Genomic DNA, 57671 nt, shown 5'->3' with positions numbered 1-57671 from the left:
GCGCGGACACTTCCCACTTGCCGGAGGTGCGCTGGCGCGGCTTCTCGGTGCCGCGCTGGGTGTACAGGTGCGAATAGCCGGACTGCTCGGACAGCAGCCACAGCGTCTGGTTGTCCGGCATCCAGCCGAAGTCGTTGAAGCTCCAGTTGATCCAGGCCGGATCGGTCAGGCGGTGGCGCGGCTGCAGCACCGCCTTGTCCAGGTCGACGCTGGCGATCCAGCGATCCTTGTTGTCCACCGCGCGCAGCAGCACGGCGACATTGCGGCCGTCCTCGCTCCAGTGCATCGAGGCGCCGCTGCCGTCGCCGTCGGTTTCCACGCGCACCGCACGCGGGCCCTGCAGCGGCTCCTGCTTGGCGGCCTTGCGCAGCGCCGCCAGCGGATCGGTGCCGATGCCGGGCAGCACCGACAGGTCGAGCTTGCGCGCGCTGCCGGCCATCGCATCGACCAGCCACAGGGTCTGCGCCACCGGCGAATTGCGCCCGACCAGGGTGCGCGCCTCCTGGAACTCGGCGTAGCCGGATTCGGTCACGTACTTGGGCATCTTGCTGTCGCGGCCTTCCTCGGCGCCCTTGGCGTGGGTGACGACCAGCAGGTGGCGGCCGTCCGGCGACAGCGCGCTGTCGTCGACCACCACGTCGTCGCCCAGGTACACGGGTGCCGGCGCGCGGCTGCTGTCGGCGCGGCGCCAGGCTTGCTCCTGCTGGCGCAGCAGCTCGCGCTGGGCGCGGTCGCGGGCCAGGGTCTCCAGCGTGCGCAGTTGCTGGTCGCGCAGCACGTCGGGCTTGGGCGCGGCATCGGGATCGCGCTCGGCCTTGAGCACCGCGGCCTGCTGCACGCCGCCGCCCGGGCTCCAGCGGTACCAGTCGTTGCCGACCCGCCACAGCGCGCCGCCATCGGTGGTGAACTGCGGCCGCGCGGCAGCCTGGTTGCTGCGGGTCAGCTGGGTCAGCGCGCCGCTGCGCAGGTCGCGCAGGAACACGTCGCCGTTGCGCACGAACAGCATGCGCTGGCGGCGTGCGTCGTAGACCGGGTTGGCCGCGTCCAGGGTGCTGCGCTGGGCGTCCTCGACCCGCTGCGCGGCGTCGCCGTCGACGTCCTGGCGGTAGGTGTCGCGCACCGGGCTGCCGGTGCGCTTGAGCTGGTACTGCACCTGGCGCCCGTCCCAGGCCCACCACGCATCCTCGACCGGCGGCCCGATCCAGTCCGGATCGGCCATGGCCTGCTCGATGGTCAGCGGGGCGGCGGCATCCTGGGCCGCGGCCAGCGGCGGCAGGCAGGACAGGGACAGCAACACAACAGCGCTCAGGGCGAGACGACGCATCTGGAATTCCGGGCGAACGGCAAACCGCAAGGGTAGCAGTCGCCAGGGTGGCGGCGATTGCGCCGTTGGTCATGGGCGCCACCGGGAGCGGAGGCCTTGTAATCTTGGCGACGGTGCTGGCGGACCCGCATCGGGTCAGTCGGCGCACGCGGTGGCTGCGCCATGATTGCTTGTCACACCGCGCGTCGCTTGAGGTCACGACGGCCTGGAATGACGCAGGCCAGGGTCGACACGCCACTGAGCAAGCAAGCATGCAAAAGCCGGGGGAACCATGAAAAGTGTGCTTGTGTGGGCGGCGCTTGCAACAGTTGGCGGACAGCAAACGCACGACTTGCCGAAGACCGACTGCGCCTCCAGCTTGCGCCCGCTCGAAACCATTCAGCCAGCGCTGCCAGGGCGCACGGGAAGCCAGTTCATCGGCTCGATCTACGTCGCGATCGTGATCGAAAGGAACGGTGACGTATCGGTTGCCGAAATATCGAGGGTCGATATCAAGCAGTTGGAGAGAAGGAAATTCTCCGATTCAGGCTACGCTGAAGCGGTGCTTGACGCTGTCGGACAGTGGAAGTTTCCCGAGGTGAGCATGCGATGCAAAAAGGAAGTCAAGGTGGAGTTGGCGTTGTCTCATTGATGGAGGCGCCGGGCTTGAGGCGGGGCCCGATCAACTGAGCCTCGAACAGAGCCCTCTTTCCGCTATCGCGGTTGCGCCAACCCTGCGGCAATGGCGGCGCTGCGACAAACCGTCACATCCCATTTCGCCGCGCTGCACCAACAATAGGCATCGTTTCCGCTGCCTCAGGCGCTACCCATGGACGCCCTGCTGCTGTCGCGCATCCAGTTCGGATTCGTCATCAGTTTCCACGTGCTGTTCCCGGCCTTCACCATCGGCCTGTCGAGCTGGCTGGCGTTCCTGGAGTGGCGCTGGCTGCGCACCCGCGACACGGTGTGGCGCGATCTGTACTTTTTCTGGCTGAAGATCTTCGCTGTGTCCTTCGGGATGGGCGTGGTCAGCGGCATCGTGATGAGTTTCCAGTTCGGCACCAACTGGGCGGTGCTCAGCGAACGCGCCGGCAACATCCTCGGGCCGCTGCTCAGCTACGAGGTGCTGACCGCGTTCTTCCTGGAAGCCTCGTTCCTCGGGGTGATGCTGTTCGGTTGGCACAAGGTGCCGGAGAAGCTGCACTTCCTGGCCACCTGCCTGGTCGCCATCGGCACGCTGATCTCCACGTTCTGGATCCTGTCGGCCAATAGCTGGCTGCAGACGCCGGCCGGCTATGCGGTGGTCGAAGGCGTGTTCCACCCGGCCAACTGGCGCGAGGTGATCTTCAATCCCTCGTTCCCGTACCGGCTCACGCACATGGTGCTGGCCGCATTCATCACCACCTGTTTCGTGATCGGCGGGGTCAGCGGCTGGTACCTGCGCCGCGGCGAGCACCTGGATGCAGCCGGGCGCATGCTCAAGCTGGCGGTGGCGTTCGCCTCGATCGCGCTGCCGTTGCAGATCGCCGCCGGCGATGCGCATGGCCTGAATACGCTCGAGCACCAGCCGATCAAGGTGGCGGCGATGGAGGGGCACTGGCACGGCGAGGCGAAGGGGCAGGGCGTGCCGTTGGTGGTGTTTGCGGTGCCCAACGAGGCCGCCGAGCGCAATGACTACGAGGTGACCATCCCGCGCCTGGGCAGCGTGATCCTCACCCACACGCTGGATGGCGAGATCACTCCGCTGACCACGGTGCCGCGGGACGAGCGGCCGCCGGTGAAGCCGGTGTTCTATGCGTTCCGGGTGATGGTCGGGCTGGGCATGGCGATGTTGCTGCTGGCGCTGGTGTCGCTGTTCTTCTGGTGGCGCGGCACGTTGCTGCGCCGGCGCGCGCTGCACCTGGCGTGGAACGCGATGCTGCCGGCCGGGTTCGTGGCCCTGGTCGCCGGCTGGTTCGTTACCGAGATCGGGCGCCAGCCCTACGTGATCTATGGCCTGCTGCATACGCGCGATGCGGTCAGCCCGACGGTCAGTCCGGCGATGGTGTGGATCTCGCTGAGCGTGTACGTGCTCGCCTACGCGCTGGTGTTCGGCTTCGGCAGTTGGTACATCCTGCGCATGCTGCGCCATGGGCCGCTGCCGCACGAGCCGGCGCCGCGCATGCAGGAAGGCGACAAGACCCCGGCGCGACCGCTGTCGGCGGCCGACGACGACATCGAGGAGACCCGCTGATGGACATGGCGACCATACTGCCGGTGATCTGGTTCGGCGTGATCGGCTTCGGCGTGCTGATGTACGTGCTGCTGGACGGCTTCGTGCTCGGCCTCGGCATCCTGGCGCCGTTCGCCGAGGACGAGGACCAGCTCGATCTGATGATGAATACCGCCGCGCCGATCTGGGACGGCAACGAGACCTGGCTGGTGCTCGGTGGCGCCGGCCTGCTGGCGGCCTTCCCCAAGGCCTACGCGATCGTGCTGTCGGCGCTGTACCTGCCGGTGCTGCTGATGCTGATCGCGCTGGTGTTCCGCGGCGTGGCCTTCGAGTTCCGCTTCAAGGCGCGCACATCCAAATACCTGTGGGGCTGGGCGTTCGCGCTGGGCTCGCTGTGCGCGGCGTTCTGGCAGGGCGTGATCCTCGGCGCGCTGGTGGAAGGCATGCCGCTGCAGGACGGCAAGTACCTGGGCGGCGTGCTGGGCTGGTTCAGCCCGTTCTCCATGCTGACCGGCGCGGCGGTGGTGTTCGGCTATGCGTTGCTCGGCGGCAGCTGGCTGATCCTCAAGACCGAGGGCGCGATGCAGCGCATCGCCCGCACCCTGACCCGGCCGCTGGTACTGGTGGTAGTGGTGTTCATGGGCCTGGTCAGCGCCTGGCTGCCGTTCCTGGACTCGCGGATCATGGCGCGCTGGTTCCACGACGGGAATTTCTGGTGGCTGTCGCCGGTACCGCTGCTGGTGCTGGTCAACGCGCTGGCGCTGTGGCGGGCGGCGATGGCGCAGGGCCGCGATGCGCGTCCGTTCGTGCTGACCCTGTGCTTCTTCGTGCTCGGCTTCTTCGGCCTGGTGCTGGGCATCTGGCCGAACATCGTGCCGCCCGGGCTGACCATCTGGGAAGCGGCCTCGCCGCCGTCCTCGCAGGGTTTCGTGCTGGCCGGGCTGGCGGTGCTGTTGCCGGTGATCCTGGGCTACACCGCGTGGTCGTACCGGGTGTTCCGCGGCAAGATCACCGCCGATACCGGCTACCACCACTGACGGCGGCCGCCGCGGCAGGCCGGCTTGCCAGCGGCGGCGGTGGCGGCCAAGCTACCGGCTCCCGCGCCGTGCGGGTCATCGCCCGCCCGAGCCGCCGCCCCGCATGTCCGCCGTTTCCTCCGAGATTCCCGCCGCGCCGCTGTTGCATCCGCTCGCCGTCGGCGACGCGCGGCGCCCGCTGGCCTTCGCCAACGGCGAACACATCGACCTGGCCACCTTCCTCGGCCACGTGCGCGGGCTGGCTGCGGTGCTGCCGGCCGGCCGGCATGCGCTGAACCTGTGCGAGGACCGCTACCGCTTCATGGTCGCGTTCTGCGCGGTGGCGCTGCGCGGGCAGACCTCGCTGCTGCCGTCCTCGCGCGCGCCGGCGGTGGTGGCCGAGGTGCAGCGCAGCCATGCCGATTGCTACTGCCTGGGCGACCTGGCGCTGGCCGAGCCGCCGCCGCGCTACTGGCAGTTGCCGGACGCGCTGCCGTCGCTGGACGGGCCGATGCCGCAGCTGGCCGACGACGCGCTGGTGGCGATCGGTTTCACCTCCGGCAGCACCGGCGCGCCCAAGCCCAATCCCAAGACCTGGGGCAGCTTCCTCACCAGCACCCGCCAGGACCTGCTGGCGCTGGTTGGGCTGTGGCCGGACACGGCGGTGCCGCAGGTGGTGGCGACGGTGCCGCCGCAGCACATGTACGGCATGGAGCTGTCGATCCTGCTGCCGCTGGTGACGCCGCTGGCGGTGCACGCCGGGCGCCCGTTCTTTCCCGAGGACGTGGCCCGCGCGCTGGCGCAGCTGCCGGCGCCGCGGCTGCTGGTGACCACGCCGGTGCATCTGCGCGCGCTGGTCGAATCCGGCGTCGCTCTGCCGCCGCTGGCCGGCATCGTCTCGGCCACCGCGCCGCTGGCGCAGGAACTGGCCGCCGCTGCCGAGGCGCGCTTCGGCGGGCAGGTGCGCGAGATGTTCGGCTCCACCGAGACCTGCGTGTTCGCCAGCCGCCGCACCGCCTGCGAAGCGCCATGGACGCCGCTGCCGGGCGTGCGCGTGGCGCCGCAGCCGGACGGCACCCTGGTGCACGCGCCGCACCTGCCGCAGCCGGTGCTGCTGGCCGACCTGATGGAAGTGGATGCCGACGGCCGTTTCCAGGTGCGCGGGCGCCAGGCCGACCTGCTGGAGATCGCCGGCAAGCGCGCCTCGCTGGCCGACCTCACCCGGCGCCTGCTGGCCCTGCCGGGCGTGGTCGACGGCGCGATGCTGCAACTGGATCCGGAACCGGGCCAGGCGGTGGGCCGCATCGCCGCGGTGGTGGTGGCACCGACGCTGGACGAGGCCACGATCCTCGCCGCGCTGCGCCGCGAGCTGGATCCGGTGTTCCTGCCGCGCCGCCTGCGCCTGCTCGACGCCCTGCCGCGCAACGAGACCGGCAAGCTGCCGCGCGATCGCATGCTGGCGTTGCTGGCGGCACGCGAGGACTGACGGGGCGGTCGAATCGCACCGGGATCGGGATCAGGCCGGCTTGGCAAGCGGTCAATCGACCGCTGCTGGTGAAACGCCGAGCCTGCATCGCTGCAGATGGTTCAGTGGGCGGCTTGCTGTGGGGCCTGCCGGTGTTCGTATACTGCGCTCATCGCTTCGCGCCGCAAGGATGTGCCGCATGCCCCATCGGGCTTCTCTCGTCCTGATCGCCTCGCTGCTGTGCGGGGCCTGCACCCATGCGCCCGCGCGGACGCCTGCCGTTGCGCCTCCTGCCAAGGAATCTCCCGCCATGACCTCGTCCCCCTCGTCCGGCGCCGCCGATCAGGCCGCCGCGCCCGTATCGCCCAAGCTGAGCGCCGAGCAGATGCTCAGCCGATTGCTGACCTTGATCCGGACCAGCAGGAGCGTGGTCGACTTCACGCCGGAGCGCTTGCATGAGGTGATGGGGGTGGCGGTGGAGCGTGGGGAGAACGGCGTGGAACGTTATGGATTTGGCGAGCAGGTAAGCCCAGAGTGGGCTCATGGCTTTGAGGTCGATATGCGTGCCGTTCCTCCCCGTTTGGACTTCGGATTCAATCCGGTTGTCTCAGGCGCTTCGCCGCAAATGGGGGATATCTGCCAACTCGACTTCGATCAATTCACTCGTCAGTTGGAAGAAATGGGGTTTGCCCGGCAGCGTAATTTCGATTCGCCTCCGCAGCCGGCACCAGGACAGCCGAACCTGCTGAATGGTCGGCTTCTGTACGACTCTTTTGATCGTCAGGGAATGCATGTGGAGGTCTATCCCGAAGGTGAGCATGTGTGGACATCGGACACAGGCAGCGGTCGTTCCTGCGTCAGGACGATCGTTGTCACTTGATCGCAGGAGAGCATCATGGCGGGGCTCAGTCCACAAGCTGAAACTGTCATTTCGGCATTTTCCACCCAACCTGGCGTCACTCGAGAGCAAGCGGATAATTTGCGGGCGATCGTCAACGCTTCTCCTGCATTGGTAGATCAGTTCAACACGGCAGTTGAGCGACAGTATCTCAAGCAGATCGTGCCATTGACCAATCCGAATGCTGGCGGTGAGTACGAGCCTCAGACGCAGTCCATGCGGATCCCCTTGGCGCGACTCACTGCGCTGCCTGGAGGCAGGTTGCCCGCTGCCGGTGAGCTGACATTCGTGTTGGGCCACGAGCTGCAACACGGTTTCAATGCCGCTGACACTGCGCAAGCGCGCGAAGCTTTCCATGACGCGGTGAAGCACATTGCGCGGCACCAGTCAGAGCCTCGCGACTATACCGAGCCTCTCAATACCTTGTTGTCTCAGCATCGGCGCGATGAGGCTGGAGCAGAAATTGCGGGATGGAACGCTGTCGTAAGCAGGGTGAAAGCAGTCAATCCCCATCCATCGCTTCAAGACATCTATCGCGAGCAGCCAGGTCGACTGGCTGACTTTATTGAGGTCAAGAGTGGGCCGCGTGGTTTGTCCTATGAGCTGAAGCAGAACTTGAGCATCAATAGCGATCTGACGCTGAGTCCAACGCCGGGCAATCTGGAGGCAATGGGGCAGAACTACTTCGATAAGCTGCCTAGAAGCCCTGGTGGCCTGGGCGCGCTCGGAAACTCCGACTATCCCAACTACTACGCAGCCAATGCGATCTCGTTCATCGCACAGGCGGAGCGAGCAAGCCATCCTCCCCAACCCGGCAACGACACCCCGCAGATCGCGCTGAACCTGTCGCGGCTGCATCTGCGCGAGTCGCTGCTGGAAGAGAACGGGCTGGATCTGGGCAGGGATCGGCGTCCTCTGCCGTACTTCGACACCAGCACCCAGCCGCCGGTCGCGGGACTGCTGCAGCACACCGCCGACACCCATCGGCACGTGTCGCCCCTGGCCAACGGGTTGCCCGAACCTTCGACGCTTCCCGCGCAAGGCACGGAGGCGCACCGGAGCGATGATCCGTCGCTGCCGGGGCATCCGGATCACGCGCTGCTGGAACAGATCCGAGCAGGCATGCGCAGGGTCGACGCAGACCTGGGCAAGGCCTACGACCACGACAGCGAGCGGCTCAGCCGCAGCCTGCTGGCGGCCTGCAAGGACAACCGCGACATGTATCCGGGCACGGCCGGCTATTCGTTGTCGGGCAATGCGCTGGAGCGGGTCGACCACGTGGTGTTGGGGAAGACCGGGAACCTGATCGCCGTGCAGGGCGCACTGGACGACCCGGCGATGAAGCGCGCGGTCGTTCCGGTGGAGCAGGCGTTGGCCACGCCGGTGGAGCAGTCGGACCAGAAACTGGCGCTGGCCAATCAGGCGCTGGGGCAGGAGCAACAGCGCACCACACAGCCGGAATTGGACCGTCACCTGACCGCGCCGACGCGTTAGTGCGTGTCGCCACTGCGTGGCCGGCGAGGGGGGATGGGCAGGCGCGGGGTGGAAGGCAGCGGCGCGAAACATCGACGCATACGCGCTTGCTGCGGCGCGCTCTGCCACGTCCGGCGTCCAACGTGATTTGCGCCGGGCAAGCAGCGACACGGCATCCGTCCCGCACAGGCCGCACTTGGGCGCAAGTCCAGGGACAGCGCGTCGCGCGGGCGGAACCGGCGCGGCAGTGGCGGTGCCGGTACCCGCTCAGGAAAGCGCGGCGGCGACCTGCGCGAACAGGTGCGGCAGATCCACCGGCATGCGGGTGTCCACGTCGATCACCGCCCCCAGGCCGATTGGGCCGGGATAGTCGGCAAGCAGGTCGGGCGGCAGTTCCCGCAGGGGGTGTGCCGCGTGCTGCGTGCCCGTCGCGGAACGCGCGCGGAAGCGGCGCAGGGTCTCGTCATGGCCGCAGTGGCAATGGACTTCCACCAGCCTCGCCTCCAGTGCGGCGATCCTGCCGCGCTCGTAGTCGCTGCGGGGCCGGAAGTTGGCTTCCAGCACCGCGTGCGGACTGCGCTGTGCCAGCGACCAGAGCATCTCCATCGCTGCGCCGCCGAGACGGCGCGATGCGGCGAGATCGCCGCCGCCATCGCCCAGGGCGTCGGTCAGCGTCTCCTTGATGAAATCCTTGCAGAACAGCGGAAAGCCCAGGTGCGCCGCCAGCGGGACCGCCAGCGTGGTCTTGCCGGCGCCGGGGGCACCGGACACCAGGACGATCTTGCGTCGCCGTTCAACCATGCACGCCGTCGATCTCAACCGCCAGTTCGTCGCGGCAGATCACCGCGTGCAGCAGCAGGCGCGGGACGCGGTCGCCGAAGCGGGTATCGAGGGCGGCGGCGACCAGCGGCAGGTCGCCGGGCTCGCGCACGTAGACCTTGAGGCGGGTGCCGTCGCCGAACTGCGATGGCAGGTCCGGGGCGTGTTCGCGGGCGGCCGCCAGCAGGGCGTCGAAGTTGGCGAAGGTTTCCTCCAACTGCGCCAGCAGCTGGCCCTGATGCATGGAGGCGTGGCCGACCACGCTGGCGGTGCCCGACAGCAGCAGCGGCATGTCGCTGCCGGCCGGCGGCAGCATAGCGCGGGCGAAGCTGGGCGGCTGCGGGCCGTACTGGCGCGGGTAGCGGTAGGCGCTGACCTGGCGCGGGTTCTCCAGCGGGGTGCCGGCCTGCGCGGCGGCCAGCCAGTAGATCTGCATCACCCGCGCATCGTCGCAGCGGCCGACCGCGGTCGCCGCCGGCAGCTGGGTGGCGTCGAAATCGCCCAGCCCGCGCGCGCGGCCGACGCAGAAGCGCCGGTAGCGCTCGCGGTCGCCGCTGCCCAGGGTGATCGCGTCGAGGTAGTTCCAGATGCGCAGCAGGCGCGGGGTGGCGCTGCCAGCGACGAAGGCGCTGATCTGCGCGTAGGCGAGCGCGGCGGCTTCCTCGATGTCCAGGTCGACCTGGCGCTCGTCGATCTCGATGACGCCGAACTGCAGGCGGCCGTCGCTGGCCCAGGCGATGGCGCCGTCGCGGCCGCTGTGCACCGGGGCGTCGGTGCGCCACACCTCGAGCATGCGCGGGCCGTGCGGCTGCAGCGGCACGCGCAGGTAGCGCGGGTCGTCGTGGTAGGGCGCGGTCTCGCCGAAGCCGAATACCGCCAGGACGCGATCCTCGGCCAGCCACTGGCTGGGGTCGGTTTCGGCGACGTAGTCCACCTGCAACTGCGGATGGCCCTGCGTGTGGTGCGGAAACTGCAGGTGCGGGCGGCTCATGGTGTATCTCCGTGCAAGGTGTCGCCGTGGAACTGTTCGCGGGCCTGGCGGCGGCGGTGGCGCCAGGCGCGCCACGCCCGCGGCAGCATCGCCACCGCGGACAGCGCATAGATGGCGCGGAACACGCGCAGGCGGCGCAGCACCGCACGGTTGTCGAAGACGTCGCCGGCGAGCATTGCCACCACCGCCTGTTCCACCTGCAGCACGTTGCGCGGCTGCGCGAACAGCTCGCGCATGGTCGGCGAGGTGAAGCGGTAGATGAACCACTTGAACTCGTCCAGGCCGCCGCGCAAGTGCCGCTCCAGGCGCCGCTGCAGCCGCGCCTCGCTGGCCGGGTCGCGCAGCGCCGCGTCGACCACGGACGCGCCGCGCTCGGCGCTGTGCATGGCCAGGTACACGCCGGAGGAGAACATCGGGTCGACGAAGGCGTAGGCGTCGCCGAGCATCAGCCAGCGCGGCCCGCTCATGCGCGTGCATTCGTAGGCGTAGTTGCCGGTGGCGTGCACCGGCGCCACGCGCTGCGCGCCGGTCATGCGCGCCACCACGTCCGGATTCAGCGCCAGCGTGCGCAGCAGGAACGTCTCGCTGTCGCAGCCCTTGCGGGTCTTCATGTACTCCGGGTCGCACACCGCGCCCACGCTCATCACGTCGTCGGGCAGCGGGATCAGCCACATCCAGCCGTGCGCGTGGCGATAGATGCTGATGTTGCCGGCGTCCTCGCCGGGGCGCCGCGCCACGCCGCGGAAATGGCTGAACAGCGCCGCCGACTGGTGCCGCGGATTGGCGCGCTTGAGCTTGAGCGTGTTGCCGAGGAAGGTGTCGCGGCCGCTGGCGTCGATCAGGTAGCGCGGCCGGTAGTGGCGCACGCCGTCGGCGCCGCGTGCCTGCACCGTCGGCGTCTCGCCGTCCAGCTGCACCGCCTCGACGCGGACGCCCTCGTGCACGTCGGCGCCGACCGCACGCGCGTGTGCGAACAGCACCCGGTCGAAGTCGGCGCGCGGCACCTGCAGCGCGAAGTCGGACTGCGCGCCCAGCGCATGCGCGAAACGGAAGGTGTTGTAGCCGCCGGCATCGTTGGGGAAATCGGCGCCGAGCTTGAGCACGCCGATCGCCCGCACCTGATCGAGCACGCCCAGCCGCTGCAGGATCGGCATGTTCATCGGCAGCAGCGATTCGCCGATGTGGAAGCGCGGATGGTGGTCCTTTTCCAGCACCGTCACCCGCCAGCCGCGTTGCGCCAGCACGATCGCCGCCGCGCAGCCGGCCGGCCCCCCGCCGATCACCAGCACGTCGGGCGTGTCTGCCGCGGCGTCGCGTGCGGTGGGGGGAGGGGAAGCAACAGCGGCGGACGTCATCCTGAGGGAACCTGCGGGCGCAACGGCGGGGCGAAACGGCATGATAGCGTGCCGTTCGCGGGCCGATGGTTGCGCCGCAGCGCCCGATGCACCATCTTGTCGCACCCGTCCTTTCGCCTGGAAGCCCCTGGATGTCTTCGCAAACCGCCGCCGAACGTGAACTGGCCGAGCTGCTGGTCGAGAGCCTGAACCTGGAAGACGTCCAGCCCGGCGACATCGATCCGGAGGCGCCGCTGTTCAATACCGGCCTGGGGCTGGACTCGATCGACGCCCTGGAACTGGCGCTGGCGATCAGCAAGCGCTACGGCTTCCAGCTGCGCTCGGACAACGACGAGAACCGCCGCATCTTCGCCTCGCTGCGCGCGCTGTCGGCGCATGTCGAAGCCAACAAGACCAGCTGAGCCGGCCGACGCCGCGCCCTGGGCGCTGGCCCTGGGCGTGCTGCTGGCGCTGGCCTACTCGCCACTGGCGCACTGGGCCAATGCCGCGCACCGTCCGGACCTGGCGGTGCTGGCCGGCGCGGCGCTGGTGCTGATGGTGCTGGTGGAGCCGATGGCGCGCTGGCGGCCCTGGGCCTGGGCGCTGGCGCTCGCCGCGACCGCGGCGCTGGTGCCGCTGTGGCGCTCGCCGCACGCCCTGCTGCTGCTGGCCGCGCCGCCGGTGCTGTTCACCGCCTGGGTGGCCTGGTTCTTCGGGCGCAGCCTGCAGCGCGGGCGCACGCCGCTGATCACCCGCATCGTCGAGGCCCTGTACCGGCAGGCCGGCATGCCGATCACCCCGGACCAACTGCGCTACACCCGCCGCCTGACCCTGGCCTGGACCCTGCTGCTGGTCGGGCTGACCCTGCTCAACCTGCTGCTGGCGCTGTGCGCCCAGCCCAGCGGGGTGCTGGCGCAACTGGGCCTGGCCTCGCCGCTGCCGATCAGCGATGCGCGCGCCTCGCTGTTCGCCAATCTGCTCGGCTACGGGGTCATCGGCGGCTTCTTCGTCGGCGAGTACCTGCTGCGCGGGCGCTGGTTTCCGCAGCGTCCCTACCGTAATCTGCCCGACTTCCTGCACCGGCTGGCGCGGCTGGGGCCGGTTTTTTGGCGCGATCTGTTGCGCTGACGCGCGAAGTGCAGGGGACGCAAGGGTCGTGCAGATCATCAAGGAAAACAGCAAGTTGCCGCAGGCTGGGATGCCTTCGCGCATGGCCTGGGCCGTGTGGAACGCCCTGCAGTTGGTGTTCACCCTGGCGCACACCGCGCTGGGCATCGTCGTCGCACTGGTGCTGCTGTGGCTGACCGGGCCGCGCCTGCCGCTGCGCATGGGCGCGCGGTTCTGGGCGCCGGTGCTGCTGTTCGGCGCCGGGGCGCGGCTGCAGGTGGAGGGCCGCGAGCGGGTGGACTGGTCGCGCAACCACCTGTTCGTCAGCAACCACCAGTCGATCATCGACATCTGCGCGCTGTTCATGGCGCTGCCGGTGCCGCTGCGCTTCCTGCTCAAGGACGAGATGCTGAAGGTGCCGTTCGTGAACTGGTATGCGCGCGCGACCGGCATGCTGTTCCTGGACCGCGACAGCCGCCGCGCCGGGGCGATGATGCGGCGCGAGGCGGCGGCGCTGCTGCGCCGTGGCCAGGACCTGTGCCTGTTCCCGGAAGGCACCCGCAGCCGCAGCGGCGCGCTGGCCGAGTTCAAGGCCGGGCTGCTGCAGGCCGCGATCGACGCCGGGGTGGACGTGGTGCCGGTGGCGCTGGACGGGGCGGGCAAGGTGCTGCCGCCGACCAGCCTGTTCCGGGTCCGGCCCGGCGTCATCCGGGTGCGGATCGGCACGCCGATCCGGGTGAACGGCGAGGACGGCCCGCTGAACCGCCAGGAAGTGACCCAGCGCGCGCACCAGGCCGTCCGTGCCATGCTCGAACCCAGGATATGAGTCGCCCGTATGCAATTCGTCGTACCGCATGATCATCCCAGCCTGCCCGGCCACTTCCCGGGCCGCCCGGTGGTGCCCGGCGTCGTGGTGCTGGACCACGTGCTGCAGGCCGTCGAGGCGGCGCACGGCGCGCGCGCGCCGCTGCGCCTGCCGCAGGTGAAGTTCGTGCAACCGCTGTTTCCCGGCCAGCCGGCGCGGGTGGAACTGGACGGCGCCGCGCCGCGCTGGCGCTTCCGCGTGCTGCGTGGCGAGGACCTGCTGGTCAGCGGCGAACTCAACGCCGAGGCGGCGCCGTGAGCGCCGGCTGGAAGCACCGCCCGGAAGGCGGCGGCCGCTTCGCCCTGTGGCTGATCCGCAGCATCGCCCGCTATGGCGGCCGCGCCGTCGGCCGCCTGCTGCTGTATCCGATCACCCTGTACTTCCTGCTGGTGCGCGGCCCGGAGCGGCGAGATTCGCGGCACTACCTGAGCCGCGTGTTCGACCGCCCGGCCACGCTGCTGGAGGTGGCCCGGCACATCCACACCTTCGCTTCGACAATCCTCGACCGGGTGTTCATGCTGTGCGGGCAGATGCACCGGTTCCGGGTGCAGATCCGCGGCCTGGACCAGTTGCACACGCAGATGGACCGCGGCCGCGGCGTGCTGATCTTCGGCTCGCACCTGGGCAGCTTCGACGCGCTGCGGGTATTGGCCACCGAGCGCCCGGACGTGCAGGTCAAGGTGGTGCTGGACAAGGCGCACAACCCGGCGATGACCGAACTGCTGGGCGCGCTGAACCCGCAACTGGCCGCCAACATCATCGACGCCGGCATGGACAGCACCTCGATCGTCATGGCGATCAAGCAGGCCACCGACGAGGGCGCGCTGGTCGCGCTGCTGGTGGACCGGCCGCGCCCGGAGGATCCGGCGCTGCCGGCCGCGTTCATCGGCCAGGGCGCCATGTTCCCGACGTCGCCGTGGCTGATCGCCGCCGCGCTCAAGGTGCCGGTGGTGCTGGCGTTCGGGCTGTACCGCGGCGGCAACCGCTACGAGCTGGTGTTCGAGACCTTCAGCGAAGGCCTGGACCTGCCGCGCCGGCAGCGTGCGCCGGTGCTGGCCGCGCTCATCCGCGATTACGCCGCCAGGCTGGAGCATTACACCCGCTCCGCGCCCTACAACTGGTTCAACTTCTACGACTTCTGGAACAACCGCCATGCCGATGCGCCGCACCTTGCCGTGGATGCTGATACTGCTGTGCAGCGCCGCACCGCTGAGCGCCGCATCGCCTGAGGCGCCGGACGCCGACTGGATCCTGCAGAAGCTGGCGCGGCCGGCGCCGGTCAGCACCGCCTTCGTCGAACTGCGCGGCTCGGCGCTGCTGAAGGCGCCGCTGCGGGTGCAGGGCGAGTACCGCCGCCCGGACGCGCAGACGCTGGTGCGCGAGGTCACCGCGCCGTACCACGAGACCACCACCCTGCGCGGCAGTGAAGCCACGCTGGAGCGCGACGGCAAGCCGCCGCGGCGCTTCTCGCTGACGCGCGTGCCGGAACTGGCCGGCTTGCAGAGCGGTTTCGGCGCGTTGCTGTCCGGCGACCGCGCGCTGCTGCAGCAGCAGTTCAACATCAGCAGCAGCGGCACCCGCGAGCGCTGGCAGCTGCAGTTGCAGCCGAAGGATCCGGCCATGGCCGCGCACGTGCGCAGCCTGCGCCTGTACGGCCGTGGCGCCGAACTGCGCTGCATCGAGACCACCCCGGCCAAGGGCGACGTCCAGCGCACCCTGCTGGCCGGTGCCGCGCAGGCCGCCGGCGCCGTTGCCGACAGCGCCGCGCTGACCGCGCTGTGCCACGGCGACGCGGCGTGATCCCCGCACGAGGCGCCCGCCGGCAGCGTGCTGCCGGCCTGACGGCTGCGCGTGCGGCGGCTGATCGCGCGGCGCAGGGCGGCGTGGGGATGCAGCGATGACGCGAGCCCTGAGTTCGAAGATGCGCATCTCGCTGGCGCTGCTGTGGCTGGCGCTGCTGACCGTGGCCGGGATCTGGCTGGGCAACGCACTGCAGGTGTCCGGTGATCTGCGCAAGTTCATGCCGGAAGCCCGCACTCCCGCGCAGAAACTCCTGCTCGACGAACTCGGCGAAGGCCCTGGCTCGCGGCTGCTGCTGATGTCGTTGTCCGGGGCCGATCCGGCCACGCTGGCGCGGCAATCGCAGGCGCTGCATGCCGAACTGGCCGCGCAGCGCGACGTGTTCGAACTGGTCGCCAACGGCGCCGATGCCAGCCTGGATGCGATCCCGCCGCGCCTGCTGCCGTACCGCTATTTGCTCAGCGACAGCTTCGACGCCAAACCGCTGGATGCGCCGACCCTGCGCGATGCGCTACAGGCGCGGCTGCAGGACCTGGGCTCGCCGGCGGCGGCGATGGTGGAGCCGCTGCTGCCGCGCGATCCGACCCTGGAAGTGCTGCACCTGGCCGAGAGCCTGCAGCCGGCCGGCGGCCCGCAGCAGCGCGACGGGGTGTGGTTCGACCGCGCCGGCAAGGACGCGCTGCTGGTCGCGCAGACCCGCGCCGCCGGCTTCGACCCCACCGGCCAGCAGCGCGCGGTGGATGCGATCCATGCCGCCTTCGCCAAGGTGAGCGCCGGCACCGGCAGCAAGCTGACGCTGACCGGTCCTGGCGCGTTCTCGGTGGAGATCGGCGGGCGCACCCAGAACGAGGCGCAGTGGATCGGCACCCTGGATACGGTGGGGCTGATCGTGCTGCTGCTGGTGGCCTACCGCAGCTGGAAGATCCCGGTGCTGGGCGTGCTGCCGCTGGCCAGCGCCGGCTTGGCCGGCCTCGGCGCGGTGGCGCTGCTGTTCGACGGCGTGCACGGCATCACCGTGGCGTTCGGCTTCACCCTGATCGGCGTGGTCCAGGACTACCCGATCCATCTGTTCAGCCATCAGCGCCCGGGCCTGGATCCACGCGAGAACGCGCGCCATCTCTGGCCGACGCTGGCCACCGGCGTGGTCTCCACCTGCATCGCCTACGTCACCTTCCTGTTCTCCGGCGTGGACGGCCTGCGCCAGTTGGCGGTGTTCACCATCGCCGGCCTGCTGGTGGCGGCGCTGACCACGCGCCTGCTGCTGCCGGCGCTGATCGACCCCTCGCCGCGCGACCATGCCGATTCGCCGATGCTGGAGCGGCTGTGGCGCGGCATCGCGCGGCTGCCGCGGCCGCGCTGGTCGCTGCTGCCGCTGGCCCTGCTGGCGGCCGCGGTGATCGTGTTCGCGCCGGGGCCGTTCTGGCAGAACGACCTGTCCAAGCTGACCCCGGTGCCGGCCGACGGCCTGGCCCGCGACGCGCACCTGCGCCAGGAACTGGGTGCGCCCGACGTGCGCTACGTGCTGGCGCTGCCGGCGGCCTCGGCCGAGGCCGCGCTGGCCGCGTCCGAACGCCTGCGCCCGCGCCTGGATGCGCTGGTGGCGCAGGGCGAGCTGGCCGGCTACGACATGGCCGCGCGCTACCTGCCCAGCGCCGCCACCCAGCGCCGGCGCCAGGCCGCCTTGCCCGATCCGGCGCAGGCGCAGGCGATCACCGCCGCCGCGGTCGCCGCCACGCCGTTCCGCGCCGATGCCTTCGCGCCGTTCCTGGCCGACCTGCAGGCCGCGCGCAGTGCGCCGCTGCTGACCGCGCGCGACCTGCATGGCACGCCGCTGGCGACCCCCGTCGGCGGCCTGCTGCTGGAGCGTCCGGACCGCACCACCGCACTGGTGTCGCTGACCGGGCTGCGCGATCCGGCGCAGCTGGCGCGCGCGGTGCAGGGCAGCGGCGCGCAACTGCTGGACCTGAAGGACGCCTCCGAGTCGCTGGTCGCCGCCTACCGCGGCCGCGTGCTCGCCGCGCTGGGCGTGGCCGCGGTGCTGCTGGCGCTGACCGTGGCGATCGCGCTGCGCACGCCGCGGCGCGTCGTGCGCGTGCTGCTGCCGATGGCCCTGACCACGCTGCTGATCCTGGCGATCCTGCGCGGCTGCGGGGTCGAACTGAACCTGTTCCACCTGATCGCGCTGATCCTGGCCGCCGGCCTGGGCCTGGACTACGCGCTGTTCTTCGACCACGCCGGCGACGACCGCGCCGACCAGTTGCGCACCCTGCATGCGTTGATCGTGTGCAGCCTGATGACCCTGCTGGTGTTCGCGCTGCTGGCCGCCTCCAGCATCCCGGTGCTGCGCGCGATCGGCAGCACCGTGGCGCTGGGCGTGCTGTTCAATTTCGTGCTGGCGCTGCTGATTTCGCGCGAGACCGCCAGCGACACCCGGGAGAGCCGCCATGCACACTGAACCCTTGCACGGACGCGACGCCATCGCCGCCCTGGTCCCGCACCAGGGCCTGATGTGCTTGTGGGAGGAAGTGGTGGCCTGGGACGCGCAGCGCGTGCTGTTGCGCAGCGTCGCGCATCGCCAGGCCGCGCATCCGCTGCGCAGCGGCGGCCGGCTGCACGCGCTGCACCTGTGCGAATACGGCGCGCAGGCGATGGCGGTGCACGGTGGCCTGCTCGGTCGCGCCGCGGGCACGCCGGTGCGGCCGGGCATGCTGGTGGCGCTGCGCGGGGTGCAGTTGCACGTCGCCGAACTGCAGGATCTGCCGGGTCCGATCGAAGGCGAGGCCGAGGTGCTGCTGCAGGCCGAGGACAGCCAGCAGTACGCCTTCCGCATCAGCCATGCCGGGCAGTTGCTGGCCGAGGGTCGCGCGACGGTGATGCTGGGCGTGGCGTGACCGCGTAGGCGTCGACGGCCCTGCAGACGCGGCGAGCGCTATCCAGGCTTGGAAGGCGTCGGGACTGAAGTCCCTCCCACAGTGCACCCAGGCAATGCACGGGCACGTTCCTGCAGGTGCCGTTTCGCGGCGTCGTGGGCCATCGATCGCGCTGGGTTTTCACGATAACGTCCGCCCGCGGCCGCTGCGGCGTCGGGTGGTGTGCCCGCGGTGCGCGACGAGTCGTTAGGATGGCGGCCCTGTCCCTCCGCCCAAGGAACCACGATGTCCCAGCCTGCTTCCCCGCGCCGCGCCCTGGTCACCGGCGGCAGTGGCGATCTCGGTGGCGCGATCTGCCACGCCCTGGCTGCGCAGGGTTTGCACGTGATCGTGCACGCCAATGCCAACGTCGCACGCGCCGCGGCGGTGGTGGAGGCGATCGTCGCCGCCGGCGGCAGCGCCGAGGCGGTGGCCTTCGACGTGGCCGATGCCGAGGCCAGCGCGCAGGCGCTGGCGACGCTGCTGGAGGCCGGCCCGATCCAGGTGCTGGTCAACAACGCCGGCATCCACGACGACGCGCCGATGGCGGGCATGAGCGCGGCGCAGTGGCACAAGGTCATCGACGTTTCGCTGCACGGCTTCTTCTACGTCACCCAGCCGCTGCTGCTGCCGATGGCGCGCACGCGCTGGGGCCGCATCGTCAGCGTGTCCTCGGTGTCGGCGGTGCTGGGCAACCGCGGGCAGACCAACTACGCCGCGGCCAAGGCGGCGCTGCATGGCGCCAGCATGTCGCTGGCGCGGGAAATGGCCAGCCGCGGCATCAGCGTCAACGTGGTCGCACCGGGCGTGATCCAGGGTGCGATGGCCGACAGTGCCTTCCCGCCGGAGGCGATCAAGCAGATGGTCCCGGCCGGGCGCCCGGGCAAGCCGGAGGAGGTGGCCGCGCTGGTCGCCTTCCTGTGTTCGGACGCGGCCGCCTACATCAACGGCCAGGTCATCGGCATCAACGGCGGCATGGGCTGACCGCCTCGAAAACGACGCGGCCGTTGCACCGCCATGCCGGCGGCGCAACGGCGGCGTGCGCTCAGCGGCAGACGAAGCTGGACGCCGCCTCCACGTCGCCGCCGACATAGCGCGCCACCTGCGGATACGGGCACAGCGGGCGGCTGCGCTGGCTGCTCCAGTTGGCCGGTACCTCGGCATTGGGCGCGGCGCTGCCGCTGCCGCGCGCGCTGGCGACGATCGCGTCCGGCGCCTGGCTCTGCTCGACCCAGGCCACCAGCGGGGTCAACGCGTCGAACTGGTCGGTGGCCGGCCCGCCGGCGCAATGCGCCATCGCCGGCACCGCGAACAAGCGTGCGTAGCTGGCGGCGTCGGCATCGGCGGTGCGCAGGCGGTCGTACCAGGCCGCGGTATCGGCGAAGGAGAAGATGCCGTCGCCGGTGCCGTGGTAGATCAGCAGCTTGCCGCCGCGCTTCTTCAGCGTGGTCAGCCGGGTCTCGTTCGGCGGGGTCATGTACGACCACGCGGATTCGCCAAAGGCGCCGGCCGTGGCGAAGATCTTCGGCGCGTCGCGGTCCATGTCGAACTGCAGCGCATAGCGCTTCAGATCCTGCAGCACCGCCGGATCCTCCGGCGGGGTGACGAAGCCGAAGGCCACCGAGCCGGGCACCAGGGTCAGCGAGGCGTCCTGCCGCCAGCCGGCCCAGTCGCCGCTGGCGATGCCCGGGTCGTAGGGGAAGGGCGCGTACAGCGGCGTGCCGGCGCTGTTGCGCGCGCCGGCGTGGATGGCGCCGAGCGCGCGCTTCTGCGCCGGGGTCAGGCATTGGCCGGTGCGCCCGGCGCTGCCGCAGGTGGCGACGTCGCGGTTCAGGTCGAAGCGGCGCTGGCAGGCGAGCACGTCCTGCACCATGCCGTCGCGCACGCCGTCCAGCGCATCGCAGGTGGCGACGATGCGCTCGGCCACCAGGCTGCGCTCGGCGGCGCTCAGGCCGCTGCGCGTGTCGCTGCCGCCGGCCAGTGCCGCCAGTTGCTGCGCCGCGGCCAGGTCGGCGATCGCCGCCTTGGGCAGATGGAACCCGGGGTCGCCGACCAGGATGCCGTCGTAGTCCTGCGCGTCGCGCGCGGCGGCGACCATGCCGTGGCGACCGCCGTTGGAGCAGCCGCCGAAGTAGCTGTAGTCCGGCGCCTTGCCGTAGGCGATCTGCACCACGCGCTTGGCCATCGGCGTCAGCGCCTGCACCGCCTGGTAGCCGTAATCCAGGCGCGCCTGCGGATCGCGGCCGAACAGCGGGTTCTGCGCATTGCTGTGCCCGGCATCGGAACTGATGACCGCAAAGCCCATGCGCAGCGGGTTGTCGCGCTGGCCGCCGCCGCCGATGTCGCCGAGCGCCGGGACCACGTTGCCGTCCAGGCCGCCGTTGGCCTGGTAGAAGAAGCGCCCGTTCCATGCCGCCGGCAGGCGCATCTCGAAGCCGATCGCATAGGGCTGGCCGTCGCTGCCGACGCGTTCGTGCATCAGCCCGGTGACCTGGCAGTGCGCGCCGATCGGCTGGCCGGCCACCTGCAGGGCGCCGGCCGCCACGCTGCGTACCGCGGTGAAGCGGGTGCCGGGATAGGCGAGCCGGCTCGCCAGCGCGTCGCACGACTGCTGCAGTGGTGCCGGCGAGGCCGGTGCGCGCGCGGTCGTCTGCGCATGTGCGGTGGAGGAGGCGGCGAGAGCGGCCAGCGGCAGGGCCAAGGCGAGCAGCGTGGAGCGCATGGAGTTCTCCTGGAGGACGCGCCGGGCGCGGCGGGCCTGTGTCGCGCCGGTGGCGCCAGGGCGTCAACCGCCGCGCGTGCGAAAACCCGAATGCGCGGGCGATATTCGCCCCATGTGACGCGTGCCGCGCAATTGCGCGCTGGCCTGGCGCCTCGCGGCGGGGAAGCGAAGCGCGCGTTGTTGCAGGGCGGCATGGCCCTGCGCGTGGATCAGGCCGCGTCCGCGTACCAGGCCGGCGACAGGACCGGCAGCGGCGTTTGCGCGTCGCGGCATGCGTCCAGCAGGCCGTGGTCGGCCAGCGTGGGATGCTGCTGGCGGGCGCGCGCCAGGATCTCCCCGGCCAGTTCCGCCATGCGCGCGACGTTGCCGTGCAGGCGGGCGACGAAGGCGGCATCGTCCAGCCGGTCGCTCAGCGCGCGGTTGAGTTCGTGGAACCAGCCGATCAGGTACTGGTCCAGCAGGCGCCCGTCGGCCACCGCCGCGGCCTGCGCGCGGTTGGCCGCGCCCCAGTCGCGCAGCAGCGCCTGCATGCCCAGGTTGAGCGCGCTGGCCTGCTGCAGCGCCGGGCGCAGCCGGCCCAGCACGGCCAGGTCGGCGATGCGGTCGGTGCAGTACAGCGGCGCCAGCAGCGACCAGTAGTAGGTGTAGTCCCAGATCACCTTGACCGGCATCACCTGGGCGTCGCCGAACAGCGGGTACTGGTCCTGGTAGAGGGTCAGGGTGTTCTCGTAGAACGAGAAATACAGCTGCTGGTACAGCTCGGCGTAGGGCGCGATGTCGCGCCCGGCGCGCTCGCGCCCGATCAGTTCGCAGATGTAGGTGTTGCTGATGGCGATGAAGTCGCTGCCCGGCGAATAGAACGGGTCCAGGAACACGCCGGCCTCCCCGGTCAGCGCCCAGCGCTGTGCCGAGAACACCTGCTTGCAGCCGTAGGAGAAGTCGCGCAGGAACAGGAAATCCTGCACCGTGTGCTCGCTGCGCTCCAGCGTGCTGGCCACCTGCGGCTGGTGCGTGCGCAGCCAGTCCATCGCCTTGGCGTGGGTGTTCATGGTCTCCAGCGGATGCATCGCGGCATCGCAGACGATGCCCAGCGAATGCGCGCCGGAGGACAGCGGGATCAGCCAGAACCAGTAGCCGGGGCCGCACATGTGGTTGGTCGAGCGCCAGCGGTCCGGCGGCGTGCAGCGCTGTAGCCAGGCGCTGTCCTGCGACCAGCCGTTGGGATCGACCAGCCCGTCCACCCGCCACCACACCGCGTTGGCCTGGTGCGCGTTGTCCTGGGCCAGGCCGAGCTTGCGCTTGAGCAGGCCGGCGCGGCCGCTGGCGTCGATCACCCAGCGCGCCTGCAGGCTGGCCTCGGCGCCGTCGCGGCTGTAGCGCACGCAGTGGTCGCCGTCGTCCTCGGCCAGGTCAACGCCGCGCACCGTGCTGCCGTCGAGGAATTCCACGCCCAGGTCACGCGCGCGCTGCCCGAGAAAATTCTCGAAGCGGCCGCGGTCGATCTGCCACGACGGGGTGGGCAGCAACTGGCTCACCCCCAGCTCGGTGCACTGGTCGATGTCGGTGCGCCCGTCGGAGAAGAAGAAGCGGAAGCCGAACTTGCGGATCTGTTCGGCATCCAGGTGCTCGCGCAGGCCCAGCACCTCGGCGAAGTAGTGCGCGCCGATCTCCACCGAGGACTCGCCGACCTTGAACGCGGCCTCGCGTACCGGGTGCGCGCGCCGTTCCAGCACGCGGATGCGCAGCTGCGGGTCGCGCTGGCGCAATTGCAGCGCCAGGGTCAGTCCGGCCAGTCCGCCGCCCAGAATCGCCACATCCGCCTGCGCTGCCTTCATGTCGTCTTTTCCTTGGCGACGGCCAGGGGGGCCGTGTCGAGGGTGCCGTCGATGTCGTCGATCAGCACCGGATTGGCGCGGGTGCGCCGGTACTCGCGCACCACGTGCCCATAGGTCCACACCTGCACGATCACGTGCGAGGTGATCTTCCACAGATCGCGCACCAGCCGGAAGTGGCTCTTGCGGAACGTGCCCGGGGTCTGGTTGGCGTAGCGGGTCTCGATCGGCACCGCCACCACCCGCGCGCCGGCCTGGCGCGCCGCGGAGATCAGCAGTTGCGCCTCGAACACGAAGCCCTCGCCGGGCACGTCGGGCAGGGTGTAGACCGACTGCGGGTACAGGCGCTGGCCGCTCTGGCTGTCGACCAGGCGGAAGCCGCAGCCCCAGGCGATGCCCCAGTCGCCGAAATCGTTGCCGATGCGGCGGATCGGCGGCTGGCTGGCGCGCTTGCGCAGGCGCGCGCCCACGATCACGCAGCCGGGATGGCGGTTGGCCGCGGCCAGCAACCGCGGGAAGTCGGCGGCGCTGTGCTGGCCGTCGCCGTCCATGGTCATCACCGCGCGCGCGCCCTGGCGCTGCGCCTCGGCGAAGCCGCTGCGCAGCGCCGCGCCCTTGCCGCGGCGTTGCGGATGGCGCAGCAGGGTCACCGGCAGGTCGGCGATGCAGTCGCTGGTGCCGTCGTCGGAGCCGTCGTCGACCACGATCACACGCGGGCAGTGCGCCAGCGCGTCGCTGACCACCTCGCGGATGCGCAGCCGTTCGTTGAGGGCCGGAATCAGGATCGCCGCGTCGGCGGCGCTCAGCGGCGTGCGGCTCATGCGCGCAGCTCCACCTGCAGGCAGCGGCCGCCGCCTGCATCGAGCACGCAACCGCTGCTGCCCAGCGCCAGCGCGTCGAACAGCGGCAGCATCGGCGCCATCGCGTTGCCCGCGGCATGCCGCGCCAGCGCGCCATCGCCGACCGGCGCGGTGCCGTCGCGCAGTTGTACCTGCAATTGCGGCTTGCCGTCGCGGGCGCCCGCGCTCAGCACCAGCGCGCCGCCGAGCAGGCCCTCGCTGCGCGCGATCCGGCCCAGCGCCCCCACCGAGCGGCTGTCGTAGCCGACCAGCAGCACCGCGTCTTCGCCCGCGGCCAGCTGCGACAGCGCTTCCAGCAGTCCCTGCGCGAAACTGCCGCTGTGCGCGCTGATCGCGGTCGCCGCGGCGGTGGCGCCGGCGCCGATGGTCCAGTAGCCGGCGGCGGCGTTGTGCACCGAGTTGTGGAACTTGGTCGGCGACACCGACAGCGGTTCGCTGGCCAGGGTGGTGCACATGTAGTCGGTGATCGCCAGGTCGCCGTGGGTGGAGGTGAACACCGACGGCAGCGTGGCCGGGTCGCGGCCGGCGTCCTGGCAGGCAGCCAGCGCCGCGTCCAGCGACACCGCCACCGTGTCCGGCGCGCGGCGGCGCTCGTTGGGCGCCAGCAGTTGCGGCGAGGGCCGTCCGGGCGTCTCCAGCGGCGCGCCGTCGCCGCGCGCGAACGCCTGTGCCAGCGTCCATCCGGGCAGGCCGGGCGCCCAGAACCCGATGCCTTCGATCGTCGCGCTCAGCATGGGCGTGCTCATGCGCGGCCGAACAGCAGCGAGCAGTTGTTGCCGCCGAAGCCGAATGAGTTGTTCATCGCGTAGCGGACCTGTGCATGGGCGGTGGCGAAGCGGATCTGCGGGCCGCAGGCGGGATCGGGCAGTTCGCTGTTGAGGGTGCCGGGCAGCAGGCCGTCACGCAGCGCCAGCAGGGCGAACACCGACTCGACGATACCGGCGGCGCCGAGCGTGTGCCCGGTCCAGGCCTTGGTCGAACTGGCATGCAGGGTCGGCGGGAACAGCGCCGCCACCGCGGCGGCCTCGACGCTGTCGTTGGCCGGGGTCGCGGTGCCGTGCAGGTTGAGATACCCGACTTCGGCCGGGTCCACGCCGGCGCGCTGCAACGCGCCGCGCATCGCCAGGCCGGCGCCCAGCCCCTGCGGATGCGGCGCGGACATGTGGTGGGCGTCGCTGGATTCGCCGTAGCCGCACAGCAGCGCCTGCGCCGGCGGCGCGTCGGCGGCATCGGCGCGTTCCAGCAGTGCGTAGCCGCCGGCCTCGCCCAGCGACAGCCCGACCCGGCGCACGTCGAACGGCCGGCATGGTTCCGGCGACACCACCTGCAGCGAGTTGAAGCCGAACAGCACGCTGCCGCACAGCGTGTCCACGCCGCCGACCAGCGCCGCATCGACCACGCCGGCGGCGATCAGCCGCGCCGCCTGGGCGAACACCTTGGCGCTGGACGAGCAGGCGGTGGCGACGGTGATGCACGGGCCGCGCAGGCCGGTGGCGGCGCGCACGAAATCGCCGAGCGAATGCGGGGTGTGCACGATCGGCCGGTCCAGGTCGGCCGGCATGCGCGGACCCTCCGCATCGTGCTCGAGCCGGGTGTAGGCCTCCTCGCTGGCGCCGATGCTGGAGGTGGAGGTGCCCATCACCACCGCCACCCGTTCGGCGCCGTGCCGTTGCGCCGCGGCGGCCACGGCGGCGGCCATGCCGTCCTGCTGCAGGGCGAGCCAGGCCAGGCGGTTGTTGCGGCATTCCCACGCGGCCAGGGCCTCCGGCAGCGCGGCGGTTTCCAGCGCGTCCACCCGGCCGATCCAGCATTCCAGCGGTTGCGGACCGAAGTCGTTGCGACGCAGGCCGCTGCGGCCCTCGCGCAGCGCCGCGGCCTGGGCGTGCAGTCCGCTGCCGAGCGCGTTGGTCGCGGTGTAGGCGCGGATGGCCACCGGGGCCATGCGGGGCGACGAGGACGCTTCGGTCACGCGGTATTCCATACAAGGACAATCGCCGCAGTATATCGACGCATTCGGTCATGCCGTGAAACACCCACGACGCGAACGTGAATAGCGCCCGCGCCCGGATCCGTTCAGCGCAGGGCCGGCGTGCGCTTTCGCCGCTGGCGCATTTCCTCCACAATCGCTTGCCTTTCCACGCCAGGCGCACGCCACGGGCATGCAAGCCTACGTCTACAAAAGCCAACGCAAGCCGGACACCTATCTGTATCTCGCCGCCCGCGACGACTTCGGCCGTCTGCCGCCGGCGCTGCTGGCGTCGCTGCAGCCGCTGGCGTTCGTGCTCGAGGTGGCGTTGACCGCCGAACGCACGCTGGCCCGCGCCGATCCGGCCGCGGTGCGCGCCAACCTCGCCGGCTGCGGCTTCCATCTGCAATTGCCGCCGTCCCTGCCCGGCACCACCGATCGACACGATGACTGACTCCTTTCTCCGCGCGCGTGCGCCGATGCTCGCCGCCGCCCTGGGCGCGGTGCTGGCGCTGGCCGCCGGAATCGGCCCGCTGGCCGCCGCGCTGGGCGCATGGCTGGCGCAACCGGCGTTCGCGCTGGCGTTGTCCTGGCACCGTGGCAGCCGGCCGCGCCCACGCGCCGCGCGCGACCTGGTCGGCGCGGCGGTGCCGCTGCTGGTGCTGTGGGCCGGCGGCATGGCGCTGGTCGCGGTGCTGGTGGCCTGGCCGCTGGCGGCGCTGCACGACAGCGGCAGCCTGGCCGCCGCGTTGGCGCTGAGCGTGGCCGCCAGTGCCGCGCTGCTCGGGCTGTGGCGGACCTGGCCGCTGTGGCACGGCAGCGATGCCGAGGGCGGCCCGCTGGGCGCGCGCTGGCATGCGCTGGCGCAGCAGGACGTGCAGGCCTGGCGCGGGCTGGCGGTGGCCGCGCTGGTATTGGTGCTGGCCGGGCTCGGCGTGGTGCTGGCCTGGCCGGGACTGCTCGCCGAGGCCGCACGCTGGCCGCTGGCGCTGGCCTATGCGCTGCTGTCGCCACTGCTGCACGCCGGCCTGCAACGGGTGGCGCCGCCGCAGACGCTGACCCCGCCGGTGTCCTCGGCCGACCTGTTCGCCGAACTCAGCGCCACCGCCGCGCCGCGCGCCGACGAGCCGCCGCCGGCGCAGGACGAACTGCATGCGGCGCTGTACGACGCCGCCCGCGGTGGCCGCGTCGATCGCGCGTTGCAATTGCTGCAGGCCGGCGCCGATCCGCATGCGCTGCCCGCCGCCGAGTGGCGCGACCAGCGCAGCCTGCCGGTGCTGGCCGCGGTGCTGCCGGACCTGCGCCTGTTGCGCGAACTGATCGTGCGCGGGGTCGACGTCAATCGCCCGCACCTGGGCATGACCCCGCTGCTGGCCGCCACCCGCGACAGCTGGCATGGCCGCCCGGAGGCGGTGATGACCCTGCTCGCCAACGGCGCCGACCCGCGCGCCAGCGACGGCGACGGCAACACCCCGCTGCATCACGCCGCGCGCAGCTCCGACCCGGGCGTGGCCGCGCTGCTGCGCGACGCCGCCGCCGAACTGGACGCGGCCAACCGCGACGGCCTGACCCCGCTGGCGGTGGCCTGCCAGGTCGGCAACTGGCGCATGGCCAAGTTCCTGCTCGAGCGCGGCGCCAAGCCGGAGCCGGCCGAGGCCAGCCCGGTGCTGCTGGCCGCGGCCGGTACCGAGGAAGACGATCCGGCCGGCGTGCAGTTGCTGCTCAAGCACAAGGCCCGGGTCGACGCGCGCGATCGCCAGCGCCGCAGCGCGCTGCACGAGGCGGCGCAGGCCGGCCACGTGGAGATCGTGCAGGCCCTGCTCGGCGCCGGCGCCAACCTGGAAGCGCGCGATGCGCTGGGCCGCACGCCGTGGCTGGAAGCCGCCCGCCACGGCCGCGTGGCGGTGCTGGAACGGCTGCTGCCGCACAAGCCGGACCTGGTTGCGGTCGATGGCGATGGCCGCAACGCGATCCTGCTGGCCTGCACCGCCGACCACGTCGCCCCCGGGCTGATCCGGCGCCTGCTGGAGCTGGGCGTGGCGCCGGCGCAGCCGGACCAGAGCGGCCGCCGCGCCGTCGACCTGGCCGCCGAGGCCGGGCGCTGGGCGATCGTGTCCGCGCTGGACCCGGACTATCCGCTGCCGGCCGCGGTCAGCGACGGCCAGGGCGAGACTGGCCCGGCCGGGCTGCCCGACCGTCCGCCGCTGGAACTGCTGCGCGAAGGCCTGCAACTGGGCCAGCCGCGCGACGGCCTGGCCGCGCTGGCGCGGCTGTGCGCGGCGGAGGAACTGGGCGCGCTGCTGCACGAGCCGCCGCTGGCCTTGAACGCGCAGGCGGTGGACTGGCTGCTGGCGCACGGCGCCGAGCCGGAGGTACTCGATGCCTGCGGCGACACCCCGATGTTCGCGCTGCTCTCGCGCGGCGTGGAGGCGGTGCCCAGCCTGCAGGCGATGCTGCGCCACGGCGTGTCGCCGGCCGGCCGCGGCGGCCTGACCCGCCTGCTCGCCGCCTGCGCGCAGCACGATCACGCCTCACGCGCGCTGGAACAGTTCGCCCTGGAACTGCTGGAGCGCGGCGCCGATCCGTTCGCGCCGTCGCCGGCCGGCGATCCGCCGCTGTCGCTGGCGGTGCGGCTGGGCTGGCTGCGGCTGCAGCTGCAGTTGCTCGAGCGCGGCGCCGACCGCGAGGCGCGCGACAGCCACGGCATGACCGCGCTGCACCTGGCCGCCGCGCTGGGCCGCGAGGCCTCGCTGAAACTGCTGATCCAGCAGGGCGCCTCGCCGGATGCGCGCGCCGCCGACGGCCAGACCCCGCTCGGCGTGGCCCTGGCCAGCGGCCGCCGCGACCTGGCCGACTGGCTGGACTGGCGCACCTGGCCGCTGCCGCGGCGTCCGCTGCGCGAGGCCGACGTGCCGGCCGCGGCGATGGTCGGCGACGCCGAGGCGATCCGCCGCCTGATCGACCTCGGCCTGCCGGTGGATGCGGTGGACGCGCAGGGCTGCACCGCATTGCTGCGCGCCGCCGGCGGCGGCCATGCCGAGGCGGTGAAACTGTTGCTGTCGCGCGGCGCCGATCTGCAGCACGCCGCGGCCAGCGGCGCCACGCCGCTGTCGGCGGCGGTGAGCATGCGCCAGACCGAGATCGTCGCGGCATTGCTGCAGGCCGGCGCGCAGATCGAACACCGCCTGCCGGGCGGGGTCACCGTGCTGATGCTGGCCTGCGCGCTGGGCCTGCCGGACATCGCCGCGCGGCTGCTGGCCGCCGGTGCCGACGTGCATGCCGGCGACGCCCAGCAACTGGCCCCGCTGCACTGTGCCGCGCTGTACGGGTTCACCGCGCGCGACAAGTCGCGCCTGCTGGCCCTGCTGGACACGCTGCTGCTGGCCGGCGCCGAGGCCGACCGCGGTTCCGCCGGCGGGGTGACGCCGCTACTGTTGCTGCTGGGCGCGCGCGCCGAACCGGGCACAGCCTGCGAGGAGCCGGTGGTGCTGGCCGGCGTCGAGCGCCTGCTCGACGAGGAGGTCAGCCTGGAGGTGCAGGATCCGCGCGGCTTCGGCCCGCTGCACCTGGCCGCGCTGCACGGCCTGCCGCTGCTGGTGCAGCGCCTGCTGCGCGCCGGTGCCGATCCGGAACTGCGCGATACCTTGAACCGCACCCCGCGCGAGATCGCGGTGATGCGCGGCTTCGTCGACGTCGCCGGGCAGTTCCAGCCGGCGCTGCCGGGAGTGTCGTCGATGGCGCGGTTCCTGCGCGAAAGCCGCTAGCGCTCTTCCTTCTCCCACCGGGAGAAGGTGGCCCGGAGGGCCGGATGAGGGTCGGGCGCCGCCTCGCCTCGCCCATTGCACCGCGCCTCGTGCCGCACCCTCACCCCAACCCCTCTCCCGGTGGGAGAGGGGCTTGCGGTCTCGCGCCGCACCGCCGTGCACCATCCAGCAAAAAAATGCCCGCCGGAAGGCGGGCGAACTGCGTCATGGTAGGCACGTCGCTGCTTTCGGAACCGCTGCGGGAGGTTCTCCTCCCGCGCACGTGGCGCGGCGGCGAACGGCGCCGCCGCGCGATCATCGGGCGTTACTGCCGGCCGACCAGGGTCAGGCCGCTGTAGCTGCCGCTCAGGCGCACGTAGTAGGTCGTGGCGCTGGACGGGGTGAGGCGCACCGCCTGGGTGGTGCCGGCACGGGTGGAACGCGCGTCGTAGCTGCTGCTGGTCGGCGTCTTGCCCGCCGACATGTACATCGCCACGTTGCCGGTGCCGCCGAAGGTCATGAAGCTGACCACCGTGCCGGCCGCGGCCTGGAAGCTGTACAGCGCATCGCCGCCCTGGCTGCCGATGCCGCGCATCTCCACCTTGTTGACCAGGGTCTTGGTCGGCGGCACGCAGCTGCTGTCGGACGGATCGCACGGCGGGGTGGTGGCCATCTGCAGCAGCATGTCCACGTCCAGGATGCCGGCGCCGATCGGCGTGCTGGTGGGGATCGCCACCGGGAACGGCCGCGCGCTGGCGCGCAGCAGGTCGCGCATGCCGGTCCAGCTGAAGGGCGTCTTGGCCACGCTCTGCACCATCGCCACCGCCGCGGCCACTTGCGGGGAGGCCATCGAGGTGCCGGCCATGCCGCCGATCTGCCAGTCGCCGGTCGGGCTCTGGGTGCCGCCGTTGATCACCTGGAAGATGTAGCCGTTCGGGTTGCCGTCGACGTCGCCGCCACCGCCCGGCGCGGCGATGTCCACGCGCGTGCCGTAGTTGGAGTAGCTGGCGCGGCCGCCGTTCACTCGCGAAGCGCCGACGCTGATCACGCCGTTGCAGGAGGACATGGTGTAGGTGGAGGCATTGGCGTTGGAGTTGCCGGCGGCGACCACGATGATCGTGCCCTTGGCGTTGATCTGGTCGATCGCGTCCTGGTAGATCTGCGGGCAGGTGTCCGGCGCGCCGCTGCCCAGGCTCATGTTGATCACCTCGGCCGGGTTCGGGTTGGTCGGCAGGCCGGCCACCGGCAGGCCCGCGGCCCACAGCATGCCGTCGGCGATGTCGCTGCCGAAGCCGCCGCAGGAGCCGAGCACGCGCACCGGCACGATCTTGGCGTCGTAGGCCAGGCCGGCCGTGGCCAGGTTGTTGTTGGTGACCTGGGCGATGGTGCCGGAGACATGGCTGCCATGCCACGAACTCGGCGCCGGCGCATTGCCGGACGCGCCCAGCGCGGTGCAGTAGTCGGCTTCCACCCAGTCGCCCAGGTCGTAGCCGCCGGCCACGCGACCGTCCGTGTCGCGGCGCGAGACGCGGTGGTCGGTGATCATGTCGTAGCCGGGCAGCACGTTGGCGGCCAGATCCGGGTTGTCCTTGACCACGCCGGTGTCGACCACCGCCACCACCACGCCCTTGCCGGTGGAGCGGGTCCAGCCCTGCTCGGCGTTGACCCCGCCGACTGGGTCGTGGAAGTTCCACTGCAGCTTGGCGTAGGCCGGATCGTTGGGGGTGGTGGAGGCGGCGGCCGCGATGGCGGCCGGCAGGCGCACGCTGGCCTCGTCCAGGCGCCGGTACAGCCGATCGACCTGCACCGACACCACCGACGGATCGGCCTTCAGCTCGTTGATGAAGGCGGTGCGCTCGCTGTCGCTGAGGTGGCGCGAGGTCTGCACCACATGCCAGCCCGGCACCGCCATGTCGCGCAGCACCTTGGCGCTGACCGCGCTGCGCAGCGTCAGCCCGTTGCTGCCGATCTGCGCGCGCTGCATGCCGCTGCGCGCCACCGCGCTGCTGAGGGTGCTGGCCAGCAGGCTGCGCGCCTGGGTGCCGCCGTCACGGGTCTTGACGATGAAGCGCTGGCCCAGGTCGTTGGCGCTGGCCGATTGCGGCACCGGACCTTGCACACCGCCCAGGCCGATGGTGGGGGAGGCCGCCTGCGCGCCACCGGCGAACAGGACGGCGGCGAGGGCAGCGGCGAGCGTATTGGAAGACATCATCTGCGGATCCTGGAAAGAGAGGTGAGAAGAAGAAAACGGCGGCGCGCGCGGCGCCGCGTGACGTCACAGATCGATGCCCACGCCGATGCCTGCCGAGGACTCGCCGCTGCTGAACGCGCCGCCCAGGCTGAACGAGGCGCGCGCGCCGATCTTGCGGGCATAGCCGACCGACAGCGCCTGCTGCCCGCCCTGGAAGCCGGCGCCGACCGACACGCGCCCGCGCGGGCTCTGCGTGCCGGCGGCGTTGACCGCCATGTTGAGCATCGCCGCGCTCATCGCGCCGAGCCGGTCCATGCGCCGGTCCATGCCGTCGAGGCGATGCTCGGTGTCGGTGCGCAACTGGTTGAAGCTGTCGTCCAGCGCGGTGATGCGGGTGTTGGTGTAGGCGTTGGCGCTGCTCAGGGTGGCGCTGTTGCCGGCGCGCATCTGCGCCACATTGACCGCGTCGGTGTCGGCGCTGCCGGCGGCGACGTTGGCGACCTGGCGTTCGTTGCCGGCGCTGCCCACCGAGACCGTGTTGGCGCGGTTGGCGACCGAGCCCTGGCCCAGCGCCACCGAATTGGCGGCGCTGGCCGAGGCGCCCTGGCCGAGCGCGGTGGCCGAGGCGGCCGAGGCATTGGCGCTCTCGCCGAGCGCGACCGCGTTGGTCGCCACCGCGGCGACGCGGGCGTTGGCGCCGACCGCGGTGCTGCCGTCGGCATTGACCGTGGCGTTGCCGCCGATGGCGGTGTCGTTGGGGCCATAGGCCAGCGCCTGCGCGCCCATCGCCAGGCCGTTGTTGCCGTTGGCGGTGGCCCCGGAACCCACGGCCACGGCATTGGTGCCGGCGCCGGTGCTCGGCGCGCTCGCCGCACCGTCGCCGCCGCCGACGCTGATGCCGCCGGAACCGCCGATCGTGTTCAGGCGGTTGCCGAAGCCGGTGAGGGCGGTGTCGAGCGCGCCCATCGCCGAGCCCAGGTCGGTGTAGTGCGTGCCCTGCACCAGGTAATTGCCGCCGATCAGGTTGCCGTTGGCGTCGACCACGCTGCCGGCGCCGAACGCGGCGGCGACGTTGCGCAGCTGCGCCAGGTTGACCGCGTCGGTATCCATGGTGCCGGCGGCCAGGTTGGTGAGCTGGCGCTCGGCGCCCGCTGCGCCGATGGACACGGTGTTGTCGCGTTCGGCGACCGAACCGGCGCCCAGCGCCACGCTGTTGTTGGTGATGGTCTGCTTGTCGTTGACGAACTGCGAGTTGCCGACCCGCGCGCCGGGGCCGATCGCGATCGACTGGTCGCCGAACACATCGGACTTGGTGCCGATGGCGATGCTGTCGTAGAACAGCACCGGCGTATCGAGGAAGAAGTTGCCGTTCCACACCGTGCCCCCGCCCAGAGCCAGGCTGCGGGTGCCGCCGGCCCAGGAGCGGTTGCCGAGCGCGGTGGAGCCGACGCCGCCGGCGAACGCGGCCGGGCCGACCGCGGTGGCGTCGTCGTTCTGGGCGAACGCGCTGGGGCCCATGGCCACGCTGTGGGTGCCCCAGGCGCGTGCGCCGTTGCCGAAGGCGGTGGCCCACTCGGCGGTGGCCTGGCTCTGCGCGCCCACCGCCACGGCGGCGTACTGGTTGGCCACCGCGGTGGTGCCGACGGCGACGGTGCGGTTGGCGCTGGCTTCGGCCAGGGCGCCGACCGCGGTGGAACTGTAGGCCGTGGCCAGCGCGCCGCCGCCCAGCGCGGTGGACAGCGGGCCGGTGGCCTGCGTGGCCTGCATTTGGGTGCCTTCGGCGCCGAAGCCCGGACTCATCTCCTCGCCCACGTCGACGATGCCGCCGACGGCGACGCTGGAGCGGTCGCTGGCGATCGCGCCGGCGCCGGCCGCCACGTTGTACTTGCCGCTGGCCTGGGCGCCGGCGCCCAGCGCGGTGGCGGCCACGCCGGTGGCCGAAGTCTGCTGCAGGATCACCACGCCGTTGGGCTGGTAGGAGAAATCCAGGTCGAGCATGCCGCCGACGGCGGTGGTGGAGACCTCGGTGGCCAGGCTGTTGTGGCCCACCGCCACCGCGTGGTTGGCGTAGCCGACCGCACCGCCGCCGAGCGCGATGGTGCCGGTGCCGACCGCCGAGGCGGCCTCGCCGGCGGCCAGCGCTTCGTCGCCGTCGGCGTCGGCGCCGGCGTTGCTGTCGGCGCTGCCGGTGGCCTTGAAGTAGACGCTGGGGTCGTAGGTGGTCGCGGCCGGCGTGGCGCTGGCGTCGCTGGCCGTGGCGTCGGTGCCGGTGCCGGTGGCGGGTTGGGTGCTGGCGGTCGTCGCGGTGCTGGGGGTGGGCGTCTGCGCCATCGCCGTCGACGACAGGCACAGCGCGCAGGCCAGGGCCAGGGTGCTGTACGCGCGGGGAATCGGATGACGGGCGGCGGTGCCGCGCAGGGAAGAGCATGCGTTCATGGCGATCTCGGGCTGAAAAAACGGCAGGGCAGAAGGTGACGTCGGCGGCGCGTGTGCGCCTCCGCATCGGTCTGGAGTGGTCTGGAAGCAGCGCCGTCGTCCCCGGGCGTGTTCCGTCATGCGAACTTAGGCCCGCCGTCACCGGCTTGTCACCTGCAAGTTCTCGCATGATCATCATCGGATTCTCACTGAACGGGAATGGAGCACGGCGGCATGGCGAAGGCGTTCTGGAACTGGCTGGGCCGCGCGCCGCTGGTGGACGAGGTGGATCGGCGCAATGCGCGGGTGATCCAGTTGCTGCTGCTGTTCCTGGCGGTGACCATTCCCGCCACGATCGTGGTGGCGGTGGTGCTGGCCTGGCCGGAGCTGCGCGGGCAGCCGCTGCCGCCGGGCATGCTGATTTCGTTGACCATGAGTCTGCTGATCGGGGTGTGCGCGGCGATCGGCTTCGTGCGCGTGCGCCATGGCGCCCTGCGCGGCGGCGTGCGGCTGCTGCTCGGGGCGATGCTCGGCTCGTTGCTGGTCAACGCCGCCATCCACGGCTTCCAGCGGCAGTTGCCGGATCAACTGGCGCAGATGCTGGTGCTGATCCTGGCCGGCCTGGTGCTGGGGCGCCGCGCGCTGTGGGTCACCTTCGTCGCCTTGCTGCTGATGCTCGGCGTCGGCGTGGGCCGCGATGCGCTGGCCGAACTGGCCGGCGCGCCGGCGCAGGCGCTGTTCAACGTGCTGCCGGTGCTGTTCAGTTACCTGCTGGTGGCGCTGCTGCTGGACCGCACCACCGAGGCGCTGCGCGAGAGCCTGCGCGAATCCAATGCGCGCGGCCAGCGCCTGCAGCAGGAGATGCAGGAACGCGAACGCGCACAGACCCAGCTGATCCACGCGCAGAAACGCGAGATCACCGAGCGCATGGCCAGCGGCCTGGCCCACGACTTCAACAACATCCTGGCGGTGATGTCCGGCTTCGCCGCCGCGCGCCACGACGACGACCTGACCAGCGACGCGCAGCGCATCGCGCAGCTGGAGGACAGCCTGGCGGCGGTGGAGGCATCGGCCGAGCGCGGCATGACCATCGTGCGCCGGCTGCTGCGCTTCAGCCGCCGCGACGCCGAGCATGTCGAATGCTTCGACGCCGCGGCCGCGGTGGAGGCCTTGCAGCCGATGCTGCGGCAGTTGCTGGAAGCGCGGATCGTGCTGCGCTGCGCGCTGCCGGCGGCGCCGGCGCCGATCCGTTTCGAGCGCAGCCAGTTCGACCTGATGCTGCTGAACCTGGCCTCCAACAGCCGCGATGCGATCGCCGACCGCGGCCATTTCGACATCGCCGTGTCCAGCGAGGACGAGGGCACCGTCATCGAGGTCGCCGACGACGGCCACGGCATGCCGGCGGAGGTGGCCGCGCAGGTGTTCGAGCCGTTCTACAGCACCAAGCCCGCCGACAGCGGCACCGGCCTGGGCCTGGCGGTGGTGCGCGACCTGGTGGTACGCGCCGGCGGCCGGATCCAGGTGCACAGCACGGTGGGCGTGGGCACGCGCTTCCGCATCGTGCTGCCGCACGCCGATGCGGTGGCGATGTAGCGCCTGCCCGGAAGGTCTGTGCGCCGCGGCGCCGCGCGTGCGCGGTGCGCGTCAGCCGGCGGGATCGAAGATGTAGCCCTTGCCGTGCACCGCGGCCAGCGGCAGCGGCTCGCCGCAGCGGCGCTGCACCTTGCTGCGCAGGCGGTGCACCATCGAATCCAGGCGGTGCGCGTCGAAGTCGTACACGCGGTCGGTGAGCGCGGCGATCAAGGCTTCGCGCGCCACCAGCAGGCCCGGTTGCTCGAGCAGGCGCAGGCACAGCCGGCGTTCGCTGCCGGTCAGCGCGGCGGCGGCGCCGGTCGGCGACAGCAGGCACCAGCCGTCCTCGCTCACCTGCCAGCGCCCGCGCGCCGGCGCCGCAGGCGGGCGCCCGCTCACGCGCCGCGCCAGGCTGTGCAGGGTCGCGGCCAGCAGGTCGATTTCCACCGGCTTGGACAGATAGGCGTCGGCGCCGCCGGTCAGGCCGCGGATGCGGTCCTCGGTCTGGCCCAGACTGGTCAGCATGACGATGCCCAGGTCCGGGTATTGCAGGCGCAGCGCGCCGGCCAGGGTGAAGCCGTCGGTGTCGGGCAGGCCGACATCCAGCACCACGATCTCGGCGCCCTCGCGCTGCACCCGCTGCTGCAGTTCCGCGCCGGTGCCGCAGCCGTCGGCGGCGAAGCCGAAACGGCGCAGGCCCGGCACCAGGATGCGATCGCGCAGTATCGGATCGTCCTCCAGGACCAGAGTGCGCAGGGCGGCGGCAGCGGGATCGGAAGTCATGCGCAGCCGCAGTGTAGCCGCAGCCGGCCGCTTGCGCGCGCCTGAACGGCGCCGCGCGGCGATTACGCGACGCAAACACCGGCGCTGGCAGACTCGCCGCTCCTCCGCACCGGCGCCCACGATGGCCTCGCGAATCGAAGACTACGCCATGCTCGGCAACTGCCGCAGCGCGGCTCTGGTGGACCGTCGCGGCTCGATCGACTGGCTGTGTCTGCCGCGCTTCGATTCCGATGCCTTGTTCGCCGCCCTGCTCGGCGAACCCGACCACGGCCGCTGGGCGATCGCGCCGCAGGGCGACTTCACCAGCACCCGTGCCTACCGCGACGGCAGTCTGGTGCTGGAGACGCGGTTCGAGACCGACACCGGCGCGGTGGCGCTGCTCGACTTCATGGTCGCCAGCCACGACGAGGTGATGCACAACCACGTGGTGCGGATCGTGCGCGGACTGCACGGCCGGGTGCCGCTGCGCATGCAGCTGCAGCTGCGCTTCAACTACGGCCGCACCATTCCCTGGGTGTCGCAGATCGAGGGCGGCCTGCAGGCGGTGGCCGGGCCGGACCAGATCGCGCTGCGCAGCCCGCAGGCCATGCACGGCCACGGCTTCGCCACCGAAGCCGAGTTCGTGCTGGAGGCCGGCGAGAGCACCTGGTTCGTGCTCAGCCACGGCGCCTCGCAGTTGGAGCTGCCGCCGTTGCTGGCGCCGGAGCAGGCGCTGGCGCAGACCGAGGCGTTCTGGCACGGCTGGTCGCACCGCTGCCTGCATGCCGGCCCGTGGACCGAGGCGGTGCGGCGCTCGCTGGTGGTGCTGAAGGGCCTGAGTTACCTGCCCACCGGCGCCATCGTCGCCGCACCGACCACCTCGCTGCCCGAACGTCTGGGCGGCGAGCGCAACTGGGACTACCGCTTCTGCTGGCTGCGCGATGCGGTGTTCACCCTGACCGCATTGCGCGCGGCCGGCTATTTCGACGAGGCTGCCGCGTTCCATGGCTGGCTGCAGCGCACCGTGGCCGGCTCGCCCGACCAGTTGCAGGCGCTGTACGGCATCGGCGGCGAGCGGCGCATGTCCGAATGGCAAGTGGACTGGCTGCCCGGCTACGAAGGCGCCTCGCCGGTGCGCGTGGGCAATGCCGCGGTCGGCCAGTTCCAGCTCGACGTCTATGGCGAGGTGATCGCCGCGTTCCACCGCGGCCACCACGAGGGCATGGCCTCGGCGGTGCATGGCCGCTCGCTGGCGCGGCAGTTGCTGGAGGTGCTGGAGCAGCGCTGGCGCGAGCCGGACGAGGGCATCTGGGAGATCCGCGACAAGCGCCAGCACTTCGTGCATTCCAAGGTGATGGCGTGGCTGGCGTTCGACTGCGGTGCGCGCGACGGCGTCACCGATGCCGACGCGGCGCAACGCGCGCACTGGCGCGCGCTGGCCGACGAGATCCATGCGCAGGTGCTGGCGCAGGGCGTGCACCGCGATGGCTACTTCGTGCAGAGCTACGGCAGCGAACGGCTGGACGCGGCGACCCTGCTGATCCCGCTGGTCGGCTTCCTGCCGCCGGACGATCCGCGCGTGGCCGCGACCGCCGACGCCATCGCCGAACACCTGAGCATCGACGGCCTGGTCGAGCGCTACCGCGCCGACGACGCCAGCGGCGACGGCCTGCCGGCCGGCGAGGGCACCTTCATCGCCTGCAGTTTCTGGCTGGTGGAGAACTACACGCTGCTCGGCCGCGGCGAGCAGGCGCGCGCGCTGTTCGAGCGCCTGCTCGCGCTGTGCAACGACGTCGGCCTGCTGGCCGAGGAGTACGACCCGCGCAGCGGCCGCATGCTCGGCAATTTCCCGCAGGGCTATTCGCACGTGGCGCTGATCCACGCGGCGCTGCGCCTGCATGGCTTGATCGGCGAACAGGACACCCATCCATGAGCGATGCCTCCCAGACCACTCCTCCCTGCCTGATCGTGGTGTTCGGCGCCCGCGGCGACCTGACCCGGCGCCTGGTGTTGCCGGCGCTGTACAACCTGCGCCACAGCGGTGCGCTGCCCGAGGAATTCGCGGTGATCGGCGTGGACCACGGCGCGGTGAGCGAAGTGGCGTGGCGGCGCATGCTCGGCGATGCGATGCGCGGGCTGATGGCCGACCGCGACGCGGAGTTCAAGGCCGATGGCCTGGACGAGGAGGTGTGGGGCTGGCTGCGTTCGCGCCTGCACTACCTGCGCGGCGACTTCAACGATGCCGGCACCTATCGCAGCCTGGGCGCGCTGCTGGAGAAGATCGGCGCGCAGTACCGCACCGGCGGCAACGTGCTGTTCTACCTGGCCACCGCGGCACGCTTCTTCGCCCCGGTGATCGAACAGCTGGGGTCGGCCGGGCTGGTCAAGCAGAGCGCCAGCAGCGGCTGGCGCCGGGTGATCGTGGAAAAGCCGTTCGGCCACGACCTGCAGAGCGCGCGCGAGCTCAACGCCATCGTCGGCCGCGTGCTGGACGAGGACCAGGTGTTCCGCATCGACCATTTCCTCGGCAAGGAAACGGTGCAGAACATCCTCGCCTTCCGCTTCGCCAACGGCCTGTTCGAACCGGTGTGGAACCGCGACCGCATCGACCACGTGCAGATCACCGCGGCCGAGACCATCGGCGTGGAGGGCCGCGGCGGCTTCTACGACCCCACCGGCTGCCTGCGCGACATGGTGCCCAACCACCTGTTCCAGTTGCTGGCGATGATCGCGATGGAACCGCCGGCGGCCTTCACCCCGGCGGCGATGCTGCGCCGGCGTGCCGAGGTGATCGAGGCGGTGCGGCCGCTGAGTCCGGCCGACGTGGTGCGCGGGCAGTACGCGGCCGGCGCGATCGGCCGCAACGCCGTGCCGGGCTACCGCGAGGAAGACACGGTGCCGCCGGACTCCAACACCGAAACCTACGTGGCGATGAAGTTGCAGGTGGACACCTGGCGCTGGGCCGGCGTGCCGTTCTACCTGCGCACCGGCAAGCGCCTGCGCGAGCGCACCACCGAGATCGCGATCCGCTTCAAGCCGGCGCCGCTGGCGCCGTTGCGCAGCGCCGAGATCGGCGGCTACGGCCCGGACTGGCTGGTGCTGCACATCCAGCCCGACGAAGGCATCTCGCTGCAGTTCGACGTCAAGCGCCCAGGCGCGCGGGTCAGCCTGGCGCCGGTGCGCATGGACTTCCGCTACCGCGACTGGTTCCCCAAGGAATACACGGTGGGCTACGAACGCCTGCTGCAGGACTGCATGCACGGCGAGGCCGGCCTGTTCCAGGACGCGACCATGGTCGAGGCGGCCTGGACCATCGTGCAGCCGATCCTCGACGCCTGGCAGACCTCGGCCGACGAGACCCCGCAGTACCCGGCCGGCAGTGCCGGCCCGGCCGCGGCCGATGCGCTGCTGGCGCTCAACGGCGGTCACACCTGGCGCACCCTCACCGCCGGGCGCCGCCCGCCGCCGCGGCGCGCGCCCGAAGCCACCGCCACCACCGAGACCCGGCCGGTGACGCCTGCACCGAAGCGTGGCGGGGCCAAGGCGGGCGATGCCTCGGCTTCGGCGAAGCCAGGCAAGTCGACCAAGCGCAAGCCTGCCCCGGCGCCGGTGAAGACGCCGGCGGCCAAGAAGGCCGCGAAGAAAGCCGCGAAGAAAACCGTCAAGCGCGCGGCCAGCGGCACCGCAGCGAAGCGTTCGTCACGCAAGGGCTGAAGCGATGCCCCGGGCGCTGGCGTGAGCGCCGGTGCTCGGGGAGATGCCTCCATGCCAGCAGGAGCGGCACCGCCACGGCGGCTGGATCCTGCAGTCGGGGCTGAGGCCCCTCCCACAATGACGGTCCAATGCGTCCGCGACGGCGAGGCCTTTGCTGGCGGCAACAAGGACGACGGGGCCAAGCGTGACATGCGGTTCGACAACGCCAATGCGCGGCAAGCGCGCTATGTCTGGACACCGCCAATGCTTCCAGTGTGGGAGGGGCTTCAGCCCCGACGCGACCATGCCGGATGACATCCGCTTCATGTCGCATTGACCGACCGCCAGGCTGCGCACCGATTTCGTGGTGTGCCCGCCATGAGCGGCAGCGATGCGACCGCCCACCGCATCGCACGCCAGCAGCACTGCAGACCATGCGGCCGCGGCCACACGCACGCCGCCAGCATCAACCGCGCGGCTGCCCCGCGCCCGTCGTCTCCGCCGGCCCCGCCGTGGGATCGTTGACGTCGGCCTCGAACAGCCTGGTCAGGTCGGCGCGCGCCGCACGCGCGGTCTGCACCACCGCCGCATCGTCGTCGTAGACCAGGTGCTGGGCCCGCAGCAGTTGCGTGTCGTGCTCGCGGAAGCGGGCGATGCGGTCGCGCGCGGTGGCCGCATCCAGGCCCAGGCCGAGCAGCACCTGCTCGCTCAGCTCCAGGCTGGAGGCGAACACCTCGCGGAACGGTTCGGCGCCCAGGTCCATCAGTCGCCACGCGTGCTGGCGGTTGCGCGCGCGCGCCAGCACCTTGGCGGTGGGGTAGAGCCGGCGGATCAGCCGCGTGGTCTTGATGTTGGTCTCCGGGTCGTCCATCGCCACCACGAAGATGCGAATGCCGTCGCTGCCGGCCGCGCGCAGCAGGTCCGGGCGGCTGGGGTCGCCGTAGTAGAGCTGGTTGCCGAAGCGGCGCAGGTCCTCCACCGTGTCCGGGTTGTGTTCCAGCGCCACGAACGGGATGCGCTGCGCGGTCAGCAGGCGCGCCACGATCTGGCCGAAGCGGCCCATGCCGGCGATCAGCACCTGCGCGCGCTGCGTGTCCACCGTGTCGTACTGCGCCGCCGGCGGTGGCTGTTTGCCCTTGCCGGCCTCGCTGGCACCGAGCAGGCGCTGCATGCCGATCAGCAGCAGCGGCGTCAGCGCCATCGACACGCCGACCACCGCGACCAGCCGGTCGTGGGTGGCGTCGTCGAGCAGGCGCACGCGCTGCGCCTCGGTGAACACCACGAAGGCGAACTCGCCGCCCAGCCACAGCAGGCTGCCCAGCAGCAGCGCACTGCGCCAGGGCAGGCGCAGCACGCGGCCGATGCCGGCCAGCAGCGCGAACTTGACCAGCAGAAGCGTGGCCACCGCCCCGGCGATCAGCCACGGCTCGGCGACGATGCGGTCCAGGTCGATGCCCATGCCCACGGCGATGAAGAACACGCCCAGCAGCAGGCTCTGGAACGGCTCGATCTGCGCCTCCAGTTCGTGGCGGAACTCCGAATCGGCCAGCAGCACGCCGGCCAGGAACGCTCCCAGGCTGGGGCTGAGCCCGGCCTTCTGCAGGAACCAGGCGTTGCCCAGCACCACCAGCAGCGCGCTGGCGGTGAACACCTCGGGCATGCGCGTGCGCGCCACCGTGCGGAACAGGTGGCGCAGCACGAAGCGCCCGCACAGCACCACCAGGGCCAGCGCGCCCAGCGCCTGGCCCACTTCCGTCCAGGTCAGGGTGTCGTTCTTGGCGCCGCCGAGCAGCGGCACCGCGGCCAGCAGCGGGATTGCGATCAGGTCCTGGAACAGCAGGATGGCGAAGCCGAGCCGGCCGTAGTCGCTGTTGAGCTCCTTGCGCTCGGCCAGCAGCTGCAGGCCCACCGCGGTGGAGGACAGCGCCAGCGCCAGGCCGATCACCAGCGCGCTCTTCCAGTTCAGGCCCATGCACAGCGCCAGCGCGCCCAGCGGCAGCGCGGTCAGCGCGACCTGGGCGCTGCCGGCACCGAACACCGCATGCCGCATCACCTTCAAGCGCGCCGGCGACAGTTCCAGGCCGATCAGGAACAGCAGCATCACCACGCCGATCTCGGCGGCGTTGAGGATGCGCTCGGTGTCCTGCACGAAGCCCAGCCCGTCCGGCCCCAGCACCACGCCCGCGGCCAGGTAGGCCAGCACCGCGCCCAGGCCCAGGCGCTTGAACACCGGCACCGCGATCACCGCAGCCAGCAGCAGCACCAGCGCCAGTTCCAGGCCGCCGCTATCCACGAGTCGTCTCCATCGCCGCATTATGCGGCCGCCAATGCGACCGGGTGCTGACCCGGGCTGTGCCTGCGGGCTCCGATGGACATGGCGGATCCGCGAAGGATCGGCGGTGGGCGGCTGTCTGGCGCGGTCTTTCTGCGGGGATGGCGGCGCCGCCTGCCCTGCGCACCCGGTGTGCGCCGCCGCCTGGTCTCTGTGGCCTGGTCGGGTCGGGGCTGAAGCCCCTCCCACACCGGGAAGTCCAGCAATGTTCCGTGTCGTTCCGGATTCCGCTCAAGCGCGCGTGCGTGCGTAACGGGCTGCCGACCCAAGCTCCCTGTTGGAGGGGCTTCAGCCCCGACACGCGGAGGCCGGAATCTCGCCAGCGCAGCTGTCGCCGGATGCGCGGCATCGCCGTCAACGCCGCAGCGCGCGACCCGGATCATCCCCGCGCCGCGGCCAGCCGTGTACCGTTAGCGCATTCGCTCGCCTCTGCCGCCGCCATGAGCACCTATCACCTGCAGTCCGTGTTCCGTCCCGCCTCGGTCGCCATCGTCGGCGGCAGCCCGCGCGAGCGCTCGGCCGGGCGGGCGGTGGTGCGCAGCCTGCGCGCGGCTGGGTTTCCCGGGCAGATCGGCTGGGTCAGCCCGCGCTACCGCGAGATCGACGGCGTGCCCACGGTGCGCCGGCTCACCGACCTGCCCTGGGTGCCGGACCTGGTGGTGATCACCGCGCCGGCGCGGATGGTGCCGCGCATCGTGTCGATCGCCGCGCGGCGCGGCGTCGCCGCGGCGATCATCCTCACCGCCGGGCTCGGCAGCGGGCCGGGCTCGGCCGCGGCGCGGGTGGAGAGCGCCGCACGGGCGAAGGGCCTGCGCATCCTCGGCCCGCACTGCCTGGGCGTGATCGCGCCGCATGCGCGGCTCAACGCCAGCATCGCCGCGCACTGCCCGCAGCCGGGCGACCTGGCGCTGATCTCCGAATCCAGCGCCATCGCCGCGGCGCTGGTGGAATGGGGCGTGGCGCGTGCGGTCGGGTTCTCGGCGGTGGTCTCGCTGGGCGACGCGCTGGACGTGGACTTCGCCGACCTGCTCGACTACTTCGCCACCGACTACCGCACCCGCGCGATCCTGCTCTATGTCGAGCACATCCGCGACGCGCGCAAGTTCATGTCCGCCGCCCGCGCCGCCGCGCGCGCCAAACCGGTCGTGGTGGTGAAGTCGGGCCGGCAACTGCGCATCGATCCCAACGCCGACACCCACGTGCAGGCGCTGGCCAGTTCCGATGCGGTGTACGGTGCCGCGTTCGCCCGCGCCGGCCTGCTGCGGGTGCGCGCGCTGGACGAACTGTTCGCCGCGGCGGAGACGCTGGGCCGGCTCAGCACCTTCCCCGGCCGGCGCCTGGCCATCCTCAGCAACGGCGGTGGCGTCGGCCGCCTGGCAGTGGATACGCTGGCCGATCTCGGCGGCACCCTGGCGGCGCTCTCGGCGCCCACCCAGCAGCAACTGGACGCGGCGCTGCCGCAGGAATGGTCGCATCGCAATCCGGTGGACATCGTGGTGGACGCCGACGGCGAACGCTACGCCGCCGCCGCCGGTGCGCTGCTGGAGGATCCGGAGAACGACGCGGTGCTGGTGGTCAACGTGCCGACCGCGTTCACTTCCTCGGCCGAGGCGGCGCAGGCGCTGACCCGCATCCTCGGCCAGCGCCCGCGCCATCACCGCGACAAGCCGGTGTTCGCGGTGTGGCTGGGCAACGACGAGAGCGCCACCGCCACGCTCAACGCCGCGCGCATCCCCACCTACGCCACCGAGGCGGACGCGGTGCGCGGCTTCATGCACCTGGTGCGCTACCGCGAAGCGCAGGCGGCACTGATGGAAACGCCGCCGAGCCTGCCCGACGATTTCGCCTTCGACGCCGCCGCCGCGCGCGGCATCGTCGACGCGGCGCTGGCCGCCGGGCAGACCTGGCTGGACCCGCTGGCGACCACGCGGCTGCTGGCCGCCTACGGCATCCCCACCGCGCCGGTGGCGCACGCCGCCGATGCCGAGGCCGCGGCGCAGGTAGCCGCGCCGATGCTGGCGCAGGGCTCGGCGGTGGCGGTGAAGGTCCATTCGGCCGACATCCCGCACAAGTCCGACGTGGACGGGGTGCGCCTCAACCTGGTCAGCGTGGAGGCGGTGCGCGATGCGGCCGAGGGCATCCTCGCCCGCGCGCGCGCCGCGCGGCCGGACGCGCGCATCGACGGCGTGCTGGTGCAGCCCTCGCTGCTGCGGCCGAAGGCGCGCGAACTGATCGCCGGCATCGCCGACGATCCCACCTTCGGCCCGGTGATCGTGTTCGGCCGCGGCGGCACCGCGGTGGAGGTGATCGACGACAAGGCGCTGGCGCTGCCGCCGTTGGACCTGCGCCTGGCCCACGAACTGATCGGCCGCACCCGCGTCAGTCGCATCCTCAAGGCCTACCGCGACGTGCCGGCGGCCGACGAGCGTGCGGTGGCGATGGTGCTGGTCAAGCTGGCGCAACTGGCCGCCGACCTGCCCGAGATCCGCGAACTGGACATCAATCCGCTGCTGGCCGACCGCGACGGGGTGATCGCGGTCGACGCGCGGGTGGCGGTGGCGCCGTCGCGGCGCCTGCACAAGGGCCGCGGCCATCCGCGCTTCGCGATCTTCCCGTATCCCAAGGAGTGGGAACGGCGCATCGTGCTCAACGACGGCAGCGCCGCGTTCGTGCGCCCGGTGCGGCCGGAGGACGACGCGCTGTTCCGCAGCTTCTTCGCCCGCGTCACCGACGAAGACCTGCGCCTGCGCTTCTTCCAGGCGGTGAAGCATTTCAGTCACGAATTCATCGCGCGCCTGACCCAGCTCGACTACGCGCGCTCGATCGCGCTGGTGGCGATCGAGCCGCGCAGCGGCGACATGCTCGGCGCGGTGCGCCTGCATGCCGACGCCGATTACGACCGCGGCGAATACGGCATCCTGATCCGCTCCGACCTCAAGGGCCACGGCATCGGCTGGCAGCTGATGCGGATCATGATCGAGTACGCCGGCTGGCTCGGCCTCAAGGTGGTCGAAGGCCAGGTGTTGCGCGAGAACCGCACCATGCTGGCGATGTGCCGGCAGCTCGGTTTCAAGGCCACGCCGGATCCGGACGACGCCACGCTGATGGACGTGGTGTTGCCGGTGGCGCAGCACTGAGGACGGCGCCGCGATGTCGACGTTCTCGCCCAGCGCACTGAAGCCGCGCCACGCGATCCTGTCCGGCCTCCCGGGCGCCGCCTCGCTGGAGATCCTGCTGCGCCCGTTCCTGCACGCCGGCGAGATCGTGGACACCGCGATCCGCCTGGACGGCATCGCGCTGCCGTCGCTCAGGCTCGGCGAGCTGGCCGGCCAGCGCTTCGACTTCCCGCGCAACCCGCAGGACGGCTACATCGACGGCTCGCTGTATGTGGCCGGCGCGCACCACCCGGTCGCTGTCGACACGCTGACCTTCAATCTTTCGCGCGACGGGCAACTGACGCTCGTGGCCAGGGGCGTGTATGCGTTCGATGTCGAAGGCCTGGACGACCTGGGCACGGTCCCCTTTACCCTGGCCGCGCGGCTCAGCACGTGCGCGCTGTGAGCGCGGCTGTACGCCCGCGGCGCACTGGCTTCCCGGCATCACCGCACGTTGCATGAGGCGCTTCACCACCGCACACGTCGACCCGCCTGCGACACTCGACCTCAGGAGTTCTTCATGTCGTTCAAGCCAGAGCGCTACACCTCGGTCTCGCCGTATCTCATTGTCGATGGCGCGCAGCGGACCATCGCGTTCCTGGTCGCGGTGTTCGACGCCGAACCCTTGCGGCAGATTCCCGGCGAGGGTGGCCTGCTCGCCCACGGCGAGGTGCGCATCGACGACACCGTGGTGATGTTCTGCGATGCGGTCGAGGGCTGGCCGGCGGTGCCGGCGCATGTGCATGTCTACGTGCGCGATGTGGATGCGACCTACCAGCGTGCGCTGGCTGCCGGTGCCACGGCGGTGCAGGCGCCGGTGCAGAAGGACGATCCGGACCGGCGTGGCGGCTTCCGCGACCCAGGCGGCACGACCTGGTGGGTCGGTCAGCAGATCGGCTGAGCGAGCGCAGGCGGCAGCACGTCTGACGCCGCTCATTGCTGCGCCTTGCGCCGCACTCGGCACAGGCCGTGCCTGCCGGCGCCGTCGGACGGCACGCGGCAGGCACGGCGTTGCGGTGCTTACTCCAGCTCCTGGTTGCTCACCCCACGCTCGACCGGGTACACGGTCGGCGGCGGCGTGGTGGAGCGCATCAGCTTCAGCGAGGTCTTGCTCTGCTCGCACAGGTTGCCGCCGCTGACGAACACGCCGTCCTGGGTGCACTTCCAGTCGTAGAAGTTGGCGATGCCGCCGGCCAGCTGCAGGCTGTAGTCGGTGCTCTTGGCCGCCGCGTCGAACGGTTGCCCGGCGGGGATGTTCTGGAACCAGCGCATCCATTCCTTGGAACCGACCGGCGGCACCTTGTCCGGCGCCTGGAAGGTGGGGTTCATCGGCGAGAGTTGCGGCGATTCGGCGGTCATGTGGCAGCTCATGCAGGAGCTGATCGGATTGTCCACCGGGCCGTTGAGGCGGCCGTTCCAGCCCAGGTGGGTCGGCGGCAGTTCCGGCCTGGTGTTGATCGCCGACTGCAGGATGCGCGGATTGATCCGGGTCTGGGTCGGCTGCTTGTTGGTGTAGTCGTCGCCGGTGTTCTGCGGATCGTTGCCGAACATCACGCCCACCGGCACCAGGTTCTGCCAGCCTGGCTTGCCGCTGACCGCACCGTTGTACTGGAAGGTGCCGAAGATCCAGCCGGTGCCGGGCACGCGGCTGTCGCGCACGGCGAAATCCATCTGGATCAGCGCCACCTGCTTGAACGCGCGGTCGGCGGACTTGAAGCTGTTGGTGACCCAGGCGTTCCACAGCACCGGGTTCCGCAGGAACGGCACCTGGCTCAGGTCCACGTCGGCGAACAGCGCCTTGCACACCACGGTGCCGTCGCGGAAGGTGTTGGGCTTGGTGGTGAAGCTCGGATCCGGGTTCTGCGGATCCTTCCACACCTGGCCGAAGGTGTAGGCGCCGATATCGTTGTAGATGCCGACCGCGAAGGTCTGGCCGGTGGTGAGCTGGGTCGGCGCCAGTTGCTTGACCTGGATCTGCGCTTCCTTGGTCAGCCCATGCACGCCTTCGCGTCCGAGCGGGCCGTAGTGCTGCCAGGGCGCGTGGTACCAGCGCCGCACCTTGTTGTTCTGCACGTACCAGTCGCTTTCGACGTTGCCTTCCAGGCAGTAGGCCTTCACGGCATCGGCGTAGCCGCGCCAGGCTTCGAAGTTGTTGCTCAGCGGCTTGGGCAGCTTCTGGAAGAACGCCGGCAACGGGCCGCTGGGCGGTTGCTGCGGATAGTCCTGGCTGAGCTGGAACAGCGGCCCCTTGTACGTAGAGGGCGGCGCGTAGCCGAAATCCGGAAAGCGCCCGGCGGAGGCGGCGCCGCTGGCAAGGGTCAGCACGGTGGCGATGGCGAGAATGCGCGGATGAGGCAGTTGCATGATGGACCTCCGGTCGTGTGCGTCGGTGCGAGCGGGCGATGCCGCGTCCTGTGTCCGGACATCCCCTGGCCCCGGACCGGCCGCACGCCCGCGCTACTGCGCGGCCGCGGTGAAAGGAGTCCCGTCGCGCCAGGGCCGCGCGCAGGCACGGGCGTACGCATCCGCCTGCGCGCGCAGACGAAGCGAGAGACGCGATGGGAAGTGCAGCATCCTCCGCCACCGTGGAGACGCGGCGGCGCTGCTGTGGATGCGTGAAACGGCCTAGCGGACCGAAGACATGTCCATGTCGCTCTCCTGACCCCGTGTGGAAGGCAACTGCGTTGAAGACGGTTGTCGCGTCGAGCGTGGGGGAAACGCGCGGGCCCGGCAGGGCAGCATCGGGGGACGAATGCTGCGGGGGCGGCGCCCTGCGGCGGCCGCGATGCCGGGTTGCGCGTCGATCGCCAACCGCGTGTGGGAGCGGGCGTCGGCGTTGCTCGACGCTTCGGACTCTAGCGAGCGCCGCGCCGCCGGTGGTAGACAGTTGCGACCGCCGGCGTCGCCGCGGCGCGTGGCTGACCGGCCGTCGCGCGACCGCGCCTGCAGCAGGTGGCCGGTCGGCACGCAGGCCACAGCCATGGCATGCTGCACGCGGGGCCGCGCCTGGCGGGAGCAGGCGCGGTGGGGACGGTGGACGCACCGGGCACGGCGGCGTCCACCGCGGCGATGCACTTTCTTGCGGTGACGCCATGCGCACGCACGGGACCTTGATTCAGTGGAACGAGGAGCGCGGCTGCGGCCGGGTGCGCCTTGCCCATCGTGAGACCGAAGCCGAGGTGCAACGCGCGGCGTTTCCTGCCGACGGCGTTCCCCCGCGGGTGGGCGAACTGATCTCCTTCGACCTGGAGCACGACGCGCAGGGACGGCCGCGGGCCATGCGGGTGATGCGTCCCGGTCGGGCACCGCCATCGCCCGCGCGTGCGGCACCGCGTCCGCGTCGCGGTCTCTGGCTCGGTGTGCTGATGCTGCTGGCGGTGCTAGCGATCGCGGCCTACGCGGCGCTGCGCTTCGTGGCGGCACCGCAGGCAAGCCCTGCGGCACCCTCGGCGCCGGTGTCGTCAGCGCCCACCGCGCCCACGACGGCGCCTGCCTTCCACTGCGACGGCCGCACGCACTGCGCGCAGATGACCTCGTGCGACGAAGCGGTGTACTTCCTGCAGCACTGCCCGGGTGTGGAGATGGACGGCAACCACGACGGCGTGCCGTGCGAACGGCAGTGGTGCCGATCTTCGCGTTGAGCGTCTGCAGCCGCGTGGGCAACGCGGGGTCTTGACCGGGCCGTGATCCGCACTCCGTTACGGTCGCCGATTGCCTGCAGGTGACGCATGACCGAGCCACGTCTTTCCTCCGCCAAGACCCGCGCCCTGTCGCTGGGCCTGTTCGTCTTCGTCGCGGTCTTCGCCGCCATCGTCTGGTCGCTGCTGCGCCCGTACGGTTCGGTGTACTTCTTCCCGGTGCATTTCCTGGTCGGGCTGGGCCTGCCGTTCCTGTTCTACGCGTTGGGCGCCAACCGTGCCGCGTTCCTGGCCGGCCTGGGGCTGACCGCCATCGTCCTGGTGTTGTTCAACCTGTGGGGCGACCAGGTCGGCGGGATCGGCCCGCGCGTGTTCGACTGGGCGCATGCCGTGGCCGGGATCCTGGGCATGCTGCTGGCCTACGGCGTGTTCCGCCTGTCCACCCGTGTGCGCCAGCGCCACGTGCGCTGAGCGGTCCTCACTCCGCGTCGTCGCTGCGGGTGAACGGCGCCAGCCGCAGTTTCACCCGGTGCTCCACGCCGGCCGGGCACTGCCCCGGCGCCGGCCCGCGGAAGTAGCTGCGCTGCCAGCCTTCGCGGCTGGCGTCGGAATCGGGCTGCTCCAGATCGTGCAGGAACTGGCCGCGGCTGCGCATCCACGCCTGGTGTTCGCGCTCCAGTTCCGGCGTCTGCGACAGCGGTTGCCAGCGCGGCTCGGTCTCGGCCAGCACCTGCCGCTGCACCGGGAAGAAGTGGCAGAACGGCTCGCCGGCGTCGAAGCGTACGCGGCCGGGCCGGGTGAACTGCCAGTTCATGGTGAAGGTGTACGGGCTCCAGTCGGTCTCGATCAGCCCGGTGAGCCCGGCGATGCCGTCCTTGGGCCGGTTCACGGGCGCGGTGACGTACAGGTCCACGCCGGCCTCGGTGCGGAACAGGCACGGCACGTGGAAGGTGAGCACGCCGTAGCCGAAGTGGCTGACCGCCGGCGCGTGCGTGCCCGGCGCCGGCTGCACGCGCAGGTCGTCGAGCGCGTTGCCGCCGTTCCACTCGGCCTCGAACGCGGTCTGGCACAGCAGCTCCCAGCCGTGCGCGTTGGCGATGTCCAGCGGCAGGCAGCGGTACGCGTAACGCTCGGAGGTGCGGTCCATCCACGGCCGCTCGCGCGGCGCCGGACGTACGTCGAGGGTGTGGCCGTCGAGAACGTGGGCGGTGAGTTTCATGGCGCGCGCAGGAGGATGGACCAGCGCCGAGTGTGACGCCTCGCTGCGGTCTTGGCGACCGCGCCAGGCGCAGCGCTCACGCCGCTTCGAAATCCAGCAGCGCCACGCCGTCGCCGACCAGCTCGCCCTCGCGCACGCGGAAGCCGTGCACGGTGCCGTCGGCCGGTGCCTGCAGGGTGTGCTCCATCTTCATCGCTTCCAGCACCAGCAGCGGCGTGCCACGGCTCACCTGGGTGCCGGGTGCCACCAGCAGGGCGACGATGCGCCCCGGCATCGGCGCGGTCAGCCCGCCGCTCTCCACCGCCGGCTGGTCGGCCTCGGCGACCGGGTCGTGGCGTTCGAACAGGTAGCCGTGGCCGTCGACGAACAGGTGCAACTGCGCACCGGCGAACACCGCATCGGCCTGCACCCGCTGCGTGCCGAGGAAGGCGGACAGGCGCCCGTCGCGCAACTGGCCGCTCGCCTCGAGCGCCTCCTTCGCCTGCGCGGCGTGGATCCGCCAGCCGCCGGCATGCGCGGTCAGATGTAGCGTGCGCTGGGTATCGCCATGCTGCAGCGTCAGCGCATGCGCGGCTGGCGTGCCCAACCGCCAGCCGTCGCGCAGGTCCCAGGGCGAGTGCGGATCGGCCGCGTGCGCGGTGGGCGCCGACGCGTGCAGTTGCCAGGCCAGCGCCGCCAGGCTCCACAGCGCATCGGTGGTCGGGGCCGGGGTGTCGAACAGCGCCGCGTGTTCGCGCTCGATCAGCGCGGTGTCCAGGTCCGCCTGCGCGAACGCGCTGGTGCCGACCAGGCGCTGCAGGAACGCGGCATTGGTCGACACGCCGACCACCTGGCAGGCCGCCAGCGCCGCCTGCATGCGCCGCAGCGCGCGCTCGCGGGTCACGTCCCAGACGATGAGCTTGGCGATCATCGGATCGTAGTGCGGGCCGATCACATCGCCCTGCTCGACGCCGGCATCGACCCGCGTATGCGCGTCGGCGGCGGGCAGGCGCAGGTGCTGCAGCGTGCCGATCGACGGCAGGAACCCGCGCGCCGGGTCTTCGGCGTACAGCCGCGCTTCCAGCGCATGGCCGTGGATCGCCAGTTCGTGCTGGCGCTGCGGCAGCGGCTGCCCGGCGGCCACGCGCAGTTGCCACTCCACCAGATCGGTGCCGGTGATGCATTCGGTGACCGGATGCTCCACCTGCAGGCGCGTGTTCATTTCCATGAAGTAGAACGCGCCATCGGGTGCGACGATGAACTCCACCGTGCCGGCACCGACATAGCCCACCGCGCGCGCGGCCTCCACCGCGGCCTGGCCCATCGCCGCACGCCGCGCCGCATCCATGCCCGGTGCGGGCGCTTCCTCCAGCACCTTCTGGTGGCGGCGCTGCACCGAGCAGTCGCGCTCGAACAGATAGACCAGCTCGCCGTGGCTGTCGCCGAACACCTGGATCTCGATGTGCCGCGGCCGCAGCACGTATTTCTCCACCAGCACGTGCGCATTGCCGAAGGCGGCCTGCGCCTCGCGCTGGCAGGCGGCGAGCGCGGCGGCGAACTCTTCGTCGCCATCGACCCGGCGCATGCCCTTGCCGCCGCCGCCGGCGCTGGCCTTGATCAGCACCGGGTAGCCGATGGCCGCGGCCTGCGCGCGCAGGAACTCCGGGTCTTGCTGCTCGCCGTGGTAGCCGGGCGTCAGCGGCACCCCGGCCGCCTGCATCAGCGCCTTGGCCGCGCTCTTGTCGCCCATGGCGCGGATCGCCGCCGGCGGCGGCCCGATGAACACCAGCCCGCGCGCGGCGCAGGCCTCGGCGAACTCCGCGTTCTCGGACAGGAAGCCGTACCCGGGATGGATGGCCTGCGCGCCGCTGTGTTGCGCAGCGTCGAGGATGCGCTCGCCGCGCAGGTAGCTCTCGCGCGCCGGCGCGGCGCCGATGTACACGGCCTCGTCGGCCAGGCGCACGTGGCGCGCGTCGCGGTCGGCATCGGAGTACACGGCCACGGTGGCGATGCCGAGCTTGCGGCAGGTGGCGATCACCCGGCAGGCGATCTCGCCGCGATTGGCGATGAGGATCTTGTCGAAGGTCGGCAGGTCGGGGGTGGCCATGGTCGGGTGCCTGGAGAAGGTTAGAGGTGTCGCGCTTGCGGTGCGCAGACGTGCGCAAGAGTTACGTCGTAGGTGTTCAGCCGGAGCAGCGTCAGCGGTAGAAGTTGCTGTTGCCGTGCTTTGGCTTTGGCTGTTGCTCCGGCTTTTGATTTACCGGGTTCCCTTCCGAAGCGGCGGCCAGCACGGGGAAAAACCCCGAAGGGGCGGCGCACAGGGACGTGCGCCGTCCGCGGCAGGGGCAGGATGCCCCTTCCGCGGATCCCCGGGCTGGACGCGGACCCGGAGCGCGCAGCGCGGAGGGCGCGAGGCAGGGCGCGCTTTCTTTTGGTTACCTTTTCTTTGCGCGAGCAAAGAAAAGTAACTCGCCCGCAAGGGCGAAAGCCTTTAAAGCTTTTGCTGTCGCTACTGCTGTTGATTGAAGCTTTTTCGTCGGACGAGAAGATCTGTAGGAGCGGCTTCAGCCGCGACAGCGAGAGTCCGTTCTGTCTGTCGCGGCTGAAGCCGCTCCTACGATTCAGCGGCCGCCACCGTGGAAGCAAGTGCAAGAGCAAAGCTTTCGCCTGGCGGCGAGTCACTTTTCTTTGCTTGTGCAAAGAAAAGTAACCAAAAGAAAGCACACCCCGCAGCGCGCCCTCCGCGCTGCGCGCTCCGGGTCCGCAGCCACGACGGGGATTCGCGGAAGGGGCATCCTGCCCCTGCCGCGAACGGCGCACATCCATGTGCGCCGCCCTTCGGGTTTTTCCCCGCCGCGGCTGCCGCGCCGAGGGGACCCGGTAAGTCAAAGGCAGAGCAAGAGCAAATGCAGGAGCAAGAGCAAATGCAGGAGCAAAAGCAAAAGCGGGAGCAAAAGCAGCAGCAAAAGCGGAGGCCGTCGCAGCGAGCGCGTCCGCAGAGCCGATCGTGGCGTCCACCGCCGGGCACACTAGCGCCGGCATCGCCAGCGACCACCTGCGTGACCACCGCCGATCCCCGCGCGAACGCGCCTGAAACAACGAGCGCATGCGCCCCCTCACATCCGGAACACCCCGAACCGGCTCGGCTCCGCCGGCGCGTTCAGCGCCGCCGACAACCCCAGCCCCAACACCCGCCGCGTCTGCGCCGGATCGATCACCCCGTCGTCCCACAGCCGCGCACTGGCGTAGTACGGATGGCCCTGGCGCTCGAACTGCTCGCGGATCGGCGCCTTGAACGCCGCCTCTTCCTCGTCCGACCACTGCCCGCCCTTGGCCGCGATGCCGTCGCGGCGCACCGTCGCCAGCACGCTCGCCGCCTGCTCGCCGCCCATCACCCCGATGCGCGCGTTCGGCCACATCCACAGGAAGTTCGGCGAATACGCGCGGCCGCACATGCCGTAGTTGCCGGCGCCGAACGAGCCGCCGATCACCACCGTGAACTTGGGCACCTTGGCGCAGGCCACCGCCATCACCAGCTTGGCGCCGTCCTTGGCGATGCCGCCGTGCTCGTACTTGCGGCCGACCATGAAGCCGGTGATGTTCTGCAGGAACACCAGCGGGATGCCGCGCTGCGCGCACAGCTCGATGAAGTGCGCGCCTTTCAGTGCCGACTCGGAGAACAGGATGCCGTTGTTGGCGACGATGCCCACCGGATAGCCGTGGATGTGCGCGAAGCCGGTGACCAACGTGGTGCCGTAGCGCGCCTTGAATTCGTCCAGGCGCGAGCCGTCCACCACCCGCGCGATCACCTCGCGCACGTCGAACGGCTTGCGCGGGTCGGCCGGGATCACCCCATACAGCTCCTCGGCCGGATACAGCGGCGGCTCCGGCGTGCGCAGCGCCAGGGCGGGGGACGGCTTGCGCCAGTTGAGCTGGGCGACGATCGCGCGGACCCGCGCCAGCGCCTGCAGGTCGTTGTCGGCGAAGTGGTCGGCCACGCCGGAGATGCGTGTGTGCACGTCGGCGCCGCCCAGGTCCTCGGCGCTGACGTCCTCGCCGGTGGCGGCCTTCACCAGCGGCGGGCCGCCGAGGAAGATGGTGCCCTGTTCGCGCACGATCACCGTCTCGTCGCTCATCGCCGGCACGTAGGCGCCGCCGGCGGTGCACGAGCCCATCACGCAGGCGATCTGGGCGATGCCCTGCGCCGACAGGTTGGCCTGGTTGTAGAAGATCCGGCCGAAGTGGTCGCGGTCGGGAAACACCTCGTCCTGCAGCGGCAGGAACGCGCCGCCGGAATCGACCAGGTAGATGCACGGCAGCCGGTTCTGCTGGGCGATCTCCTGCGCGCGCAGGTGCTTCTTCACCGTGATCGGGTAGTAGGTGCCGCCCTTGACCGTGGCGTCGTTGGCGACGATCACGCATTCCACGCCGGAGACGCGGCCGATGCCGGCGACCACGCCGGCGCACGGCACCTCGTCGTCGTACAGGCCCAGCGCGGCCAGCGGCGCGATCTCCAGGAACGCGCTGCCCGGGTCGAGCAGGGCGTCGATGCGTTCGCGTACCAGCAGCTTGCCGCGGGCCTGGTGTTTGGCGCGGGCGGCCGCGCTGCCGCCCAGGGCGATGCGCGCCTGGGTGGCGTGCAGGTCGTCGACCACCGCGCGCAGCGCGGCGGCATTGGCGGCGAAGGCGTCGCTGCCGGGTTGCAACTGGGTCTGGATCGTGCTCATGGCAGAACCGTGGAAAGAAGGAAAGGGCAGGCGGCCGATGTGGGAGGGGCTCTTGTCCCCTTTTGCGGGATCAGCCCCGACGCGCTGACGTCGGAACGGCCTTACGGCCGATGCGCATCCTGCGCGGCATCACTTGGTCCGCTCGAACAACTCGCGGCCGATCAGCATGCGACGGATCTCCGAGGTGCCCGCGCCGATCTCGTAGAGCTTGGCGTCGCGCCACAGGCGCCCGGTCGGATAGTCGTTGATGTAGCCGTTGCCGCCCAGCACCTGGATCGCCTGGCCGGTCAGCCAGGTCGCCTTCTCGGCGGCGTAGAGGATCGCGCCGGCGGCGTCCTGGCGGGTGGTGCGGCCGGCGTCGCAGGCGCGCGCCACCGCATACACGTAGGCACGGCAGGCGTTGAGGCCCACGTACATGTCGGCCAGCTTGCCCTGCATCAGCTGGAAGCTGCCGATCGGTTCGCCGAACTGGCGGCGCTCGTGCACGTACGGCAGCACCACGTCCAGCGCCGCGGCCATCAGCCCCAGCGGACCGCCGGACAGCACCACGCGCTCGTAGTCCAGGCCGGACATCAGCACGCGCACGCCGCCGCCGACCTCGCCCAGCACGTTCTCGGCCGGCACCTCGCAATCCTGGAACACCAGTTCGCAGGTGTTGGAGCCGCGCATGCCGAGCTTGTCCAGCTTCTGCGCGGTGCTGAAGCCGGGCATGCCCTTCTCGACCACGAATGCGGTGATGCCGCGCGCGCCGCCGCTCGGGTCGGTCTTTGCATAGACCACCAGCACGTCGGCGTCCGGGCCGTTGGTGATCCACATCTTGTTGCCGTTGAGCACGTAGCGGTCGCCGCGCGCCTCGGCGCGCAGCTTCATCGACACCACGTCCGAGCCGGCGCCGGGTTCGCTCATCGCCAGCGCGCCGACGTGCTCGCCGCTGCACAGCTTCGGCAGGTAGCGCGCCTTCTGCGCCGGGCTGGCGTTCTTGCGCAGCTGGTTCACGCATAGGTTCGAATGCGCGCCGTAGGACAGGCCGATCGCGCCGCAGGCGCGGGAGATCTCCTCCATCGCCACCACGTGCGCCAGGTAGCCCATCGCACTGCCGCCGTACTCTTCCTCGACGGTGAGGCCGAGCAGGCCCTGTTCGCCGAGCTTGCGCCACAGCGGCGCGGGGAAGGCGTTGTCGCGGTCGGCCTGCTCGGCCAGCGGCGCGATCTCGCGCGCGGCGAAGGCGGCGACGCTGTCGCGCAGCAGGTCGACCTCCTCGCCCAACTCGAAATTCAACGACGGCATCAGCATGGCGGCAACTCCGGGAATGGCGGGTGGCCGGCGGCGCCTAGAATCGGACCCGCGCCGGGCAAGAGCGCCCAGCGTAGCCGGGAACGGCAAAGAAGTGAACAGAAATTCATTAATTGAACTTAGAATCACGCCATGGCCTACAAACGCTCCGCCCTGATGGAAGAACGCCTCGCCGGCAACCGCCAACGGATCCTGCTGGCGGCGCGCCGGCTGATCGCCGCCGACGGCTTCCGTGGTGCCCCGGTCACTGCCGTGGCGGCCGAGGCCGGGGTCTCCACCGGGCTGATCTACCGGCATTTCCCGTCCAAGGCCGAGCTGTTCGTGGAGGTGCTGACCGCCGCCGTGGAGCACGAACTGACCATCCTGCGCGCCATCGCCGCGGCGCCAGCGCCGGCTGCGCAGCGCCTGCGCGATGCCATCGCCTCGTTCGTGCGCCGCGCCCTGGCCGGCCCCGGGCTGGCCTATGCCTTCATCGCCGAGCCCGTGGAGCCGGAGGTGGACGCCGAGCGCATCCGCTGCCGGCGCCTGCTCGGCGACGTGTTCAAGGGCATCCTGGCCGACGGCGTGGCCGCGGGGGAGTTTCCCGCGCAGGACCTGGAGGCGGCCGCGGCGTGCCTGGTCGGCGCCTACACCGAGGCGCTGGTCGGCCCGACCGCGCCCAGCCGCGACGGCCCGCGCGACAGCGAGCGCCTGGTCGAGGCGGTCTGCGGGTTCTGCCTGCGCGCGGTGGGCAGCGCCTGAGCGCGACCGGGCGCGCCGCCTGCGCCGAACTGCTGCGATGCAGCACGCATCGCCTGCGATTCCGTGTGCTCCCGGCGTGCCGCGCGGCGCAAACGCTGGCTATACTCGGTCGCGTAGCGGTGGTCCGGATTACCACGTGCCAAAGGGGTGTGATGTGCGGAATTACGACCTCGAATTTCTCAAGCGCTTCTCGATGGTGATCGGCCTGCTGGTGCTGATCACCCTCGGCCTGATCGTGTTCGCGCATTACCTGCAGCGGGCCATCCCGCCGGAGGTGTCGCCGGTGGCGCTCAAGCGCACCGAGGAGCGCATCGCCCCGGTCGGCGCGGTCTACGCCGGCAGCACCGGCGCCGCGGCGCAAGCGGCGGCACAGGCGGCGGCGCTGGCCAAGGCCTCGGCGCAGGCGGCCTACGGCGGCACCACCGACGGCAAGACCATCTTCAACAACCTGTGCACCGCTTGCCACACCACCGGCGTGGGCAAGGCGCCGACGCTGGACCACGCGCATTGGGACAAGCGCATCGCGCAGGGCAAGGAGACGCTCTACAAGCACGCCATCGAGGGCTACACCGGCCCCGACGGCGGCATCATGCCGCCCAAGGGCGGCAATCCCGGGCTGACCGAGGAGCAGATCCACGC

Annotated in this window: 45 protein-coding genes (2 of these 45 only partly in view); 27 read left to right on the top strand and 18 right to left on the bottom strand. The window is 71.3% G+C overall.

Annotation, left to right across the window (positions count from 1 at the left end):
• A protein-coding gene (locus tag CEK69_RS18495; RefSeq protein ID WP_152247245.1) for a S9 family peptidase crosses the window boundary here: on the bottom strand, nt 1-1324 show its 5' portion. The gene continues 1061 nt to the left of window position 1, outside the view; the window shows 1324 of its 2385 coding nt (coding positions 1-1324); the start codon lies at nt 1322-1324; its stop codon lies beyond the left edge, outside the window.
• Nucleotides 1325-1595: 271 nt separating this feature from the next.
• Between CEK69_RS18495 and CEK69_RS18490 the strand changes: the two genes are divergently transcribed.
• From CEK69_RS18490 to CEK69_RS21355, 6 genes are all read left to right on the top strand, one after another.
• Nucleotides 1596-1955 carry a hypothetical protein gene (locus CEK69_RS18490; protein ID WP_152247243.1) on the top strand — a complete coding sequence of 120 codons (360 nt, stop codon included), beginning with the start codon at nt 1596-1598 and terminating at the stop codon, nt 1953-1955.
• 177 nt (nt 1956-2132) lie between these two features.
• On the top strand, nt 2133-3536 hold the full coding sequence (locus tag CEK69_RS18485) for a cytochrome ubiquinol oxidase subunit I (RefSeq protein ID WP_152247241.1): 1404 nt from the start codon (nt 2133-2135) through the stop codon (nt 3534-3536).
• A complete protein-coding gene (cydB, locus tag CEK69_RS18480; protein ID WP_152247239.1) occupies nt 3536-4552 on the top strand; it encodes a cytochrome d ubiquinol oxidase subunit II in 1017 nt (338 codons plus the stop codon). The genes CEK69_RS18485 and cydB overlap by 1 nt, the downstream gene beginning before the upstream one ends.
• A 103-nt stretch (nt 4553-4655) precedes the next feature.
• The gene (locus tag CEK69_RS18475; RefSeq protein WP_152247237.1) at nt 4656-6017 is read left to right on the top strand and encodes an AMP-binding protein; all 1362 of its coding nucleotides are present in this window, start codon (nt 4656-4658) and stop codon (nt 6015-6017) included.
• Nucleotides 6018-6306: 289 nt separating this feature from the next.
• Nucleotides 6307-6876 (top strand): hypothetical protein, encoded by a 570-nt coding sequence (locus CEK69_RS18470; protein WP_152247235.1) that lies wholly within the window; start codon nt 6307-6309, stop codon nt 6874-6876.
• Between the two features lie 15 nt (nt 6877-6891).
• On the top strand, nt 6892-8388 hold the full coding sequence (locus CEK69_RS21355) for an XVIPCD domain-containing protein (protein WP_226975224.1): 1497 nt from the start codon (nt 6892-6894) through the stop codon (nt 8386-8388).
• Nucleotides 8389-8634: 246 nt separating this feature from the next.
• On the opposite strand, the gene CEK69_RS18460 is transcribed toward CEK69_RS21355, so the two are convergent.
• Genes CEK69_RS18460 through CEK69_RS18450 form a run of 3 tightly spaced genes read right to left on the bottom strand, consistent with a single transcriptional unit; the run spans nt 8635 to nt 11532 of the window.
• A complete protein-coding gene (locus CEK69_RS18460) occupies nt 8635-9186 on the bottom strand; it encodes an AAA family ATPase (RefSeq protein WP_226975223.1) in 552 nt (183 codons plus the stop codon).
• Complete coding sequence (locus CEK69_RS18455; RefSeq protein ID WP_152247232.1) at nt 9161-10177, bottom strand: pteridine-dependent deoxygenase; 1017 nt, start codon at nt 10175-10177, stop codon at nt 9161-9163. The genes CEK69_RS18460 and CEK69_RS18455 overlap by 26 nt, the downstream gene beginning before the upstream one ends.
• Nucleotides 10174-11532 (bottom strand): NAD(P)/FAD-dependent oxidoreductase, encoded by a 1359-nt coding sequence (locus CEK69_RS18450; RefSeq protein ID WP_152247230.1) that lies wholly within the window; start codon nt 11530-11532, stop codon nt 10174-10176. Before CEK69_RS18450 ends, CEK69_RS18455 begins: the two co-directional genes overlap by 4 nt.
• 131 nt (nt 11533-11663) lie before the next feature.
• On the opposite strand from CEK69_RS18450, the gene xanC reads away from it, so the two are divergent.
• The 9 genes from xanC to fabG all read left to right on the top strand — a co-directional run bounded on the left by xanC (nt 11664) and on the right by fabG (nt 19176).
• The gene (gene xanC, locus CEK69_RS18445; RefSeq protein WP_003470209.1) at nt 11664-11933 is read left to right on the top strand and encodes a xanthomonadin biosynthesis acyl carrier protein XanC; all 270 of its coding nucleotides are present in this window, start codon (nt 11664-11666) and stop codon (nt 11931-11933) included.
• A complete protein-coding gene (locus CEK69_RS18440) occupies nt 11908-12639 on the top strand; it encodes a ketosynthase (RefSeq protein ID WP_152247228.1) in 732 nt (243 codons plus the stop codon). Before xanC ends, CEK69_RS18440 begins: the two co-directional genes overlap by 26 nt.
• Nucleotides 12640-12694: 55 nt before the next feature.
• Nucleotides 12695-13444 (top strand): 1-acylglycerol-3-phosphate O-acyltransferase, encoded by a 750-nt coding sequence (locus CEK69_RS18435; protein WP_043091533.1) that lies wholly within the window; start codon nt 12695-12697, stop codon nt 13442-13444.
• A gap of 9 nt (nt 13445-13453) precedes the next feature.
• Complete coding sequence (locus CEK69_RS18430) at nt 13454-13741, top strand: hypothetical protein (RefSeq protein ID WP_017914445.1); 288 nt, start codon at nt 13454-13456, stop codon at nt 13739-13741.
• Nucleotides 13738-14712: an acyltransferase gene (locus tag CEK69_RS18425; RefSeq protein WP_043093714.1), complete on the top strand. Its 975-nt coding sequence runs from the start codon at nt 13738-13740 to the stop codon at nt 14710-14712. The genes CEK69_RS18430 and CEK69_RS18425 overlap by 4 nt, the downstream gene beginning before the upstream one ends.
• Entirely contained in the window at nt 14636-15283 is a 648-nt protein-coding gene (locus CEK69_RS18420) for a LolA-related protein (protein WP_039726358.1), read from the top strand. The genes CEK69_RS18425 and CEK69_RS18420 overlap by 77 nt, the downstream gene beginning before the upstream one ends.
• Before the next feature lie 97 nt (nt 15284-15380).
• Nucleotides 15381-17738 (top strand): MMPL family transporter, encoded by a 2358-nt coding sequence (locus CEK69_RS18415; protein ID WP_152247226.1) that lies wholly within the window; start codon nt 15381-15383, stop codon nt 17736-17738.
• Nucleotides 17739-17742: 4 nt separating this feature from the next.
• Nucleotides 17743-18174, top strand: coding sequence for a phosphotransferase (locus tag CEK69_RS18410; protein ID WP_152247257.1), 432 nt, complete (start codon nt 17743-17745; stop codon nt 18172-18174).
• Between the two features lie 264 nt (nt 18175-18438).
• Complete coding sequence (gene fabG, locus CEK69_RS18405) at nt 18439-19176, top strand: 3-oxoacyl-ACP reductase FabG (RefSeq protein WP_152247224.1); 738 nt, start codon at nt 18439-18441, stop codon at nt 19174-19176.
• A 61-nt stretch (nt 19177-19237) separates the two neighbouring features.
• On the opposite strand, the gene CEK69_RS18400 is transcribed toward fabG, so the two are convergent.
• The 5 genes from CEK69_RS18400 to CEK69_RS18380 all read right to left on the bottom strand — a co-directional run bounded on the left by CEK69_RS18400 (nt 19238) and on the right by CEK69_RS18380 (nt 25548).
• Nucleotides 19238-20914: a tannase/feruloyl esterase family alpha/beta hydrolase gene (locus CEK69_RS18400; protein WP_152247222.1), complete on the bottom strand. Its 1677-nt coding sequence runs from the start codon at nt 20912-20914 to the stop codon at nt 19238-19240.
• 209 nt (nt 20915-21123) lie between these two features.
• Nucleotides 21124-22749: a tryptophan 7-halogenase gene (locus CEK69_RS18395; protein WP_152247220.1), complete on the bottom strand. Its 1626-nt coding sequence runs from the start codon at nt 22747-22749 to the stop codon at nt 21124-21126.
• Complete coding sequence (locus CEK69_RS18390) at nt 22746-23567, bottom strand: glycosyltransferase family 2 protein (RefSeq protein WP_150409026.1); 822 nt, start codon at nt 23565-23567, stop codon at nt 22746-22748. Before CEK69_RS18390 ends, CEK69_RS18395 begins: the two co-directional genes overlap by 4 nt.
• Nucleotides 23564-24340 (bottom strand): beta-ketoacyl synthase chain length factor, encoded by a 777-nt coding sequence (locus tag CEK69_RS18385; RefSeq protein WP_152247255.1) that lies wholly within the window; start codon nt 24338-24340, stop codon nt 23564-23566. Before CEK69_RS18385 ends, CEK69_RS18390 begins: the two co-directional genes overlap by 4 nt.
• A gap of 8 nt (nt 24341-24348) precedes the next feature.
• Nucleotides 24349-25548: a beta-ketoacyl-[acyl-carrier-protein] synthase family protein gene (locus CEK69_RS18380; RefSeq protein ID WP_026144449.1), complete on the bottom strand. Its 1200-nt coding sequence runs from the start codon at nt 25546-25548 to the stop codon at nt 24349-24351.
• A 217-nt stretch (nt 25549-25765) separates the two neighbouring features.
• Here CEK69_RS18380 and CEK69_RS18375 point away from each other — a divergent pair, with 217 nt between their 5' ends.
• Nucleotides 25766-26026 (top strand): YcgL domain-containing protein, encoded by a 261-nt coding sequence (locus CEK69_RS18375; RefSeq protein WP_017909431.1) that lies wholly within the window; start codon nt 25766-25768, stop codon nt 26024-26026.
• On the top strand, nt 26019-29336 hold the full coding sequence (locus tag CEK69_RS18370; protein WP_152247218.1) for an ankyrin repeat domain-containing protein: 3318 nt from the start codon (nt 26019-26021) through the stop codon (nt 29334-29336). The genes CEK69_RS18375 and CEK69_RS18370 overlap by 8 nt, the downstream gene beginning before the upstream one ends.
• Nucleotides 29337-29640: 304 nt before the next feature.
• On the opposite strand, the gene CEK69_RS18365 is transcribed toward CEK69_RS18370, so the two are convergent.
• Nucleotides 29641-31527: a S8 family serine peptidase gene (locus CEK69_RS18365; protein WP_152247216.1), complete on the bottom strand. Its 1887-nt coding sequence runs from the start codon at nt 31525-31527 to the stop codon at nt 29641-29643.
• Between the two features lie 63 nt (nt 31528-31590).
• Nucleotides 31591-33942: a YadA-like family protein gene (locus CEK69_RS18360; protein WP_152247214.1), complete on the bottom strand. Its 2352-nt coding sequence runs from the start codon at nt 33940-33942 to the stop codon at nt 31591-31593.
• Nucleotides 33943-34155: 213 nt separating this feature from the next.
• On the opposite strand from CEK69_RS18360, the gene CEK69_RS18355 reads away from it, so the two are divergent.
• Nucleotides 34156-35514 (top strand): HAMP domain-containing sensor histidine kinase, encoded by a 1359-nt coding sequence (locus tag CEK69_RS18355; protein WP_152239879.1) that lies wholly within the window; start codon nt 34156-34158, stop codon nt 35512-35514.
• Between the two features lie 51 nt (nt 35515-35565).
• Here the strand turns inward: CEK69_RS18355 and CEK69_RS18350 are convergent, their stop codons facing one another.
• Complete coding sequence (locus CEK69_RS18350; RefSeq protein WP_017915915.1) at nt 35566-36276, bottom strand: response regulator transcription factor; 711 nt, start codon at nt 36274-36276, stop codon at nt 35566-35568.
• 121 nt (nt 36277-36397) lie between these two features.
• On the opposite strand from CEK69_RS18350, the gene CEK69_RS18345 reads away from it, so the two are divergent.
• Together CEK69_RS18345 and zwf are read left to right on the top strand one after the other, a co-directional pair.
• Nucleotides 36398-38188: a glycoside hydrolase family 15 protein gene (locus CEK69_RS18345; protein ID WP_152247212.1), complete on the top strand. Its 1791-nt coding sequence runs from the start codon at nt 36398-36400 to the stop codon at nt 38186-38188.
• Nucleotides 38185-39969 carry a glucose-6-phosphate dehydrogenase gene (gene zwf, locus CEK69_RS18340; RefSeq protein ID WP_150409031.1) on the top strand — a complete coding sequence of 595 codons (1785 nt, stop codon included), beginning with the start codon at nt 38185-38187 and terminating at the stop codon, nt 39967-39969. The genes CEK69_RS18345 and zwf overlap by 4 nt, the downstream gene beginning before the upstream one ends.
• A 445-nt stretch (nt 39970-40414) precedes the next feature.
• Here the strand turns inward: zwf and CEK69_RS18335 are convergent, their stop codons facing one another.
• Complete coding sequence (locus CEK69_RS18335; protein WP_152247210.1) at nt 40415-42241, bottom strand: monovalent cation:proton antiporter-2 (CPA2) family protein; 1827 nt, start codon at nt 42239-42241, stop codon at nt 40415-40417.
• Nucleotides 42242-42720: 479 nt separating this feature from the next.
• On the opposite strand from CEK69_RS18335, the gene CEK69_RS18330 reads away from it, so the two are divergent.
• The 3 genes from CEK69_RS18330 to CEK69_RS18320 all read left to right on the top strand — a co-directional run bounded on the left by CEK69_RS18330 (nt 42721) and on the right by CEK69_RS18320 (nt 46336).
• Nucleotides 42721-45417, top strand: a complete 2697-nt coding sequence (locus CEK69_RS18330) for a bifunctional acetate--CoA ligase family protein/GNAT family N-acetyltransferase (protein ID WP_152247208.1) — start codon at nt 42721-42723, stop codon at nt 45415-45417.
• Nucleotides 45418-45430: 13 nt separating this feature from the next.
• Nucleotides 45431-45841, top strand: coding sequence for a hypothetical protein (locus tag CEK69_RS18325; RefSeq protein WP_152247206.1), 411 nt, complete (start codon nt 45431-45433; stop codon nt 45839-45841).
• 114 nt (nt 45842-45955) lie between these two features.
• On the top strand, nt 45956-46336 hold the full coding sequence (locus CEK69_RS18320; RefSeq protein ID WP_017909307.1) for a VOC family protein: 381 nt from the start codon (nt 45956-45958) through the stop codon (nt 46334-46336).
• Between the two features lie 119 nt (nt 46337-46455).
• Here CEK69_RS18320 and CEK69_RS18315 read toward each other — a convergent pair whose 3' ends face one another.
• Nucleotides 46456-47799, bottom strand: coding sequence for a hypothetical protein (locus CEK69_RS18315; RefSeq protein ID WP_152247204.1), 1344 nt, complete (start codon nt 47797-47799; stop codon nt 46456-46458).
• Nucleotides 47800-48527: 728 nt separating this feature from the next.
• Here CEK69_RS18315 and CEK69_RS18310 point away from each other — a divergent pair.
• On the top strand, nt 48528-49076 hold the full coding sequence (locus CEK69_RS18310; RefSeq protein ID WP_152247202.1) for an excalibur calcium-binding domain-containing protein: 549 nt from the start codon (nt 48528-48530) through the stop codon (nt 49074-49076).
• 87 nt (nt 49077-49163) lie between these two features.
• Complete coding sequence (locus tag CEK69_RS18305; protein ID WP_152247200.1) at nt 49164-49544, top strand: hypothetical protein; 381 nt, start codon at nt 49164-49166, stop codon at nt 49542-49544.
• Between the two features lie 7 nt (nt 49545-49551).
• Here CEK69_RS18305 and CEK69_RS18300 read toward each other — a convergent pair whose 3' ends face one another.
• From CEK69_RS18300 to CEK69_RS18285, 4 genes are all read right to left on the bottom strand, one after another.
• Nucleotides 49552-50292, bottom strand: coding sequence for a DUF6065 family protein (locus CEK69_RS18300; protein WP_152247199.1), 741 nt, complete (start codon nt 50290-50292; stop codon nt 49552-49554).
• A gap of 76 nt (nt 50293-50368) precedes the next feature.
• A complete protein-coding gene (locus tag CEK69_RS18295) occupies nt 50369-52378 on the bottom strand; it encodes an acetyl/propionyl/methylcrotonyl-CoA carboxylase subunit alpha (RefSeq protein WP_152247197.1) in 2010 nt (669 codons plus the stop codon).
• 1009 nt (nt 52379-53387) lie between these two features.
• Complete coding sequence (locus tag CEK69_RS18290; protein ID WP_152247196.1) at nt 53388-54998, bottom strand: carboxyl transferase domain-containing protein; 1611 nt, start codon at nt 54996-54998, stop codon at nt 53388-53390.
• 129 nt (nt 54999-55127) lie between these two features.
• Nucleotides 55128-56291, bottom strand: a complete 1164-nt coding sequence (locus CEK69_RS18285; protein WP_010341368.1) for an isovaleryl-CoA dehydrogenase — start codon at nt 56289-56291, stop codon at nt 55128-55130.
• Nucleotides 56292-56423: 132 nt separating this feature from the next.
• On the opposite strand from CEK69_RS18285, the gene CEK69_RS18280 reads away from it, so the two are divergent.
• The gene (locus CEK69_RS18280; protein WP_017909842.1) at nt 56424-57032 is read left to right on the top strand and encodes a TetR/AcrR family transcriptional regulator; all 609 of its coding nucleotides are present in this window, start codon (nt 56424-56426) and stop codon (nt 57030-57032) included.
• Between the two features lie 154 nt (nt 57033-57186).
• A protein-coding gene (locus CEK69_RS18275) for a c-type cytochrome (protein WP_017915253.1) crosses the window boundary here: on the top strand, nt 57187-57671 show its 5' portion. The gene runs 34 nt beyond the window's last position; only the first 485 of its 519 coding nucleotides appear in the window; it begins with the start codon at nt 57187-57189; its stop codon lies off the right edge, out of view.

Origin of the sequence: Xanthomonas sp. LMG 12462 (genome assembly GCF_009192885.1) — a bacterium.
GTDB classification, from domain to species: domain Bacteria; phylum Pseudomonadota; class Gammaproteobacteria; order Xanthomonadales; family Xanthomonadaceae; genus Xanthomonas_A; species Xanthomonas_A sontii.
The sequence above is the reverse complement of the archived record's forward strand: the minus strand, read 5'-3'. Positions and strand labels throughout refer to the sequence as shown.

Excerpts from the sequence above, each read along its gene's own strand:
- CEK69_RS18325 (WP_152247206.1), top strand. The coding sequence starts at position 45,431 with ATGTCGACGTTCTCGCCCAGCGCACTGAAGCCGCGCCACGCGATCCTG.
- CEK69_RS18375 (WP_017909431.1), top strand. The coding sequence starts at position 25,766 with ATGCAAGCCTACGTCTACAAAAGCCAACGCAAGCCGGACACCTATCTG.
- CEK69_RS18440 (WP_152247228.1), top strand. The coding sequence starts at position 11,908 with ATGTCGAAGCCAACAAGACCAGCTGAGCCGGCCGACGCCGCGCCCTGG.
- CEK69_RS18430 (WP_017914445.1), top strand. The coding sequence starts at position 13,454 with ATGCAATTCGTCGTACCGCATGATCATCCCAGCCTGCCCGGCCACTTC.
- CEK69_RS18385 (WP_152247255.1), bottom strand. The coding sequence starts at position 24,340 with ATGCTGAGCGCGACGATCGAAGGCATCGGGTTCTGGGCGCCCGGCCTG.
- CEK69_RS18485 (WP_152247241.1), top strand. The coding sequence starts at position 2,133 with ATGGACGCCCTGCTGCTGTCGCGCATCCAGTTCGGATTCGTCATCAGT.
- CEK69_RS21355 (WP_226975224.1), top strand. The coding sequence starts at position 6,892 with ATGGCGGGGCTCAGTCCACAAGCTGAAACTGTCATTTCGGCATTTTCC.
- CEK69_RS18295 (WP_152247197.1), bottom strand. The coding sequence starts at position 52,378 with ATGGCCACCCCCGACCTGCCGACCTTCGACAAGATCCTCATCGCCAAT.
- zwf (WP_150409031.1), top strand. The coding sequence starts at position 38,185 with ATGAGCGATGCCTCCCAGACCACTCCTCCCTGCCTGATCGTGGTGTTC.
- CEK69_RS18360 (WP_152247214.1), bottom strand. The coding sequence starts at position 33,942 with ATGAACGCATGCTCTTCCCTGCGCGGCACCGCCGCCCGTCATCCGATT.
- CEK69_RS18355 (WP_152239879.1), top strand. The coding sequence starts at position 34,156 with ATGGCGAAGGCGTTCTGGAACTGGCTGGGCCGCGCGCCGCTGGTGGAC.
- CEK69_RS18490 (WP_152247243.1), top strand. The coding sequence starts at position 1,596 with ATGAAAAGTGTGCTTGTGTGGGCGGCGCTTGCAACAGTTGGCGGACAG.
- CEK69_RS18400 (WP_152247222.1), bottom strand. The coding sequence starts at position 20,914 with ATGCGCTCCACGCTGCTCGCCTTGGCCCTGCCGCTGGCCGCTCTCGCC.
- CEK69_RS18455 (WP_152247232.1), bottom strand. The coding sequence starts at position 10,177 with ATGAGCCGCCCGCACCTGCAGTTTCCGCACCACACGCAGGGCCATCCG.
- CEK69_RS18285 (WP_010341368.1), bottom strand. The coding sequence starts at position 56,291 with ATGCTGATGCCGTCGTTGAATTTCGAGTTGGGCGAGGAGGTCGACCTG.
- CEK69_RS18380 (WP_026144449.1), bottom strand. The coding sequence starts at position 25,548 with ATGGCCCCGGTGGCCATCCGCGCCTACACCGCGACCAACGCGCTCGGC.
- CEK69_RS18395 (WP_152247220.1), bottom strand. The coding sequence starts at position 22,749 with ATGAAGGCAGCGCAGGCGGATGTGGCGATTCTGGGCGGCGGACTGGCC.
- CEK69_RS18370 (WP_152247218.1), top strand. The coding sequence starts at position 26,019 with ATGACTGACTCCTTTCTCCGCGCGCGTGCGCCGATGCTCGCCGCCGCC.
- CEK69_RS18390 (WP_150409026.1), bottom strand. The coding sequence starts at position 23,567 with ATGAGCCGCACGCCGCTGAGCGCCGCCGACGCGGCGATCCTGATTCCG.
- CEK69_RS18280 (WP_017909842.1), top strand. The coding sequence starts at position 56,424 with ATGGCCTACAAACGCTCCGCCCTGATGGAAGAACGCCTCGCCGGCAAC.
- CEK69_RS18475 (WP_152247237.1), top strand. The coding sequence starts at position 4,656 with ATGTCCGCCGTTTCCTCCGAGATTCCCGCCGCGCCGCTGTTGCATCCG.
- CEK69_RS18305 (WP_152247200.1), top strand. The coding sequence starts at position 49,164 with ATGACCGAGCCACGTCTTTCCTCCGCCAAGACCCGCGCCCTGTCGCTG.
- CEK69_RS18350 (WP_017915915.1), bottom strand. The coding sequence starts at position 36,276 with ATGACTTCCGATCCCGCTGCCGCCGCCCTGCGCACTCTGGTCCTGGAG.
- CEK69_RS18470 (WP_152247235.1), top strand. The coding sequence starts at position 6,307 with ATGACCTCGTCCCCCTCGTCCGGCGCCGCCGATCAGGCCGCCGCGCCC.
- cydB (WP_152247239.1), top strand. The coding sequence starts at position 3,536 with ATGGACATGGCGACCATACTGCCGGTGATCTGGTTCGGCGTGATCGGC.
- xanC (WP_003470209.1), top strand. The coding sequence starts at position 11,664 with ATGTCTTCGCAAACCGCCGCCGAACGTGAACTGGCCGAGCTGCTGGTC.
- CEK69_RS18310 (WP_152247202.1), top strand. The coding sequence starts at position 48,528 with ATGCGCACGCACGGGACCTTGATTCAGTGGAACGAGGAGCGCGGCTGC.
- CEK69_RS18365 (WP_152247216.1), bottom strand. The coding sequence starts at position 31,527 with ATGATGTCTTCCAATACGCTCGCCGCTGCCCTCGCCGCCGTCCTGTTC.
- CEK69_RS18290 (WP_152247196.1), bottom strand. The coding sequence starts at position 54,998 with ATGAGCACGATCCAGACCCAGTTGCAACCCGGCAGCGACGCCTTCGCC.
- CEK69_RS18415 (WP_152247226.1), top strand. The coding sequence starts at position 15,381 with ATGACGCGAGCCCTGAGTTCGAAGATGCGCATCTCGCTGGCGCTGCTG.
- fabG (WP_152247224.1), top strand. The coding sequence starts at position 18,439 with ATGTCCCAGCCTGCTTCCCCGCGCCGCGCCCTGGTCACCGGCGGCAGT.
- CEK69_RS18330 (WP_152247208.1), top strand. The coding sequence starts at position 42,721 with ATGAGCACCTATCACCTGCAGTCCGTGTTCCGTCCCGCCTCGGTCGCC.
- CEK69_RS18320 (WP_017909307.1), top strand. The coding sequence starts at position 45,956 with ATGTCGTTCAAGCCAGAGCGCTACACCTCGGTCTCGCCGTATCTCATT.
- CEK69_RS18450 (WP_152247230.1), bottom strand. The coding sequence starts at position 11,532 with ATGACGTCCGCCGCTGTTGCTTCCCCTCCCCCCACCGCACGCGACGCC.
- CEK69_RS18420 (WP_039726358.1), top strand. The coding sequence starts at position 14,636 with ATGCCGATGCGCCGCACCTTGCCGTGGATGCTGATACTGCTGTGCAGC.
- CEK69_RS18300 (WP_152247199.1), bottom strand. The coding sequence starts at position 50,292 with ATGAAACTCACCGCCCACGTTCTCGACGGCCACACCCTCGACGTACGT.
- CEK69_RS18315 (WP_152247204.1), bottom strand. The coding sequence starts at position 47,799 with ATGCAACTGCCTCATCCGCGCATTCTCGCCATCGCCACCGTGCTGACC.
- CEK69_RS18345 (WP_152247212.1), top strand. The coding sequence starts at position 36,398 with ATGGCCTCGCGAATCGAAGACTACGCCATGCTCGGCAACTGCCGCAGC.